Annotated in this window: 51 protein-coding genes and 1 riboswitch (1 of these 52 cut by a window edge); of the genes, 19 read left to right on the forward strand and 32 right to left on the reverse strand. The window is 70.5% G+C overall.

Annotated features, from left to right (window positions below; all coding sequences use genetic code 11):
• A protein-coding gene (locus tag ACIOJD_RS12995) for an AAA family ATPase (protein ID WP_401911981.1) crosses the window boundary here: on the forward strand, window positions 1-1,088 show its 3' portion. 1,927 nt of this gene lie to the left of the window's left edge; 1,088 of the gene's 3,015 nt are visible here — the last part of the coding sequence; its start codon lies beyond the left edge, outside the window; it ends in the stop codon at window positions 1,086-1,088.
• Window positions 1,089-1,396: 308 nt separating this feature from the next.
• Here ACIOJD_RS12995 and ACIOJD_RS13000 read toward each other — a convergent pair whose 3' ends face one another.
• The 3 genes from ACIOJD_RS13000 to ACIOJD_RS13010 all read right to left on the reverse strand — a co-directional run bounded on the left by ACIOJD_RS13000 (window position 1,397) and on the right by ACIOJD_RS13010 (window position 4,905).
• On the reverse strand, window positions 1,397-2,104 hold the full coding sequence (locus ACIOJD_RS13000; protein ID WP_401911984.1) for a family 16 glycoside hydrolase: 708 nt from the start codon (window positions 2,102-2,104) through the stop codon (window positions 1,397-1,399).
• On the reverse strand, window positions 2,101-3,537 hold the full coding sequence (gene wecB, locus ACIOJD_RS13005) for a non-hydrolyzing UDP-N-acetylglucosamine 2-epimerase (protein WP_401911986.1): 1,437 nt from the start codon (window positions 3,535-3,537) through the stop codon (window positions 2,101-2,103). Before wecB ends, ACIOJD_RS13000 begins: the two co-directional genes overlap by 4 nt.
• A gap of 126 nt (window positions 3,538-3,663) precedes the next feature.
• Window positions 3,664-4,905, reverse strand: a complete 1,242-nt coding sequence (locus ACIOJD_RS13010) for a glycosyltransferase family 2 protein (protein ID WP_401911989.1) — start codon at window positions 4,903-4,905, stop codon at window positions 3,664-3,666.
• Window positions 4,906-5,492: 587 nt separating this feature from the next.
• On the opposite strand from ACIOJD_RS13010, the gene ACIOJD_RS13015 reads away from it, so the two are divergent.
• Window positions 5,493-7,373, forward strand: coding sequence for a DUF2334 domain-containing protein (locus tag ACIOJD_RS13015; protein ID WP_401911991.1), 1,881 nt, complete (start codon window positions 5,493-5,495; stop codon window positions 7,371-7,373).
• 187 nt (window positions 7,374-7,560) lie between these two features.
• Window positions 7,561-8,628, forward strand: a complete 1,068-nt coding sequence (locus tag ACIOJD_RS13020; RefSeq protein WP_401911993.1) for a glycoside hydrolase family 113 — start codon at window positions 7,561-7,563, stop codon at window positions 8,626-8,628.
• A 102-nt stretch (window positions 8,629-8,730) separates the two neighbouring features.
• Here ACIOJD_RS13020 and ACIOJD_RS13025 read toward each other — a convergent pair whose 3' ends face one another.
• The 3 genes from ACIOJD_RS13025 to ACIOJD_RS13035 all read right to left on the reverse strand — a co-directional run bounded on the left by ACIOJD_RS13025 (window position 8,731) and on the right by ACIOJD_RS13035 (window position 14,268).
• The gene (locus ACIOJD_RS13025) at window positions 8,731-10,413 is read right to left on the reverse strand and encodes a DUF885 domain-containing protein (RefSeq protein ID WP_401911996.1); all 1,683 of its coding nucleotides are present in this window, start codon (window positions 10,411-10,413) and stop codon (window positions 8,731-8,733) included.
• Between the two features lie 404 nt (window positions 10,414-10,817).
• Window positions 10,818-12,350, reverse strand: a complete 1,533-nt coding sequence (locus ACIOJD_RS13030) for a GNAT family N-acetyltransferase (protein WP_401911998.1) — start codon at window positions 12,348-12,350, stop codon at window positions 10,818-10,820.
• 295 nt (window positions 12,351-12,645) lie between these two features.
• Window positions 12,646-14,268, reverse strand: a complete 1,623-nt coding sequence (locus ACIOJD_RS13035; RefSeq protein ID WP_401912000.1) for an alkaline phosphatase D family protein — start codon at window positions 14,266-14,268, stop codon at window positions 12,646-12,648.
• A 318-nt stretch (window positions 14,269-14,586) separates the two neighbouring features.
• Between ACIOJD_RS13035 and ACIOJD_RS13040 the strand changes: the two genes are divergently transcribed.
• Window positions 14,587-15,351 (forward strand): GntR family transcriptional regulator, encoded by a 765-nt coding sequence (locus tag ACIOJD_RS13040; protein ID WP_401912002.1) that lies wholly within the window; start codon window positions 14,587-14,589, stop codon window positions 15,349-15,351.
• Between the two features lie 160 nt (window positions 15,352-15,511).
• On the opposite strand, the gene ACIOJD_RS13045 is transcribed toward ACIOJD_RS13040, so the two are convergent.
• The 13 genes from ACIOJD_RS13045 to ACIOJD_RS13105 all read right to left on the reverse strand — a co-directional run bounded on the left by ACIOJD_RS13045 (window position 15,512) and on the right by ACIOJD_RS13105 (window position 30,822).
• Window positions 15,512-16,669 carry an ROK family transcriptional regulator gene (locus tag ACIOJD_RS13045; RefSeq protein WP_401912003.1) on the reverse strand — a complete coding sequence of 386 codons (1,158 nt, stop codon included), beginning with the start codon at window positions 16,667-16,669 and terminating at the stop codon, window positions 15,512-15,514.
• 150 nt (window positions 16,670-16,819) lie between these two features.
• Window positions 16,820-18,256 carry an MFS transporter gene (locus tag ACIOJD_RS13050; RefSeq protein ID WP_401912004.1) on the reverse strand — a complete coding sequence of 479 codons (1,437 nt, stop codon included), beginning with the start codon at window positions 18,254-18,256 and terminating at the stop codon, window positions 16,820-16,822.
• Window positions 18,257-18,379: 123 nt separating this feature from the next.
• Complete coding sequence (locus ACIOJD_RS13055) at window positions 18,380-19,414, reverse strand: NAD(P)-dependent alcohol dehydrogenase (RefSeq protein WP_401912006.1); 1,035 nt, start codon at window positions 19,412-19,414, stop codon at window positions 18,380-18,382.
• 98 nt (window positions 19,415-19,512) lie between these two features.
• On the reverse strand, window positions 19,513-21,081 hold the full coding sequence (locus ACIOJD_RS13060) for a mannitol dehydrogenase family protein (RefSeq protein ID WP_401912008.1): 1,569 nt from the start codon (window positions 21,079-21,081) through the stop codon (window positions 19,513-19,515).
• A gap of 2 nt (window positions 21,082-21,083) precedes the next feature.
• Window positions 21,084-22,307 carry a D-mannonate dehydratase ManD gene (manD, locus tag ACIOJD_RS13065; protein WP_401912010.1) on the reverse strand — a complete coding sequence of 408 codons (1,224 nt, stop codon included), beginning with the start codon at window positions 22,305-22,307 and terminating at the stop codon, window positions 21,084-21,086.
• Window positions 22,304-23,302 (reverse strand): 2-hydroxyacid dehydrogenase, encoded by a 999-nt coding sequence (locus ACIOJD_RS13070; RefSeq protein WP_401912013.1) that lies wholly within the window; start codon window positions 23,300-23,302, stop codon window positions 22,304-22,306. Before ACIOJD_RS13070 ends, manD begins: the two co-directional genes overlap by 4 nt.
• Window positions 23,299-24,336 (reverse strand): LacI family DNA-binding transcriptional regulator, encoded by a 1,038-nt coding sequence (locus tag ACIOJD_RS13075; RefSeq protein WP_401912015.1) that lies wholly within the window; start codon window positions 24,334-24,336, stop codon window positions 23,299-23,301. The genes ACIOJD_RS13070 and ACIOJD_RS13075 overlap by 4 nt, the downstream gene beginning before the upstream one ends.
• A gap of 572 nt (window positions 24,337-24,908) precedes the next feature.
• Entirely contained in the window at window positions 24,909-25,448 is a 540-nt protein-coding gene (mug, locus tag ACIOJD_RS13080; RefSeq protein WP_401912018.1) for a G/U mismatch-specific DNA glycosylase, read from the reverse strand.
• 7 nt (window positions 25,449-25,455) lie between these two features.
• Window positions 25,456-26,898, reverse strand: a complete 1,443-nt coding sequence (gene purB / locus ACIOJD_RS13085; RefSeq protein ID WP_401912021.1) for an adenylosuccinate lyase — start codon at window positions 26,896-26,898, stop codon at window positions 25,456-25,458.
• Between the two features lie 59 nt (window positions 26,899-26,957).
• A complete protein-coding gene (locus ACIOJD_RS13090) occupies window positions 26,958-27,776 on the reverse strand; it encodes an SGNH/GDSL hydrolase family protein (RefSeq protein ID WP_401912024.1) in 819 nt (272 codons plus the stop codon).
• Between the two features lie 67 nt (window positions 27,777-27,843).
• Complete coding sequence (locus ACIOJD_RS13095; protein WP_401913852.1) at window positions 27,844-28,857, reverse strand: hemolysin family protein; 1,014 nt, start codon at window positions 28,855-28,857, stop codon at window positions 27,844-27,846.
• Window positions 28,857-30,191, reverse strand: coding sequence for a hemolysin family protein (locus ACIOJD_RS13100; protein ID WP_401912026.1), 1,335 nt, complete (start codon window positions 30,189-30,191; stop codon window positions 28,857-28,859). The genes ACIOJD_RS13095 and ACIOJD_RS13100 overlap by 1 nt, the downstream gene beginning before the upstream one ends.
• A 202-nt stretch (window positions 30,192-30,393) precedes the next feature.
• Complete coding sequence (locus ACIOJD_RS13105; protein ID WP_401912029.1) at window positions 30,394-30,822, reverse strand: GNAT family N-acetyltransferase; 429 nt, start codon at window positions 30,820-30,822, stop codon at window positions 30,394-30,396.
• A 169-nt stretch (window positions 30,823-30,991) separates the two neighbouring features.
• On the opposite strand from ACIOJD_RS13105, the gene ACIOJD_RS13110 reads away from it, so the two are divergent.
• On the forward strand, window positions 30,992-32,356 hold the full coding sequence (locus ACIOJD_RS13110) for a carotenoid oxygenase family protein (protein ID WP_401912032.1): 1,365 nt from the start codon (window positions 30,992-30,994) through the stop codon (window positions 32,354-32,356).
• 19 nt (window positions 32,357-32,375) lie between these two features.
• Here the strand turns inward: ACIOJD_RS13110 and ACIOJD_RS13115 are convergent, their stop codons facing one another.
• Window positions 32,376-33,236: a TIGR03621 family F420-dependent LLM class oxidoreductase gene (locus ACIOJD_RS13115; RefSeq protein ID WP_401912033.1), complete on the reverse strand. Its 861-nt coding sequence runs from the start codon at window positions 33,234-33,236 to the stop codon at window positions 32,376-32,378.
• A gap of 118 nt (window positions 33,237-33,354) precedes the next feature.
• On the opposite strand from ACIOJD_RS13115, the gene ACIOJD_RS13120 reads away from it, so the two are divergent.
• Together ACIOJD_RS13120 and ACIOJD_RS13125 are read left to right on the forward strand one after the other, a co-directional pair.
• Window positions 33,355-33,582: an antitoxin gene (locus ACIOJD_RS13120; protein WP_401912035.1), complete on the forward strand. Its 228-nt coding sequence runs from the start codon at window positions 33,355-33,357 to the stop codon at window positions 33,580-33,582.
• Complete coding sequence (locus ACIOJD_RS13125; protein ID WP_401912038.1) at window positions 33,579-33,950, forward strand: fic family toxin-antitoxin system, toxin component; 372 nt, start codon at window positions 33,579-33,581, stop codon at window positions 33,948-33,950. The genes ACIOJD_RS13120 and ACIOJD_RS13125 overlap by 4 nt, the downstream gene beginning before the upstream one ends.
• Before the next feature lie 283 nt (window positions 33,951-34,233).
• On the opposite strand, the gene bioD is transcribed toward ACIOJD_RS13125, so the two are convergent.
• Genes bioD through bioB form a run of 3 tightly spaced genes read right to left on the reverse strand, consistent with a single transcriptional unit; the run spans window position 34,234 to window position 37,489 of the window.
• A complete protein-coding gene (gene bioD, locus ACIOJD_RS13130; RefSeq protein WP_401912040.1) occupies window positions 34,234-34,971 on the reverse strand; it encodes a dethiobiotin synthase in 738 nt (245 codons plus the stop codon).
• 3 nt (window positions 34,972-34,974) lie between these two features.
• A complete protein-coding gene (locus ACIOJD_RS13135) occupies window positions 34,975-36,291 on the reverse strand; it encodes an adenosylmethionine--8-amino-7-oxononanoate transaminase (protein WP_401912043.1) in 1,317 nt (438 codons plus the stop codon).
• Entirely contained in the window at window positions 36,284-37,489 is a 1,206-nt protein-coding gene (gene bioB / locus ACIOJD_RS13140) for a biotin synthase BioB (protein ID WP_401912046.1), read from the reverse strand. Before bioB ends, ACIOJD_RS13135 begins: the two co-directional genes overlap by 8 nt.
• Window positions 37,490-37,632: 143 nt before the next feature.
• Between bioB and ACIOJD_RS13145 the strand changes: the two genes are divergently transcribed.
• The gene (locus ACIOJD_RS13145; protein WP_401912048.1) at window positions 37,633-38,796 is read left to right on the forward strand and encodes an 8-amino-7-oxononanoate synthase; all 1,164 of its coding nucleotides are present in this window, start codon (window positions 37,633-37,635) and stop codon (window positions 38,794-38,796) included.
• 89 nt (window positions 38,797-38,885) lie between these two features.
• On the opposite strand, the gene ACIOJD_RS13150 is transcribed toward ACIOJD_RS13145, so the two are convergent.
• Window positions 38,886-39,170, reverse strand: a complete 285-nt coding sequence (locus ACIOJD_RS13150) for a DUF397 domain-containing protein (RefSeq protein WP_401912051.1) — start codon at window positions 39,168-39,170, stop codon at window positions 38,886-38,888.
• 8 nt (window positions 39,171-39,178) lie between these two features.
• Window positions 39,179-40,033 (reverse strand): helix-turn-helix domain-containing protein, encoded by an 855-nt coding sequence (locus ACIOJD_RS13155; protein WP_401912053.1) that lies wholly within the window; start codon window positions 40,031-40,033, stop codon window positions 39,179-39,181.
• A 255-nt stretch (window positions 40,034-40,288) separates the two neighbouring features.
• Here ACIOJD_RS13155 and ACIOJD_RS13160 point away from each other — a divergent pair, with 255 nt between their 5' ends.
• Window positions 40,289-40,729, forward strand: a complete 441-nt coding sequence (locus tag ACIOJD_RS13160) for an ATP-binding protein (protein WP_401912056.1) — start codon at window positions 40,289-40,291, stop codon at window positions 40,727-40,729.
• 179 nt (window positions 40,730-40,908) lie between these two features.
• Here the strand turns inward: ACIOJD_RS13160 and ACIOJD_RS13165 are convergent, their stop codons facing one another.
• From ACIOJD_RS13165 to ACIOJD_RS13175, 3 genes are all read right to left on the reverse strand, one after another.
• Window positions 40,909-41,382, reverse strand: a complete 474-nt coding sequence (locus tag ACIOJD_RS13165; protein WP_401912058.1) for a C40 family peptidase — start codon at window positions 41,380-41,382, stop codon at window positions 40,909-40,911.
• Between the two features lie 13 nt (window positions 41,383-41,395).
• Window positions 41,396-41,507: riboswitch (cyclic di-AMP (ydaO/yuaA leader) on the reverse strand.
• Between the two features lie 398 nt (window positions 41,508-41,905).
• A complete protein-coding gene (locus ACIOJD_RS13170) occupies window positions 41,906-42,214 on the reverse strand; it encodes a hypothetical protein (RefSeq protein ID WP_401912061.1) in 309 nt (102 codons plus the stop codon).
• A gap of 6 nt (window positions 42,215-42,220) precedes the next feature.
• Window positions 42,221-42,883 (reverse strand): ATP-dependent Clp protease proteolytic subunit, encoded by a 663-nt coding sequence (locus ACIOJD_RS13175; protein WP_401912063.1) that lies wholly within the window; start codon window positions 42,881-42,883, stop codon window positions 42,221-42,223.
• An 88-nt stretch (window positions 42,884-42,971) separates the two neighbouring features.
• Here ACIOJD_RS13175 and ACIOJD_RS13180 point away from each other — a divergent pair, with 88 nt between their 5' ends.
• The 8 genes from ACIOJD_RS13180 (at window position 42,972) to ACIOJD_RS13215 (ending at window position 49,966) form a co-directional block, all read left to right on the forward strand.
• A complete protein-coding gene (locus ACIOJD_RS13180; RefSeq protein WP_401912065.1) occupies window positions 42,972-43,322 on the forward strand; it encodes a type II toxin-antitoxin system Phd/YefM family antitoxin in 351 nt (116 codons plus the stop codon).
• Window positions 43,323-43,562: 240 nt separating this feature from the next.
• Entirely contained in the window at window positions 43,563-43,865 is a 303-nt protein-coding gene (locus ACIOJD_RS13185; RefSeq protein ID WP_401912067.1) for an urease subunit gamma, read from the forward strand.
• Between the two features lie 16 nt (window positions 43,866-43,881).
• Window positions 43,882-44,193, forward strand: a complete 312-nt coding sequence (locus tag ACIOJD_RS13190; RefSeq protein WP_401912070.1) for an urease subunit beta — start codon at window positions 43,882-43,884, stop codon at window positions 44,191-44,193.
• The gene (locus ACIOJD_RS13195; RefSeq protein ID WP_401912072.1) at window positions 44,186-45,907 is read left to right on the forward strand and encodes an urease subunit alpha; all 1,722 of its coding nucleotides are present in this window, start codon (window positions 44,186-44,188) and stop codon (window positions 45,905-45,907) included. Before ACIOJD_RS13190 ends, ACIOJD_RS13195 begins: the two co-directional genes overlap by 8 nt.
• A gap of 40 nt (window positions 45,908-45,947) precedes the next feature.
• Complete coding sequence (locus tag ACIOJD_RS13200; RefSeq protein ID WP_401912073.1) at window positions 45,948-46,622, forward strand: urease accessory protein UreF; 675 nt, start codon at window positions 45,948-45,950, stop codon at window positions 46,620-46,622.
• A gap of 81 nt (window positions 46,623-46,703) precedes the next feature.
• Window positions 46,704-47,381, forward strand: coding sequence for an urease accessory protein UreG (gene ureG / locus ACIOJD_RS13205; protein ID WP_401912075.1), 678 nt, complete (start codon window positions 46,704-46,706; stop codon window positions 47,379-47,381).
• Window positions 47,378-48,196, forward strand: coding sequence for an urease accessory protein UreD (locus ACIOJD_RS13210; RefSeq protein WP_401912077.1), 819 nt, complete (start codon window positions 47,378-47,380; stop codon window positions 48,194-48,196). Before ureG ends, ACIOJD_RS13210 begins: the two co-directional genes overlap by 4 nt.
• A gap of 144 nt (window positions 48,197-48,340) precedes the next feature.
• On the forward strand, window positions 48,341-49,966 hold the full coding sequence (locus ACIOJD_RS13215) for an alpha/beta hydrolase (RefSeq protein WP_401912078.1): 1,626 nt from the start codon (window positions 48,341-48,343) through the stop codon (window positions 49,964-49,966).
• Between the two features lie 85 nt (window positions 49,967-50,051).
• On the opposite strand, the gene ACIOJD_RS13220 is transcribed toward ACIOJD_RS13215, so the two are convergent.
• The 3 genes from ACIOJD_RS13220 to ACIOJD_RS13230 all read right to left on the reverse strand — a co-directional run bounded on the left by ACIOJD_RS13220 (window position 50,052) and on the right by ACIOJD_RS13230 (window position 53,621).
• Window positions 50,052-51,116: an NAD-dependent epimerase/dehydratase family protein gene (locus tag ACIOJD_RS13220; protein WP_401912081.1), complete on the reverse strand. Its 1,065-nt coding sequence runs from the start codon at window positions 51,114-51,116 to the stop codon at window positions 50,052-50,054.
• A gap of 63 nt (window positions 51,117-51,179) precedes the next feature.
• Entirely contained in the window at window positions 51,180-51,905 is a 726-nt protein-coding gene (locus ACIOJD_RS13225; protein WP_401912083.1) for a lysophospholipid acyltransferase family protein, read from the reverse strand.
• Window positions 51,906-52,442: 537 nt separating this feature from the next.
• On the reverse strand, window positions 52,443-53,621 hold the full coding sequence (locus ACIOJD_RS13230) for an aminotransferase class V-fold PLP-dependent enzyme (RefSeq protein WP_401912085.1): 1,179 nt from the start codon (window positions 53,619-53,621) through the stop codon (window positions 52,443-52,445).
• 122 nt (window positions 53,622-53,743) lie between these two features.
• Here ACIOJD_RS13230 and ACIOJD_RS13235 point away from each other — a divergent pair, with 122 nt between their 5' ends.
• On the forward strand, window positions 53,744-54,637 hold the full coding sequence (locus ACIOJD_RS13235; RefSeq protein WP_401912087.1) for a LysR family transcriptional regulator: 894 nt from the start codon (window positions 53,744-53,746) through the stop codon (window positions 54,635-54,637).
• Between the two features lie 102 nt (window positions 54,638-54,739).
• Here the strand turns inward: ACIOJD_RS13235 and ACIOJD_RS13240 are convergent, their stop codons facing one another.
• The gene (locus ACIOJD_RS13240) at window positions 54,740-55,132 is read right to left on the reverse strand and encodes a hypothetical protein (RefSeq protein WP_401912090.1); all 393 of its coding nucleotides are present in this window, start codon (window positions 55,130-55,132) and stop codon (window positions 54,740-54,742) included.
• A 280-nt stretch (window positions 55,133-55,412) separates the two neighbouring features.
• Between ACIOJD_RS13240 and ACIOJD_RS13245 the strand changes: the two genes are divergently transcribed.
• Complete coding sequence (locus ACIOJD_RS13245; RefSeq protein ID WP_401912092.1) at window positions 55,413-55,709, forward strand: DUF6355 family natural product biosynthesis protein; 297 nt, start codon at window positions 55,413-55,415, stop codon at window positions 55,707-55,709.
• Window positions 55,710-56,247 lie beyond the last annotated feature (538 nt).

Genomic DNA, 56,247 nt, shown 5'->3' on the forward strand with positions numbered 1-56,247 from the left:
TCGAACGTGAACAGGGCGTGCTGCGTGATGAGTTGAGCCGCGCCCGGGGAGACGCGGCCAGCGTCGCCGACCGGGCCGGGCAGTTGGAGCGACAGGCCAGGCTTCTCGCCGAGGCCGCCGAAGCCGTACGTGCCGTCGACACCACCGCGCTCCGGCTCAAGGAGGCCCACGACCACCTCGCGAGCGCCGCCTACCGGGCCGGTTTCGACACTCCGGCCGCCGCGGCGGCGGCCCTGCTCACCGACACCGCGCGGCGCGAACTCCAGCACCGCGTCGACGACTGGCAGGCCGAGGCCGCCGCGATCGCCGACCGGCTCGCCGAACCGGAGACCCGGGCCGCCGCGGACCACCCGCCCGCCGAACCGGACGCCGCGCGGACCGTCCACGACACGGCCGAGCGTGCCCTGCGCGACGCCTCGTCCGCGGCCACCACCGCCCGGGAGCGCCGCGCCGAACTGGGGCGGCTCTCCCAGCAGGCGGAGACCGAGGTACGACGACTCGGCCCGGTGCGCGAGGAGTACGACCGGGTCGCCCGCCTCGCCGGACTCACCGCGGGCACCTCCGCCGACAACGAACGCAGGATGCGCCTGGAGTCGTACGTCCTGGCGGCCCGCCTCGAACAGGTCGCGGCGGCGGCCACCGTACGGCTCCAGCGCATGTCCTCGGGCCGCTACACCCTGGTCCACTCCGACGCGAAAGCGGGCGGGCTGCGGCGATCGGGTCTCGGGCTCCAGGTCGTGGACGCCTGGACGGGCAGCGGCCGGGACACCGCGACGCTCTCCGGCGGCGAGACGTTCTTCGCGTCCCTCGCCCTCGCCCTCGGCCTGGCGGACGTCGTCACCGACGAGGCCGGTGGCGTACGGCTCGACACCCTCTTCATCGACGAGGGCTTCGGCAGCCTGGACGACCAGACGCTGGACGAGGTCCTGGACGTGCTCGACTCGCTGCGGGAACGCGACCGCAGCGTCGGCATCGTCAGCCATGTCGCCGATCTGCGCCGTCGCATCCCCACCCAGCTGGAGATCGTCAAGAACAGGAACGGCTCGGAGGTCCGCAGGCGCGTGCCGGGCCAGAGGACCAAGAGCTGACGGTTGCGTCAACAGCCGTGAAGAATAACGGAGTTGCCCTGGCGCTGGCCGGCCTTCCCGTTGTGTCAGCAGGGGACGCGCCACCGAAGCGTGGATCGTGGTCCACGCACGGCGCGGGCTGTGCTGAGCCTCGATGTGAAGGCTGTTCCGCTTTTCGCACCAGAACTCGAACTGCTGTGCGCGCGGCCTGAAATAATTGCTAAACGCGAGTTCGATATCCGCGATGTCGATATCCGGCATCGGAAAGGCGAATGCCGGTCGGGAGTGCGTCGGCAATCATCGGCCGAGCGCGCCCCCGGCCGCGCAATTCATCGCATCCGCGCGGTCGTGGCCGACCGCTCCGGCGAGACGCTGATGTCACGGAACTCCACGCGGGCATCCTCCGTGTACGCGCCCACACTGCCCTCCGTGTACGGACGTTCCCGGTCGGTGAAGTCCGCCACCGTACGACCGTCCACCTCCACCGTCATCCCCGCTCCACGCTGCCGCACCCGGACGTCCGACCAGTCTCCGATCGGGAACGGGGGAGTGCCGGTGGCCAGGAACCGCTGACCGCCCCGGTACTCGGGGTCCCGTTTGCCCAGTTCCCAGCCGTTGGGTTTGAGCGCCAGATAGTAGAAGTGCTCCGGGTCGGTGTACGCCCACACCAGCCATGCCACTTCCCACGGGTTGGGGTCGCCCGCGCGCAGTTGCTCGACGGTGCGCATCCGGGCGCGGTAGTCCAGACGCTCGTACCGCGCGGTGGAAACCACCAGGCAGGCGTGGGTACGGCTCCGTTCGCGGGCGGCGCGCGGGGTGAGCGTCAGTTCGTCCGCCCCGCCGGTGTTGCCGCCGTAGCCGTGGAACACCGACCGCCAGGGGCCGTGCACCGAACCGTCCCGCCAGGACTCGGCCGGCTCGGGCCGCCGTTCCTCGTCCCAGACGCCGGCCAGCACCAGCCCACCGCTCACCACGAGGGCGACGGCCAGCAGGAGCCCCCCGATCCGCAGACAGGCGCACCACCGTACGGACGTCATGCCACCGGATCATACGAGCCGGCCGGGTCGCCCCGCCCCGGTGCGGGAACGATGGCCGAGGCGATGGAGGAGGCGGCGGCAGCGGAAGCCGGGGTGGCGGCGACAACTGGGTCGCCCGGGGTGCGTCCATCGTCCGCCGTCGTGCCCCCGGCGCTCGCCCACTCGCCCAAGTGGGCTGTTTCCAGGGCTGGTTCACCGCCGAAGTCCTCGGTGAGCCGGGCCACGATGCGTTCGGCGGCACGGCCGTCGCCGAACGGGTTCCCCGCCCCGGCCATCCTCCGGTACGCGTCCGGGTCGTCCAGCAGCCGCTCGGCGGCGGCCAGGATCGTCTGCGGGTCGGTGCCCACCAGCCGGGCCGCCCCCGCCTCCACCGCTTCCGGCCGCTCGGTGGTCGTGCGCAGCACCAGCGCGGGCTTGCCCAGACTGGGAGCTTCTTCCTGGAGCCCGCCGGAATCGGTCAGCACCAGGTCGCAGGCCTCCAGGGTGGCGGCGAAGTCCAGGTAGTCGAGCGGGTCCACCACCCTCACCCCCGGGTGGCCGGCCAGCGCGGGCAGCAGGGCCTCCCGTACCGCCGGGCTGCGATGCAGCGGCAGCACGATCTCCACATCGCCCCGGTCGGCCAGCCTGCGCAGCGCCGCGCCCATCGAACGCATCCGGTCGCCCTGGTTCTCCCGGCGGTGCAGAGTCAGCAGCACCCGCCGGCCGTCGGTGCGAAAGGCGCTGCGCCCGGCACCCTCCGCGAGCACCCACAGCAGGTTGTCGACGACGGTGTTGCCCGTGGTGATCACCTGCTCGGCCGGTACGCCCTCGGCCCGCAGATGGCCCGCGGCCCGTGCGGTGGGGGCGAAGTGCCAGCGGGCCACCCGGCCGATCAGCCGGCGGTTGAGCTCCTCGGGGAACGGGTTGTCCGGCACACCGGTCCGCAGGCCCGCCTCGACATGGGCCACCGGGACCCGTTCGTAGAAGGCGGCCAGCGCGCCGCACAGCGCGGTGGTGGTGTCGCCCTGGACCACCACCAGATCCGGCCGTTCGGTGCGGATCGCCGTGCCCAGCCCGTCCACCAGCCGCGCGGTCAGCTCCGACAGCCGTTGCCGGTCCCGCATCACCGCGAGGTCGGTCTTCACCCCGATCCCGAGCATGCCGAGCATCTGTTGCAGCATCTCCCGGTGCTGACCGGTGGTCACCACCACCGGCTGGAACAGCGGGGAGGCGGTCATCGCCCGGATCACCGGGGCCAGTTTGATCGCCTCCGGACGGGTGCCGAGCACGATCATGGCGCGCACCGCGCCGGGCCGGGCCGGGGCCGGGTCCAGGAGGTGGGCCGGAGCGGGCCCGGCGGGACGGGGCCCGGGTGCCTCGTCCGTGGGGAAGGGGACGGGTCCGTCAGGTCCGCCGGGTCTGCTTGATCTGCTGGGTCTCTCTGATGACGACATGAGTCTCCCCTGGCAAGGTGAGCGGAAGGAGCATGAACGGTTCGGACAGCACAGTGCGCGGTTCACGGTTCAAACGGCACGGTGCGCGGTACACGGTGCGGTTCGGGTGGCGCGGTGTGGTGCGAATCAGGTACGGGCGGTCTTGAGCCAGGTCCGTTTGCCGGTGACGGTCCGCCACAGTCCCCACCAACCGGCCGCGAACCAGATGTAGCCGTAGAACACGAAGACATGCCCGAGCAGTACGGCGTGGATCGCGCCGAGCGACCGCTCGCGCCCCCGGTACACGAATCCGTAGATCCAGGCCGCGGTGAACGACAGTACGTACGGGCCGAGGAACCACATCACGGAGACCAGCGGGCGGCCGGCCTGGATGGAGCCGGCGACCGTACCGCCCACGGCGACCAGGAAGGACAGCGGCAGCAGCGAGGTGAGCAGGATCAGCACCGGGCTGGACAGGTGGTAGATCAGGTCCATCGCCGCCCGGCCGGGCACGTCGCGCAGTATCAGCGGGACCAGGTTGGCCGACTGAAGGTGCCCCTGGAACCAGCGGGAGCGCTGGCGCACCAGCCGCCGCAGGTCCAGCACGGCCTGCTGGGAGACCGCCGCCGTGGTGCAGTGCTGGTTGGTCCAGCCGCGCGCTATCAGCCGTACTCCGAGGTCCAGGTCCTCGGTCAGGCTGTCGCTCCACGGATCCTCGCCCAGCGAGTCGAGTGCGGACAGCCGCATGAACTGGCCGTTGCCGCCCATCCCGACACTGCCGATGAAGCGGCGGGCGCTCTGGAAGATGTCGCCGTAGACGACGAACTCCATGTCCTGGAGCCGGGCCAGAAGTCCTGCCCGGCGGTTGTACATCCGGACACCGATCTGGGTGGCGCCGGTCCGCCGGTCGTTGAAGAACGGGTCGACCGCCTCGATCACATGCCGGTCCAGCCGGCCGTCCGCGTCCACCACACAGACGATCACGTCATGCGGGTCCCGGTCGCCGAGCAGGCCCGAGGCGCGCAGTCGGCGCACGCCGTCGTTGAGCGCCGCGCCCTTGCCGTGCCGGGCGTTCGGCAGCTCGCGCCGGTGCAGCCACACCCGTTCGGGATCCGCGGCCCGCGCGATCTCGGCCGTCCGGTCGTCGGAGCCGTCGTCGATGACCAGGGCGACACAGTTCTCGGCGGGCAGCGCGGTGATCCGGGCGAGGCTCTCGGCCAGCACCTTCTCCTCGTTGAGGCACGCGAGCAGAAAGACGTAGAAGCGCTGCTCGCCGGAGTCGGGACGGTGCGGTACCCGGCGCCGGGAGAGGAGGAACAGACCGAAGTTGTACGTACCGGCCATGGCGATGATGCCGATGCTGGCCCATATCAGGGGTTCATCACTCACGACTGGTCCACCGTGGCCCGGTCCGGCCGCCCGGCGGCGCTCGGATCGGTCACGGCGGGGCGGACACGTAATCGCAAACGCGCCACCAGCAGTCCGAAAACAACCAGGCAGTACAACAGAAAGCCCGCCCCGGCGGTCGCTTGTAAAGCCCTGGCCACCGGAATTCCCGGGATCATTTCCGGTGCCGCCGCCAGACCCACCAAGGGCAGCGCTGATCCCAAAGCAGACCTACCGTACATCGGTCCCCCCACCCCCACCTTCGTTTCGGCGCAGGGGTGTTGGGCCCGTCCCCAACGGGCCGACCTCTGCGCGCTTACGGAAAGTACCAGACACCTCACCTCGGTAGGAGGGTTCTTCTGTTGAATTTTCACAGCGCAATCTTCTGCCCGTAGGACCCATGCCCGCAGGCCCCATTGACAGCCGGTAGGAATGGTCAGAACTATCGGGGTTGTTCAGCTCCGTATTCCCGCTTGCGGAATTTTGTGACGGCTCGGGCATGATCCTGGCGTCGTGAATCGGCCATGATCGTTTGCTTTCCAGTGCCTCGTTCCACGCAATGCGGGACCGAAATCGAGGGGGTAAAGAGTATGAGTGGACCCTGGAGAAGATCACGGCCGGCCTGGCTGGCGTTGATCGCTCTCGCCATCACGGCCCTGCTGGGCGGCGCCTTCCTGGCGCCGACCGCGGCGGTCGCTCGGGACGGGCGCGGGGACGCCGACCGGTCGGCGCCGCAAGGTTCCTCCACCGGCGTGCGCGCCGAGGACGTCAAGGGCTGGGCCGCCGCGCACCGCTCCGCCGACGCCGAACGGCGCGCCGACAAGGCCGCGGGACACACCGACGAAATCCGGACACCGGAGCCGTCCCGGCTCTCCTCCCCGGTCACCGGGCCGCAGGCGAGGAAGGCGCCGCGGGCGGGCACGGCGCCGCGCGCCGCGGAGCCCGGCGAGGCGAAGACGCTGGTGCTGTACGACACGGCGGGCCCGTTCGGACACCTCGGCGAGCTCTACGCGATGGGGGTCGCGAACCTCGGCGGCCACTTCGGCACCGTGAGCGCCAAGCCGGTCCAGGAGTACACCGCCGGGCTGATGGAGACCTTCGACGCCACCGTCTACATCGGCTCCACCTACTACGGCGACGAACTCCCCGACGCCGTGCCGGACGACTTCTACCTGGACACCCTGCTGTCCGAGCGACCGGTGGTCTGGGTCGGCGAGAACATCTGGAACATGGCGAACTCCGTCAGCCTCCAGGAGTTCGAGTTCCGGTACGGCTGGGACCCGACGTCCTCCTTCTACGAGAACAACGGCAGCGTCGGTGAGATCACCAAGGTCAACTACAAGGGCCAGCAGCTCACCCGCAAGATTCCGGTGGGCCAGGACGGCGGTGTGCTCCACCCCGCCATCAAGACCGGCGCGGGCTACCCGCAGGTGACCGAGGTGGCCCAGGCGGTGGACACGGCCGGGGGCACGGAGAAGACCTCCCCGTGGGCGATCCGCTCCGGCAACCTCACCTACGTCGGTGAGATCCCCTTCACCTATGTCTCCGAGACCGACCGGATCCTCGCCTTCCAGGACCTGCTCTTCGACGCGCTGGCCCCGCAGACGGCCGAGCAGCACCGGGCCATGGTGCGCCTCGAGGACATCACACCGATGTCCGACGCCACCAGCATGCGAGCGGTCGCCGACTACCTGAAGTCGCAGAACATCCCGTACGGCATCAACGTCATCCCGGTGTACAGCGACCCCAAGGGCGTGCAGAACAACGGCGTGGCGCGCACCGTCCGGCTGTCCCAGCGGCCCGCGCTGGTGAACACTCTCAAGTACATGCTGGCCAACGGCGCGGTGCTGATGGACCACGGTTACACCCACCAGTACGGGAACGCGGACAACCCGTACAACGGGCTGACCGCCGACGACTTCGAGTTCTTCCAGGCCCACGTGGACGCCACCGACACGGTGGTCTACGACGGTCCGGCGACCGAGGACTCCGCCGAGTGGGCGCAGGGACGGGTCACCGCGGCCCTGGCCGAGTTCGCGCGGGTGGGCCTGCCCAGGCCCAAGCTGTGGACCACACCGCACTACGCGGCCTCGGCCACCGACTACAAGGTGTTCGCGCAGAACTTCGAGGCCCGGCTGGAGCGTCCGCTGTACTTCTCCGGGACGCTGAGCGGCGCCCCGACCGACAACAGCCGCTACCTCGGGCAGTTCTTCCCGTACCCGGTCACCGACGTCTACGGCACGAAGGTGCTCCCGGAGAACCTGGGCAGCTACGAGCCGGAGGCCCACAACAACAACCCGCCCCGGCTGGCCGCCGACCTGATCAAGAACGCGAAGGCCAACCTCGCCGTGCGGGACGGCTTCGCCAGCTTCTACTACCACCCCTACCAGCCGGTCGAGCCGCTGAAGGAGACCGTCGAGGGCATTCTGGCGCTCGGCTACACCTTCGTCAGCCCCGAGAGCCTGATCTGACGCGGTCCCGTACCGCGCCCACAACTCACGCTCCACATCGCACGATTCGTGACTTCCGGCTCGCACGTCCCATGTCTCTCACGTCGCATGTCCGGAACTCACCACCCGTCGCCGTTCCCGGTCCGCCTCGCGCGGGCCGGGAACGGCGCGTGTCACCCGGGCCACGCCCGAGAAAGGCTCTGCCCCGATGAAAGCGCTGAGGCGGGCGACCGCGGCGGTGACCGCCGCCGTCGCCGTCCTGACCGGATGCTCGGCCGGCGGGAACGACGACCCGCACGCCCCGCGTCCCGGCGGCCCCACCGGCTCCCCGACGCCCGGCGGGGAGCCGTCGCAAGCGGTACGCGGGATCACGCTGCCCGCCTGGAACACGGACGACTACGAACGGCCCGAGGCCCGGACCTATCTGCGGCAGATCGCCGACACCGGCGCCCGGTGGGTGGTCTTCACCCCCACCTGGTACCAGGACGGGACCGGCCGTTCCACGATGCACACCACCGAGGAGACGGCGAGCGACCGCAGCGTGCGCCGGATCGTCGGCCTGGCCCACACCGCCGGGCTGAAGGTGATGCTCAAACCGCATGTGGACCTGGTGGACGGCGGCGACCGGGCCGGCATCCGGCCGGCCGACCGGGAGGCCTGGTTCACCGCGTACGAACGCTTCATCACCCACTACGCCGCGCTGGCCCAGGACATGGGCGTGGAACAGTTCGCCGTCGGAACCGAACTGGCCGGCACCTCCACCGACCGCGGCCGCTGGACGAAGGTGATCGCCGCGGTGCGCGACGCCTACCGGGGCCCGCTCACCTACGCCGCCAACTACGACGAGTACGCCCGCGTCCGGTTCTGGACCTCCCTCGACCTGATCGGCATCGACGCGTACTGGCCACTGGCGGACTCCGCCACGACCGACCCCGCGCGCCTCGCGAAGGGCTGGAAACCGATCGTCGCCGAACTCGCCGCGTTCGCCGCCCGGCAGGACAGGAAGATCCTGTTCACCGAGGCCGGATACGTCAGCCAGCACGGCACCGCCGCGGCCCCGTACTCCTGGACCGTCAGCGGGCGCGCCGGGGCGGACGAGCAGTCCGCCGCCTACCAGTCCCTGCTGACAGCCTTCGACGGCCGGCCGTGGTGGGCCGGGGTGTGCTGGTGGATGTGGGACGACTGGCCGGACAGCGGCGAGACCGCGCGGCGCCTGGCCTATACACCGCACGGCAAGCCCGCCGAGCAGGTGCTGCGCGGCTGGTGGCGGGAGTGACGTCAGTAACTCGCAAAGCTTTTCCGGCAGTTGAGGACGACGACGGCCGGGCCCGTGCCTGTCGGCCGAGCCCGGCCGCCGTCGTACCACCGCCGCCGGGGATCAGAGCTTCGACAGCTCGTCCACCAGATCGTCCAGGCCCAGTGAGCCCTGTGACAGCGCCGCCATGTGCCACGCCTTCGCGTCGAACGCGTCGCCATGTGCCTTGCGGGCGTTCTCCCGGCCGAGCAGCCAGGCGCGCTCGCCCAGCTTGTAGCCGATCGCCTGGCCCGGCATCGACAGATAGCGGGTCAGCTCACTCTCCACGAAGTCCGCCGGCCGGCCGCTGTGGTTCCCGAAGAACTCCTGCGCCAGCTCGGGCGTCCAGCGCTCGCCCGGGTGGAATGGCGAGTCCGCCGGGATCTCCAGCTCCAGATGCATGCCGATGTCCACGATCACCCGGCACGCCCGCATCATCTGCGCGTCCAGGTAACCGAGCCTGCGCTCCGCGTCCGGCAGGAAGCCCAGCTCGTCCATGAGCCGCTCCGCGTACAGCGCCCAGCCCTCCGCGTTGGCACTGACCATCCCGACGGTCGCCTGGTAGCGGGAGAGCCGGTCGGCGACCAGCGTCCACTGGGCGAGCTGGAGATGGTGGCCCGGCACACCCTCGTGGTACCAGGTCGACACCAGGTCGTAGACGGGGAAGCGGGTCGCGCCCATGGTGGGCAGCCAGGTGCGGCCGGGGCGCGAGAAGTCCTCGGACGGGCTGCTGTAGTACGGCGCGGCCGCTCCGCCGGGCGGGGCGATCCGGGACTCCACCTTCCGTACCTGCTCGGCGAGTTCGAAGTGGGTGCCGTCCAGCGCCTCGATCGCCTCGTCCATCAGGCCCTGGAGCCACGCCTGGACCTCGTCGACCCCCTCGATGTGTTCGCCGTGCTCGTCGAGGTGGGCGAGCGCCTCCCAGGGGCCCGCGCCGGGCAGGATCTTCTCGGCCTCGGTCCTCATCTCGGCGAGCAGCCGGTGGTATTCGGACCAGCCGTACGCGTACGCCTCGTCCAGGTCGAGGTCCGTACCGTTGAAGTACCGCGACCAGCGGGCGTAACGCTCCCGGCCGACGGTGTCGGGCGCGCCCTCGACGGCCGGCGCGTAGATGTCGCGCATCCAGTCCCGGAACTCCGCGACGGCCGCGGTGGCCAGCCGGGCAGCGCCGTCCAGTTCGGTACGCAGGGAGTCCGGGCCGGCCGAGGCGAACTCCTCGAACCAGCCACGGTCCTCGCCCGCCCACTCCGTGAGCTGGCCGATGAAGGTGGCGGTCGGCCGGGGGCCGGCCGGCAGCTTCCGTTCGAGGCCGAGGGCCAGCGAGGCCCGGAACCCCTCCACCGCGGCGGGTACGGCCCGCAGCCGCTCGGCGATCGCCGACCAGTCCTCGTCCGTCCCGGTCGGCATCAGGCTGAAGGCATCGCGGACATGGTGCACCGGGGAGTGGATGTTGCTGACCCCGCGCAGCCCCTCGTCGGCGTCGTGGACGGCGAGTTCGGCGGTGAGCCGCTCGCGCAGGAGCCGGCCGCAGCGCCGCTCGGCGTCGCTGTCCGCGCCCGGCAGTTTCTCGGCCTCGTCGAGCCGGGCGAGTGTCGCGCGGCCGAGGTCGGCCAGCGCCTGCTGACCGGCCGGGGAGAAATCGGGGAGACGCCCGGAACTCTCCGCGACACCGAGATAGGTTCCGGTGATCGGATCGAGTGCGATGAGTGCGTCGACGTACGCGTCGGCGACCTGGCGGGGCAGCGCGCTGCCGGCTGTGTCTGACATGCCGACATCCTCTCCAAGAGAGCGGTCCGCGTCACATCGGCGTGCTGCCCCGCACACGGCGATGGCCGATCAGGGTGCCAGGTCCTGTCCGGAGTCCCGGAGTCTGAGGATCGCCGAACGCCGGGTGCCCGGCGCGGGGGCCTGTACCACGGGCCGCCGGGCCTCCGGCCGGGGAAGGTCGGATCGGGTCCCGGGGGGCGCCGCGGTGTGGTGGTGCCGGGAATTGGCCGGATCGGGGCGCGGCCGAGGCCCCGATCCGACGGATTCGGGTGACGGGGTACGGGACGGGGGACCGACGGGCGCCGCCCCCGGCCGGGCGCGGTGGCCGGGCCGGGGGCGGCGGATGGTGCGTCGGGATCCGAGCGGAGTGGGTCGACGGTGAAGGCGGGTGGGCCGCCGCTCCCTCAGCGATCCGCCTGCTCGTGCCGCTCGTACGTCTCGGTCCGGCCGACCCTCTCGTACGTCTCGGTCCGCTCGCCGCGGTCCGCCCGTTCGGTACGGGTCCGGACCGCCGCCGGGTCCAGCCGGGCCGTGATGACCAGCGTGCCCTCGTCGATCTGGTAGTCCAGGGGCAGCCCGAGATCCCGCATCGCCGCGACCATGGCCGTGTTCGACGCGTGGGTGACCGCGTACACGCTGGAGCAGCGGGCCTCGACGGCGAGGGCCACCAGCCGGCCGAGCAGCTCGGAGCCGATGCCCCGCCGCTGCCAGGCGTCCTCGACGATCAGGGCTACCTCGGTCTCGTCGCCGTCCCAGAGCAGATGCCCGAGGGCGACCAGCTGGCCGGACGAGGTCTGGACGGCGAGGGTACGTCCGTAGCGCGGGCTGAGCAGATGGTCCAGATAGCGGTCGGCGTCGTCCAGGGGGCCGTGGTAGCGCAGGCTCAGCGTGCGGTCGGAGCAGCGCGCGTGCATGGCGCGCGCCGCGTCGAGATCGTCCTGGTCGGCGCGGCGGACGGTGATCTCCTCACCCTGAGGGAGGGTGAGGACGTCCTTGCTGCGGGGGATGCGAGGTCCGAGCCGGGTGTCCAGCTCGACCAGCGCGCGGGCGCGGGCGAACTCGGTGGGCGTGAAGGGGAGATACGGGCGCTCGACGGTGATGCTGCCGCCGTTCGGGTCGCGCAGCCGCATCTCCGTGTCGTCCAGCGCGCCGTCGACGGGCGCGCTCTGACCGGCGGTGGGTCCGGTGACCGATGCCGCGGGCCGGTAGTGGATGGTGCAGCGGCCGAGCAACTGGCGCAGTGCGAGGGGGAGTTCCGCGGTGTCCAGGGCCGTACGGGTGGCCAGGCCGAGCACCCGGGTCGGGGTGTCCACCAGGTCGTGGGCGTCGGCGCGCTCGATCCAGGTGCTGCTGCCACCGGCGGCCGAGACCTCGCGGGTGAGGTCCCTCGCCTGGAGCGCGGCCGGGGCGCGCAGCAGGAACTCGTCGACCGTGCCCTCGGCCAGCGGATGGGTCTGGAGCGTCAGTATGTCCACGCCGTGCGTGGCGAAGGTGGTGCACAGCGCCGCGAGACTGCCGGGCTCGTCGCGCACGGTGGTGCGCATCCGCCAGAGCGTGGTGTCCGCGGGATCGACCAGGGCCGCCGGTTCCGTTCGGCTCGCGTTCCCTGCGGACGGAGCGGACGGAGCGGGCGACGCGGCGGACCCGGCCGGAGTGCCGTGCGAAGCCGGATCGCCGGACCCGGACCCGGACCCGCCCGCGCCGGACGCCGGAGGGGCATGACTGTGCCTCCGTGCCCACCATGTGTGGAACGTGGCGGTGGCGGTCAGCACCGCGGCGGACACGACCAGCAGGAACGCTCCGTCGGGACCGTGCACGATCATGTTTGCCACGGCGTCGGCGACCGCCACGGCGGTGAAGAGGGCCGCCAGTTCGACAAGGTCCCGCCGCCAGTGGTGGGGGCGCCGGGCACTTTTCGCAGATGTCACATTGGTCATGACCTCACTCTGACGGAATGGTGTTGCGTGATCACGAACGGTTTGTGACTGATGGGTTAAGGATGGATCTGGTCCTATTTGGACCACTTTTTATGATTTTTGGCTTGGAGTGATCGGTTCAGCGACGCAATCTGGCGCGCGACAGGCGGGGGCAGGCGGCCTGCCCGTGCGATGGCCTTCACCGCCCCGGGCCCGGACCATGCGCCCCGGGCCCGGACCATGCGGTCCGGGCCCGGAAGCCGAGGGTGCGGGGAGCCGGCGGGCGGCCAAGCGCCCACGCGGAGGCGGTCGGCCTCTACTGGCCGACCTTGCCCGGCTGGAGCACCTTGCTGAACAGCACCGTGCCGCCCTCCTCGCGCAGCCGGACGGTCAGCTCCCCGCTGCCGCCGTCGATCTCCACCTCGCCGAAGAGCGGCGGCGTCTCCATGGGGGAGAGGTTCTCCCCCTCGGGTGCCTTGACGAAGACCCGGTCCGGGCCGAACGTGTTGTCCAGGGCGCTGGCCGGGAACTGGCCCGCCGCGATCGGGCCCGAGACGAACTCCCAGAAGGGCTCGAAGTCCTTGAACGCGGCCCGCTCGGGCAGGTAGTGCTGTGCCGACGTGTGGTGGACGTCCGCCGTCAGCCACAGCGTGCCGGTGATCCGCTGGTGCTTGATGTACCGCAGCAGGTCGGCGATCTGGAGCTCCCGGCCGAGCGGGGCACCCGGGTCGCCCTGCGCGATCGCCTCGATGTTCGCCGTACCGTCCGGCACGACCAGGCCGATCGGCATGTCGGCGGCGATCACCTTCCACATCGCGCGCGAGCGCGACAGCTCACGCTTGAGCCACTGGAGCTGCTCGGCGCCCAGGATGCCGTTCGTGTCGTCGTTCTGCCGCCCGGGGGAGTTGGCGTTGCGGTACGTCCGCATGTCGAGGACGAACACATCGAGCAGCGGGCCGTGGTTGACCACCCGGTGGACGCGCCGGTCCGTCCCGCGCGCGTGCAGCGTCGAGATCGGGTAGTACTCGCGGAACGCCTGCGTGGAGCGGGCGGCGAGCACATCGATGTTCTTCTCGGTGTAGCGCTCGTCGTCCAGGATCTGTCCGGGGTACCAGTTGTTGCGCACCTCGTGGTCGTCCCACTGGGTGATCGAGGGGACCGCGGCGTTGAAACGCCGGACGTTGGAATCGAGCAGGTTGTAGCGGAAGTTGCCCCGGTACTCGGCGAGGGTCTCCGCGACCTTGGACTTCTCCTTGGTGGTGATGTTGCGCCAGACGCGGCCGTCGGGCAGCGTGACGCTCGGCTCGATCACCCCGTCCGCGTAGATGTTGTCGCCGCTGCACAGGAAGAAGTCCGGGTCGAGCCGGCGCATCTCGTCGTAGACGGTGTAGCCGCCGATGTCCGGGTTGATGCCCCAGCCCTGCCCCGCGATGTCGCCCGACCATGTGAACCGCACATCCTGACGGCGCTTCGTGGGCGCCGTACGGAACGTCCCGTACACCGGATCGCCGGTACGGCGCGGGTCCTCGGGGTCGGCGAGCGTCACCCGGTAGTGCACCTGCTCACCCGCCGGGAGGCCGTGCAGCGGGACCGTCCCCGTGAAGTCGGTGCCGGGGCCCAGCAGCGGGCCGTGCCAACTGCGGGCGCGGCGGAACGACTCGGTGGACGAGGTCTCCACGATCATCCGCGCGGGCCGGTCGGACCGCACCCACACCAGTCCGCTGGACGAGGTGACATCGCCTGCCTGTACGCCCCAGCCGGCGCGCGGCCGTCCCGACAGGGCCTGCGCCGGAGCGGCGGCCGCGACAAGGGCGCCACCGGGCAGGGCCAGCGCCGCCGACGCGGCGAGCGAACCGCGCAGCACGCCGCGGCGGCCGGGGGCGGCAGGGGCGTCGGCGGCCGATGAGGGGAGTGAGGATTTCTGGGGGTCGTGCGACATCGAGGAATCTCCTGGGCAGATGAGAGCCGGGGCTGTGAATGCCATGCCTAACGCCCGGCGGCGGCCGGAGTACTAACCCCGCGTGAACAAAGCGGACCGGAGTGGGTGGGGGTGCTCGGGTTTGTGCCGCGTCTGTCACCCCGGTACGAACGTTCTGTAAAGGAACGACTCCGCAGTGCGATTCCCCTTGGTGGTGGGCGGACTATTGGTCTTGACCAAGGGGATGCGCGGTCCTATGGTCGCTAGTTAGTGCAAGGACCTTTAATAAATAAGGGCAAGGAAAACCCGCCGGACAGACGGCGATTGCGGAGGAGCAGGGTGGGGACCACGCAGCTGGAATCGGTGCCGGAGCCTAAGTACTGGCATCTCAAGAACGTGCTCGGCGAAGCACTCGACTCGGACTTCGCGGTGGGGGAGATCCTCCCCAACGAGCGTGAGCTGGCCGCCCGTTTCGGTGTGGCCCGCGCCACGCTCCGGCAGGCGCTCGAACAACTGGAGCTGGAAGGCCGGCTCCAGCGCCGCCGCGGTGTCGGCACGACCGTCGCCCCGCCGAGGCTGGGAGTGGACGTCTCCACGGTCCGGCACGAATGGCCGGGCGCCACCCAGGACTCCTGGCGTCCGCTCGACTCCGTCACGGCGCCCGCGTCCGCCGCCGTCGTCCGGCTGCTGGAGACGGACACCGGGGAAGAGATCCACACGGTCCGCAGGATCCGGGTCTCGCACGGCCAGTCGGTGGCAGCCGAGTTGCTGCATGTACCGTCCTCGTCGGTGCCCGAGCTGTCCGCCATCGACGCGCCGTCCGGACCCGCCCGCGCCCGCGCCGTCCTGCGTGAACTCCAGCGTCTCGGCCTCGACGGCCAGAAGCGCGCGGTGGAGCTGGGTTCGGCGCGCGCGGACGACGCCAGGGAGCTGGACCGGCTCCCTGGCGCCCCGGTCCTGGTCGTCACGACGCGCTATGTCGTCGAGGGCCGTATCGCCGCCGTCTCGGTGGCCACGTACCGTGCGGACACCTGCCGCCTCACCTTCGGGGACTCCGGCGACCTGGAGATCAGCGACCAGCCGCAGGAGCGCGAGGCATCCTGAACCGTCTCCTGGACCGGTCTCCTGGGCTGGTCCCCTGAACCGGTCTCCTGACCCGGTCTCCTGAAAGGGCACTCCGGCCGCAGAAGGACGCCTGCTTCGGCGGGGCCGGCCCCCTTCTGCGGCCGGGGGCCGTAACGGCGCACTTTTGACGGCCCGTCGCTCAGCGGCGGGCCGTCACCGTTCCCTCCACCGCGAACAGTTGCTCCTCGACGTGGTCGAGGGCCAGCCGCAGCGCGCCCGTGGCCACCGCGGCCTCCCCGAGCAGTGAGAGCGTCACCCGAGGCGGGCGCAGACAGTAGCGGGACAGCTGGTCGCGCAGCGGATCCAGTACGCCGTCGAGCCCGGCCGCCCAGCCGCCGATCACCACCAGCTCCGGATCCAGCGCCAGCACCAGCGCCCCCACATCGTGCACCAGCCGCTGGATGAACCGCTCGACGGCCGCACAGGCGCTCGCGTCGCCCTCCTTGGCATGGGCGAAGACCCTGGCCACCGCCTGCTCGTCGAGAGGGGGGAGCGGCTCGTCCGTCATCGACAGCAGCGTCTCCGGCGTCACCTCGCGCCCCAGCAGGTGCAACGCGCCGATCTCACCGGCCGCCCCGCCGAAGCCGCGGTGCAGCCGCCCGCCGATCAGGGCCCCCGCACCGGGGCTGAGCCCGGCCAGTACGAAGACGATGTCGTCGGAATCGGTGGCCGCGCCCTTCCACTGCTCGGCCACGGCCGCCGCGTTGGCGTCGTTCTCCACCAGGACCGGGCAGCGGAACGAGCGGCGCAGCCGTTCGCCGAGCGGGAGCCCCGTCCACTGGGGCAGCGCGGTGCCCAGCCGGACGGTCCCGTCGGCCTCCACGATGCCGGGGCTGCCGACACCGACCGCCCGCAGGGAGTTGCGCGCCACCCCCGCCCGCCGCAGTACGTCCGCGACGACGAGACGGACCCGCTCCAGGCGTTCGTCCGCGTCGGCCGTCTCCGAGACCTCCCGCGAACCGGAGTTGACGATCCGTCCGTCCAGCCCGGAGAGCAGCGCCGCCACCCGGTGCGGCCCGATCTCGATACCCAGCAGATGCCCCGCCTCGGCCCGGAACCGGAACCGCCGGGCCGGGCGGCCCTGCCTGCGGGCCTCGCCCTCCTCCGGCGCGGACTCGACGACCAGGCCCGCTTCGATCAGACCTTCGACCACACCCTCGACCGTCGGCCTGGACAGCCCCGTGATCTGGGTCAGATCCGTGAGCGTCAACGACCCGGCGCCCCGCAGGGAGTGGAGGACCACGGCGGAGTTGATCCGCCGAAGGAGGGAAGGGTCTCCGCCGGTCAGCCGCCCCAAAGCCTGTCCTCCCCGCTTGTCCGAGTGTGCGCCGTGTGTGTTCCGTGTGTGTTCCGTTGTTCCAGTGTGTGCCGGATGCTACTCGGTGGCCGTCGGCGCGGCGAGTGCCGAGGACGAGGGCCTGGCTCCCGAACGACCTTTCACCCGTGGTCAGTCGAGGGCCGTACCCTCCAACGGGCCGGTGCGCGGAGCCTGTTCCTGCCGGGCCCGGGACGCGGCGGGGTCCGTGCTGTCGGCGGCCGTGTTGAGGTCGCGGTCGAGTGTCTCCGGCGACATCCGGGTCGCGACGAGACTGACCGTGGTGACCAGCATCATGTACACGGCGACCGGAATCCATGAGCCGGAGAACGCGGTGATCAGCGCCGTACAGATCAGTGGCGCGACCCCGCCGCCGATCACGGAGGAGAACTCCCGGCCCAGGGTGACCCCGGCGTAGCGGTAGCGGTTCCCGAACAGCTCCGGGAAGTAGCTCATCTGTACGCCCACGGCGCCCTGACAGGCCAGGATGAAGCCGACGACGATCGCCACGGTGATCGCGACCCTGGACCCGGAGTTCAGCGCGATGAACGTGGGGGCCGGCAGCAGCACCAGCGCGCCGAGGATCAGTGTGTACACCGGGCGGCGCCCGAAGCGGTCCGAGAGCGTACCGAAACTGATCGCCGCGATACCGCCGCAGATGGCGCCGAGCAGCAGCACCTCCGGCACGAAGTCCTTGTCGACTCCCACGGTGGACACCAGATAGGAGGCCATGAAGACCTGGTAGGTGTACGACTGCGTGCTGATGCCGAAGTTCATGAAGAGGACCAGGAACATCGGCTTCCGGCCGTGCTGGAAGACCTCCTTCACCGGCGACGCCGGCCGTTCGCGCTGCTGCTCGAGCTCCTTGAAGACGGGGCTCTCGTTCAGCTTCCGGCGGATGACCATGGCGACGACGGTCACGACGAGGCTGCTGCCGAAGACCAGCCGCCAGCCCCAGGTCATCAGGGCGTCGTCGGACAGCCGTTGGGCGAGTATCCAGGCCACCGCGCCGAGTGCGGTACCCAGTGCCGCGCCCGCCATGACCAGGGAGGACAGCTTTCCGCGTTGTCCGACGGCAGCCGTCTCCGTGAGCAGGGTGGCGCCTCCCGACTGCTCCGCGCCCGCGCCGAAGCCCTGCCCCATACGGCAGATCAGCAGCAGGACCGGGGCGAGCAGTCCGACCTGGCCGTAGGTGGGCAGCAGACCGATGGCGAGGGTGCAGCCGCCCATCAACAACAGCGTGGCGACCAGCACCCACTTGCGGCCGAGGCGGTCCCCGTAACGGGAGAAGAAGAGCCCGCCGAGCGGCCGGGCGGCGAACCCCACGGCGTAGGTGCTGAAGCTGGCGAGGATGCCCACGGACGACGAGACATTGGGGAAGAACAGGTCACTGAAGATCAGCGCCGAGGCGGTGCCGTAGATGACGAAGTCGTACTGTTCGAGCGCGGTGCCGATCAGACCGGCCCAGGCAGCGCGCCGTACCGCCTTGGGGTCGGCGGGCGGTTCCCCGGACGGGGCGTCGGCCTGCGACGGCAGCGGTGTCGCGGCGGGAGCGGTGTTGCTGTCCATGATCCATGCCTCCTTGAACGGATCGAATTCCGCAGTGGAGCGAAGTGGTGCGGAGCAGGGCAAAACGATGGGATGAGGAAGTGAGAAGGGAAGGGGATGTGCGGTACGAGGCTCTGCGGGGTGTCAGGCGGCCCGGTCACCGGGGCGGACGACGACCTTGAGATGCGATGGATCCTTCACCGGGGCGCGCAGCGCGTCGGCCGCGTCGTCGAGCGCGAACCGTCCGGTGAGCACACGTGCGAGATCCACCCGGCCGTCGGCGGCCATCGCGATGGCGGTGGGGAAGGCGTGCGCGTAACGGAACGCGGTCGCCAACTCGATCTCCCAGCGCTGGAGATGCGCGAGCGGCAGACCGTCGACGCTGGGCGCGGCCTGCCCGACGACGGTCGCCCGGCCGGCGGGGCGCAGGGTGTGCAGCCCCTGCCAGAGCGCGGCCGGGTGGGCCGAGCACTCCAACAGCCGGTCGACACCGGTGAGTTCGGGGAAGCGGTCGGCGGTGTTCAGTACGGCGCTCGCGCCGAGTTCACGCGCCTGCGCGAGCCGGGCGTCATTGACGTCGGTGACGATCACCTCGGCCGCCCCGGCGGCCCGCGCCACCTGCATGACGAGGATGCCGATCGGGCCGGCTCCGGTGACCAGCACACGGTCACCGAGCTCGACCTCCGCCCGCCGCACCGCCCATACCGCCACGGCCAGCGGCTCGATCAGAGCGCCGACCTCCAGCGGGATGGCGTCGGGCAGCGGGTGTACGGCGCGGCCGGGAGCGATGACGTACTCGGCGAAGGTTCCGTCGGTCGGGGGTGAGCCGAGACAGACGCCCACCGGGCAGAGGTTGTAGCGCCCGGAACGGCAGGTCGGGCAGGTGCCGCAGCCCACGGCGGGTTCCACCGCGACGCGGGTACCGGCCTTGAGCGCCACACCGGAACCGGTCGCGGTGACGGTCCCGGCGGCTTCGTGGCCGAGCACCGTCGGCCGGCGCAGGACGTTCTGACCGTTGCGGCCGTCGGCGAAGTAATGCATGTCGGAGCCGCACACCCCGACGGCGTCGACCGTGACCAGCACGTCGTCGGGGCCGAGGGCGCGCAGCGGGATGTCTTCGATACGGAGGTCACCCGGGCCGTGCAGTACGGCGGCGCGGGTCGAATCGGGAGCGAACACGTTCTCACGTCCTTGTGAGCGTCCGGAGTGGGGCGAAGGAGATGGGAGCGGATGGGATGGATGGGAGGTATCGGAAGGGAATCGGGGAGAGAGCGCTGTCAGCGGGCGGCCTGTGCCACCCCCTCCGCAGCACCGACGGCACGTGCGTCCGCAGTGGCAACGGCACCGAAGGCGTCGGCCGCGGCCGCGGCCGGCCCGTGCCGGACGATGACGCCGATGAGTTCGGCGATACGGGAGGCGAAGGCCGGGTGTTCCGTGAGCCCGTCGCCGAGCAGCCCGCTCGCCAGGACGGCTTCGACGCCACAGGCGTCGGCGGCACGGGAGCCGAGGGGAGCCCGGCCGGTGATCGAGGCGAGCCTCTCGCGGGCCGGATCCACCATGGCGGCGGCCTGCGGCCCCGGCGAGAAACCGGGCGGCGGCGCCACGCAGCACAAGTAGGCGGCCACGGTCAGCGCCAGATGGTGCGGCATACGGCCCGCGCGAAGGTGGAGCAGCGCGGGGTCGGGTACCCGCTGGCGCAGCTTCACCGAGCCGTCGGAACCGACCTGGCGCGTGCGATGCCCCAGGGCCGAATTGCCCCAGCGGTCGAACAACTGCCGCACATAATCGTCGAGATCGACATCGGCGGGCACGGTCAGGCTCGGCAGATACTCGTCGTGCAGCACACTGCGCGCCGCGTCGGCGATGAACGGCCGGGCGATCGCGTCCGGAATGGTCTCCCGCCCGTCCAGAGCGCCCAGGTAGGCGATGAGCGAATGGGTGCCGTTGAGCAGCCTGAGTTTCAGCAGCTCGTACGGCTCGACATCGTCCGTGAACAGCGCCCCGCCGTGCTCCCAGCCCGGACGTCCCGCCGCGAAGCGGTCCTCCATGACCCACATGCTGAACGGCTCGGCCGGCACCGGTACGGCATCCCGTACGCCGAGACGCGCGGCGACCGCCTCACGGTAGACATCGGTGGTGGCGGGGACGATCCGGTCCACCATGGAGCTGGGGAACGTCACCGCGCTCTGAAGCCACGGCATCAGGTCGTCGCGTTCGGCCGCCGGGAGCGCCTCGGCGAACTCGTGCACCAGTCGCTTCGTCTGGTCCCCGTTGCCCACCAGGTTGTCGCAGCTCAGCACGGTCACCGGGGTGGCATGCGCCCGCCTGCGGCGCTGGAGCCCGCGGACGATCTGCCCGATCGTCGTCCGCGGCGGCGCGTCACCCCGCAGGTCCGCCCGTACCACCGGAGCGTCGAAATCGAGGCCATGGGTACGCGGGGAAAAGGTGTACCCGTGCTCCGTTACCGTCATGGTGATGACAGCCGTGCCGGGCGCCGCCAGGGCATCGAGGACATCGTCCGGCTGCTCGGCGGCCACCAGCGCGCCGGTGTGCACGGCGGGCACGGTGACCTCGGTGCGCCCGGGAGAGATCTCCACGACCGCGTACCGCATCTCCTGCTCACGCAGCGCCCGTGCCACGGTGGTCGAGCGGCCGGCGACACCGAGAATGCCCCAGGGACCGTCGGTGTGCGCCAGCGCCGCCGCCGTGTGCACGGCCTGGTGGGCGCGGTGGAAGTTGCCGAGGCCCAGATGCACGATGCCGGTCTCGGCGGGCGGGCGCCGGTATCCGAGCGCGTGCGGGGGAACGGTCGTACGGCCGAGGCGGGGAAGGCTCGTCGGAGGCATCGTCACCAGTCCGTCATCGAACCGTCGCGCCGTCGCGCGACCGGCAGACAGGCGGGCTCGTACGGGAACCGGGCGGCCAGCTCCTCGTCGACCTCGATCCCGATCCCGGGCCGGTCGCCCGGGTGCAGATACCCGTCCTCGTAGCTCCAGGCGTGCCGGAAAACCTCGTGCACGACCGGCTCGTAGCCCATGTACTCCTGGATCGCGAAGTTCGGCGTCGACAGCCCCACGTGCAGCGACGCGCCCAGCGCCACCGGCGAGACGTCCGAGGGCCCGTGCGGCCCGAGCCGCACCTGCCAGATCTCGGCCAGCGCCGCGATCCGCCGCAGGTGACTGATCCCGCCCGCGTGCGTGACACACGTCCGTACGAAGTCGATCAGCTGCTCGGTGATCAGCGTCTGGCACTCCCAGACCGTGTTGAACACCTCGCCGATGGCCAGCGGCACGGTGGTGTGCTGCCGTACGTGCCGCAACACCTGCTGATTCTCGGCGGGGGTCACGTCCTCCAGCCAGAAGAGGTCCACCGCCTCCAGCGCACGGCCGAGCCCGGCTGCCTGACCGGGTGTGAGCCGGTGATGCACATCGTGCAGCAGCTTCAGCTCGGGCCCGACGTGCTCGCGGACCTCCGCGAGCACCTTCGGAACGTGCCTGAGGTAGGACTCGGTGTCCCAGACCTCTTCAACCGGGGCCGCGCCACGGCCGGCCGGCTCGTACCCCGGACCGCCCCTGCTCACCCCGTACACCATGTCGAGACCGGGCACACCGCTCTGTGCCCGTACCGCGAGGAAGCCCCGTTCCCGCTGCGCGTCGACAGAGTCCAGCAACTCCGGGACGTCCCAGCCGGTGGCGTGCGTGTACGTGAGGATCCGGTCCCGGACCGCGCCGCCGAGCAGCTGGTACACGGGCTGCCCGGTGGTCTTCCCCTTGATGTCCCACAGAGCGATGTCCACCGCGCCGATGGACGTCATCGTCACCGGACCGCGCCGCCAGTACGCCCCGCGGTAGAGGTACTGCCAGGTGTCCTCGATCCGTGCCGGGTCCCGGCCGACGAGCAGCGGGGCGAGGTGGTCGCGCAGATACGAGGCGACCGCCAGCTCACGGCCGTTGAGTGTGGCATCGCCCCAGCCGACGACCCCGTCGGCGGTGGTGATCTTGAGGGCGACGAAGTTACGGCCCGGACTGGTCACGAGCACATCGACGGAGACGATCGTGTCGGTCGTGGTCATCGGGCCACCGCCACGACGTTGTGCAGCCGCTCACCCGTGGCGAGCCGGCCGATATTGGCGGCAATGTCGTCGGCCCGGCGCGCGAAGGTCTCGCGGGTGAGGCCCGAGGAGTGCGGTGTCATCAGTACGTTGTCCAGCGTCTCGAAGGGGTGATGGGCGGGGGCACCGGTGTGCCCGCCGGACGGGTACCGGTACCAGACGTCGAGGGCGGCGCCGGTGATCGTACGGTCGCTCAGAGCGCGGAAGAGCGCGTCCTCGTCCACGACCGGACCCCGGCCGACATTGACCAGGACCGCCGACGGGCGCATCCGGGACAGCTCGGCCGCGCCGATGAGTCCGGTGGTCTCCGGAGCGAGCGGGGCCGACACCACGACCACGTCGGAGGTCTCCAGCAGGGTGCCGAGGTCGTCCACGGTCCCCGACCAGGCGAGTCCGTGGGCCGCCGCGTCGACGTCGCCGCGCCGGGTGACCGCCACGCCCCGGGCGCCGAACACCCGGAACCGCTCCCAGCAGCGGGCACCGATATGCCCGAAACCGACGAACCCGATCGTCGCCGCGCCCAGACTGTCCACCCACGGAGAGAGAGGATCGTGCGCGGGGGAGTCCCACTCGCCACGGCGCAGCGCGTTGTGCTGCCGCAGAAAACCACGCCGCAGCACAATGGCCGCCGACACGGCGTACTCGGCGATGGAGTTCTCGTGGTGGAAGGTGTTGGCGACCTGGGTACCCGGCGCCAGCGCGCCGACCTCGATCTTGTCCGTACCCGCGCCGGCGGCGTGCACCAGCCGGAGCCGCCCGGCCGCACCGGCCATCCGGGCGGTGCACTGCCCCGACACGAGAACATCCGCCGCCGCCAGCGCGGCCTCGACCGCCCCGGCGTCCCCCGCATCGGGCCAGAGGACGGCCGTACCCTCCGGAAGCGCGGCCTCGAACTCGGCACGCAACGGAACCAGGTTGGGGTCGGCGACCACCACCGTCAGTACGTCGGTCCTCATGACACACCCTTCATCGCCCGGTCCGCCGCGGCTCCCCGGCGGGACGTGTCGGCGGCGGGGCCGGTCGACCCGCGCACGATGAGCTGGGTCGGCAACCGCAGTGTGCGCGGAGTCTGCCGCTCGCCCCCCAGAACCTGACCGAGCATCTCCACACTGAGCGCACCCGCCCGCGCCATCGGCACCGCGATGCTCGTCAGCGACGGCTGCGACACCTCGGCGAACGGGATGTCGTCGACCCCGATCACACTCAGGTCCTCCGGGACGCCCAGCCCCAGCGCCCGTGCGCCGGAGATCACCCCGAACGCGACGAGGTCGTTGTGCGTGATCACGGCGGACGCGCCCGAGGCCATCACACTCGCCGCGGAGGCGGTCCCGCCCGCCACCGTCTCCGACTGCCACCCCAGCAACTCCAGTGCCAGCCCGGCCCGTTCGGTCTCGGTACGGATCAACTCGACGCGATGAGCATTGGACCAGGACCGCTGCATGCCCTGCACATAGGCGATCCGCCGATGCCCGAGCGCCGCCAGATACTCGACCGCCTGCCGCATCCCGTGCGCCGCGTCGGCGATCACACAGTCCGCGCCGGACGTCTCACGATTGACCAGCACGGCGGGCGTACGGCCGCAGATGCCGAGCACTTCCTCCGCGTCCAGCCGCGGCGAACACACGATCAGACCGTCCGCCTGCTCCCGCATATGGGCGATCACCTCGCGCTCGCGGTCCGGATTGAGATCCGTGTCGGCGAGCACGACGGTCTGCCTGCGATGCCACCTCTCACCCTGCGCGGCCTTCACGAAGGCGCCGAACACGGGGTTGGCGATGTCGGGCACGACAACGGCGACGGTGGCGGCGTCGCCGGCGGCGGGCGGCTCGGCGGTACGGGCCACGGGGGGCTCGTAACCCAGCTCTTGCGCAACGGACAGAACCTTGCGCAAGGTGTGTGGTCCGAGTCGGCCCGGATCGCTGAACGCGCGGGATGCGGTGGAGAGGGCGACGTTGGCGCGTTTGGCCACATCGGTCAGGGTGGGGGCCATGGGGACTCCGTTACTGGTCGGACGGAGCGGGGTGAATGAACGGCATGTTGCATGGTCGTCACCGTTGCGCAAACTTGTCAACGCTTGCCAAGCTTTTGGCAAGGGTGCGGTGTCGCCGTCCGGCGTGGGGTGCGGGGGCAGGGCGGGGCATGGTGGGTGCGGTTGCCGGGGCCCCCGGAGGCGCATGTCCGGACTGCATGATTTACGCCGCGTGCGGGTTTGTTTATTGGGTGCGGGTTCGGGAGCGGCACACATCACGCTCTACGTCCGGACACGTCACCTCCTGCGACCCCGACCCCCCTCCTGCCGGATCCCCGCCTGCGGCCCGGTGGTGGTGGTCTGTGGCGGGCGGTGAAGGGGGTCGCGCAGGGGTCGTGTCCGGAACGTAAAGCGTGATTTGTGGCGCACACCGGCCTGTCAGCCGAAGCACGAGCCGCACGCGCCGTAAATCATGCAGTGCAGGACATGACTCCGGAGCGGCCACCGGCAACAACCCGCACATGAAAACCGGCCTCCGCCAACACCGCACCCCCCTGACCACGCCCCGCCGGACGGCGCACCGCACCCCGACCTCACCCAGCCATAGCCGCGGCACGCAGTCGCGCGAACTCCTCCGCCATCGTCTCCGCCGTCCAGTGCGCGTTCAGTCCGCTGGGGTTCGGCAGTGCCCAGATCCGGGTGTCGCCGATGGTCCGCTCCTGCGGACCCACCCGCGCCTTCTTGTCGTCGAAAGCCGTGCGGTACGCCGTGATCCCGACCACCGCCAGCCACCGAGGCCGTAGCCGCTCCACCTTCGCCGTGAGGATCCGGCCGCCCTCGCGGAACTCCTGCGCGCTCAGCTCGTCGGCGCGCGCCGTCGCCCGCGCCGCGACGTTGGTGATGCCCAGCCCGTACGTCAGCAACTCGTCCTGCTCGGCGGGGGCCAGCCGGTGTGGGGTGAAGCCGGAGAGGTGCAGGACCGGCCAGAAGCGGTTGCCGGGGCGGGCGAAGTGGTGGCCCGTCGCCGCTGACATCAGTCCTGGGTTGATGCCGCAGAACAGCACACGCAAGCCGCCCGCGGCCACGTCGGGAATGACGCGGTCGCGGGCGGCTTCGAGGTCTTCGCGTTTCATGAGGGGGTCAGAGGATCGATCCCGGGGCGTAGGCGGCGGCCGCCGGGTGCTGCTTGACGATCTCCTCGATACGGCCGACGACCGTGGCGATCTGGTCCTCCGCCGCGCCCGTGAAGGACAGCTTGTCCGCCATCAGCGCGTCCAACTGCTCGCGGTTCAGCGGCATTCGCTCGTCGGCCGCCAGCCGGTCCAGCAGTTCGTTGCGCTCGGCGCCCTGCTCGCGCATCGCCAGGGCCGAGGCGACGGCGTGCTCCTTGATTACCTCGTGCGCGGCCTCGCGGCCCACCCCGGCCCGTACGGACCCCATCAGCACCTTGGTCGTCGCGAGGAACGGCAGGTAGCGGTCCAGCTCGCGCGCCACGACCGCCGGGAACGCGCCGAACTCGTCGAGGACCGTCAGGAACGTCTCCAGCAGGCCGTCGAGCGCGAAGAACGCGTCGGGCAGCGCCACCCGGCGTACCACCGAGCAGGAGACGTCGCCCTCGTTCCACTGGTCGCCCGCCAGCTCACCCGTCATCGACGCGTAGCCGCGCAGGATCACCATGAGGCCGTTGACCCGCTCGCAGGAGCGCGTGTTCATCTTGTGCGGCATCGCCGAGGAGCCGACCTGGCCCGGCTTGAAGCCTTCGGTCACCAGCTCGTGCCCGGCCATCAGCCGGACCGTCTTGGCGACCGAGGACGGCGCCGCCGCCAGCTGCACCAGCGCGGTCACCACGTCGTAGTCGAGGGAGCGCGGGTAGACCTGGCCGACCGAGGTGAAGGCCTGGGCGAAGCCCAGGTGGCCCGCGATGCGCCGCTCCAGCTCCGCCAGCTTCCCGGCATCACCGCCCAGCAGGTCGAGCATGTCCTGAGCCGTGCCGACCGGGCCCTTGATTCCGCGCAGCGGGTAGCGGCCCAGCAGGTCCTCCAGCCGGCCGTACGCCACGAGCAGCTCGTCGGCGGCCGTCGCGAAGCGCTTGCCGAGGGTGGTGGCCTGGGCGGCGACGTTGTGCGAGCGGCCGGCCATGACCAGCTCGCCGTACTCGCCCGCGAGTTTGCCGAGGCGCGCGAGCACCGCGACCGTACGGTCGCGCATCAGCTCCAGGGAGAGCCGGACCTGGAGCTGCTCGACGTTCTCCGTCAGGTCGCGGGAGGTCATGCCCTTGTGCACCTGCTCATGGCCGGCGAGGGCGTTGAACTCCTCGATACGGGCCTTCACATCGTGCCGCGTGACCTTCTCGCGCTCGGCGATCGACGCCAGGTCGACCTGGTCGAGGACGCGTTCGTAATCGGCGAGGGCGCTCTCCGGGACCTCGATCCCGAGGTCCCGCTGCGCGCGGAGTACCGCCAGCCACAGCTGACGCTCCAGCTTCACCTTCTGCTCGGGGGACCACAGCACGGCCAGCTCCGCCGAGGCGTAGCGACCGGCAAGGACATTGGGGATGCGAGGCTTCGCAGGCACGGCAGTCACGTGAGCTGATTCTACTGGCGGTTTGTGCAGGTCGGCGCCGCGCCCTTTGTCGTGGCTTCCTACAAGCGGGCCGAAGAGGGCGCCTCGGGGCCCGCCGTCCACAGTCCTGGCGTCTCGTACGGCAGCAGTTCCGGACGCTTCGCCGGCCGGCCGTCCCCGGAGGAGCGGCCCGTGACGCGCCGCGCCACCCACGGCCCCAGATGCTGCCGCGCGAACCGTGCGTCGCCCGTGCGACGCGCCAGCCACCGTACGGGCACCGGAGGGGGAAGCTCCGCGCGCCAGTCGTCCTGCGCGTCGAGCCCGAGCGCCTGCCAGACGGCCTCGGCGACCCGGCGGTGGCCCTCGGCGGTCAGATGGAGCCGGTCCAGGTCCCACATCCGCTGATCACCGAGCACCGGCGCCCCGTACAGATCGACGACCAGGGCGCCGTGCCGTTCCGCGAGTTCGTCGACGAAGGCGATCAGCTCCTGCATCCGCGGCCGGAAGCGTTCCATCACCGGACCGTTGCGGCCCGGACTGCGCATCAGCACCAGCTGCCCGCAAGCCGGTGCCAGCCGCTCCACGGCCTCTTCCAGCAGGCCGCGCACCCGGCCCATGTCGACCTTCGGACGGAGCGTGTCGTTGAGCCCGCCGACGAGCGTCACCACATCCGCCGACATGCTCGCGGCGGCCCCCACCTGCTCCTCGACGATCTGGCCGATGAGCTTGCCGCGTACGGCGAGATTCGCGTACCGGAAGCCGGGGGTACGGGCGGCCAGCCGCGCGGCGAGCAGGTCCGCCCAGCCGCGGTACGAGCCGTCGGGGAGGAGGTCGGACATGCCCTCGGTGAAGGAGTCACCGACCGCGACAAAACTTGTGTAGTTGGCATTCATCTCCATGGCGAAGAAAATCGTACCGTGCGGTAAGTACGCCCGTGGCCGCCCCCGAGGGATCCCGGGACACGGTCTACGCGTGCCGTCCCACCAGCTCGCGCAGCACGTCCTCCATCGTCACCAGCCCTTCGAGCTTGCCCTCCTCGTCCATGACCGCCGCCAGGTGCGTACGGCTGCGGCGCAGCGCGGTCAGCACGTCGTCCAGCGGTGTCGTCGCCCGTACCCGCGCGATCGCACGCATCGCCGAGACCTGGAACGGCACATCGCGCGGCATCGCGTCCAGAGCGTCCTTCACATGGAGATAGCCGAGGATCCGCCGCGAGGCGTCCACCACCGGGAAGCGGGAGAAACCGGACTCCGCCGCGAGCCGCTCCAGCCCCTCCCCGGTGACCCCGAGCTGCGCGGAGACCACTCCCTCCAGCGGCGTGACCACATCACGCACCGGACGGCGGCCCAGCTCCAGCGCGTCGTGCAGCCGCTCGGCCGCCCGGTCGTCGAGCAGCCCCGCGTGGCCCGCGTCCGTGACCAGACGGGAGAGTTCATCGTCGGAGAAGGTGGCGGACACCTCGTCCCTGGTCTCCACCCGGAGCAGCTTCAACAGGCCGTTGGCAACGGAGTTGATCATGAAGATCACCGGTCGCAGCGCCCTGGCCAGGCCCACCAGCGGCGGACCGAGCAGCAGCGCCGCCCGCGCCGGTTCGGCCAGCGCGACGTTCTTCGGGACCATCTCCCCCAGCAGCATGTGCAGATACGTCGCCACAGTGAGCGCGATCACGAACGAGATCGGATGCACCAGAGAGGGCGCGACACCGACCGCGCCGAAAAGCGGCTCCAGCAGATGCGCGATGGCGGGCTCGGCGACGATGCCCAGCACCAGCGTGCACAGCGTGATGCCCAGCTGCGCCGCCGCCAGCAGCGCCGACACGTGCTCCAGGCCCCAGATGACGCTGCGGGCCCGCCGGTCACCGGCCTCCGCCTCCGGCTCGATCTGGCTGCGGCGTACGGAGATCAGGGCGAACTCGGACGCGACGAAGAAGGCGTTGACGGCGAGGGTCAGCAGTCCGACGAACAGCTGGATCGCGGTGATCACGTGTGGTCCTCCCCGCTGCCGCCGGCGGCCCGTGGGGCGCGCAGCAGCACGCGCGCGGCGCGCCGGCGTGTGACGTCCACGACCTCCAGGCGCCACCCCTTCAGTTCGATGTGGTCACCCTCGGCCGGGATACGGCCCAGCTCGGTCGCGACAAGTCCGGCGAGCGTCTCGTACGGTCCCTCCGGCATCCGCAGCCCGACCGTTCTCAACTGGTCGGCGCGCGCCGCGCCGTCCGCCGACCAGAGCTTCCTGCCTTCCGCGTCCTCACCCACCGGGGCCAGGTCGGAGGTCTCGTGCGGGTCGTGTTCGTCCTGCACCTCACCGACGACCTCCTCGACGATGTCCTCCAGCGTCACCACCCCCGCCGTGCCTCCGTACTCGTCGATGACGACGGCCATGGTGTTGCCGCCGGACAGCCGGTCGAGGAGTTTGTCGACCGTCAGGGTCTCGGGGACCAGCAGCGGTTCGCGCAGCATCTCGGCGATCGTGTGCCGGGGCCGGCGCTCGGCCGGGACCGCGAGTACGTCCTTGATGTGCGCGATCCCGACGACCCGGTCGAGGCTGCCCCGGTAGACAGGGAAGCGCGACAGACCGGTGGCGCGGGTGGCGTTGGCGACGTCCTCCACCGTGGCCTGCACATCCAGTGCCATGACCCGCACCCGTGGGGTCATCACATTCTCCGTGGTCAGCGCGGACAGGCTCAGCGTCCGTACGAACAGCTCGGCGGTGTCCGCCTCCAGCGCGCCCTCCTTCGCGGAGTGCCGGGCCAGGGCGACCAGCTCCTGCGGGCTGCGGGCGGAGGCCAGTTCCTCGGTGGGCTCCAGCCCGAGTCCGCGCACCATGCGGTTCGCGGTGTTGTTCAGATGGCCGATGAAGGGGCGGAAGGCCGCGGTGAAGTACCGCTGCGGAGTGGCCACCACTTTGGCGACGGCGAGCGGCGAGGAGATCGCCCAGTTCTTGGGGACCAGCTCGCCGACGACCATCAGGAAGACGGTCGACAGGGCCGTACCGATGACCAGCGCCACCGAAGAGGCCACGGAGGGGGACAGGCCCACGGCCTCCACCGGGCCCTGGATCAGCTTGGCGACGGACGGCTCGGAGATCATGCCGACCACCAGGTTGGTCACGGTGATCCCGAGCTGGGCGCCGGAGAGCTGGAAGGTGAGACCGCGTACGGCCTTCAGGGCTCCCGCCGCGCCCCGCTCTCCCCGCTCGGCGGCCCGTTCGAGTTCACCGCGCTCGACGGTGGTGAGGGAGAATTCCGCAGCGACGAAGGCTCCGCAGGCGACCGACAGCAGCACCGCCACGATGAGCAGAAGCACTTCGGTCATCGGTTCACCTCCGTCCCATGATCGGTCAGCGGGACGAGGACCGCACGGTGTCGGCGGCGGGCGGGCCGCCCGAGGGCGAATCGGTCGGGACGGGGAGGCTCGCCCATGAGGGGACGATCACACCTTTCGGTCGTAGGGGGCAGCTCTCCACCGTAACGGGGCGTCAGGGCCGGTGAGGACGGGCGGGAAAACGGGACGGCGGTCAGGAGGGGCCCAGCGGTTTCACCCAGCGCCGCCAGTGATCCTCGCGGTGGTAACCGGCCGCGGCCCACGTCCGGTGGGCCTGTTCGTTGGCTTCCAGGACCATGGCGTCGGCCCGTCGCCCGCCGAGGTCGACGAACCGCGCTTCCGCGGCTTCTGTCAGCGCGGTGGCGATACCTTGCCGACGGGAGTCCGGGTGCACGGCCAGCCGGTAGGCGGAGCACCGCCAACCGTCGAAACCGGCTATGACGGTTCCCACGAGACGGCCGTCCCGCTCCGCGAGGAGCAGGGCTTCGGGGTCCCGTGAGATGAGCCGGGCCACCCCGTCGTGGTCGTCGCTGATGCTCGTTCCTTCTGCCGCCTCGCGCCAGAACCGCAGCACGGTGTCGATGTCCGAGGGGCCGGCGCAACGGATGTGGAGATCACTCATCGGGCGAGCCAATCAGAGCGCCGACCCGTTCGGCGAACGATTTCCGCGGGGACCGTGCGCGGTGGACTCCGGCACTCGATAGGGGTAACCGCCCCTTTCCGGCCCGTCCCCACGCCGCCGGGCGGGCACAGTGGGAGCCAGTCGGAACGGACCAACCGGAAGGACCACGATGCCCGTCACCGGAAATCCGTTCACCGGCGCCTACGCGCCGGTGCGGGACGAGGTCACCGCCTACGACCTGCCGGTCACCGGCACGATCCCGGACGACCTGAACGGCCGCTATCTGCGCAACGGCCCCAACCCCATGGACCTCGGCTCACCGCGCCGGCCCCACCTCTTCGCCGGCACCGCCATGGTGCACGGGGTGCGGCTGCGCGGCGGCCGGGCCAAGTGGTACCGCAACCGCTGGATCCGCAGCGCCGCCGTGGCCGACGCGCTGGGCGAGCGGCCCCGTCCAGGCGCCGCGGTACGGATCGCCGACGTGGGTCCCAACACCCATGTCATCGGCCACGCCGACCGCACCTTCGCCCTGGTCGAGGGCGGCTTCCGCCCCTACGAGCTCTCCTACGAGATCGAGACGGCCGGCGCCACCGACTTCGGCGGGACCCTGCCCGACGGGTTCGCCGCCCACCCCAAGCTCGATCCGGCCACCGGCGAACTGCACGCCATCACCTGGCAGCGCGCCGGCTGCGACCGTCTGGGGCACGTGGTGATCTCCCCGTACGGCAGGGTCGTCCGCGCGGTCGACATCCCGGCACCCCACATGCCGGTGGTCCACGACACGGCCCTCACCCCCAACTACGTGGTGGTCTACGACCTTTCCGTCACCGTCGACCCGGTCGCCGACGTGGCGCGCAAACCGTTCCCGGTGATGTGGAACGAAGCCCGCGGCGCCCGCGTCGGACTGCTGCCCAGGAACGGCATCGAGGTGCGCTGGTTCGACATCGAGCCCTGCTTCGTCTTCCACACACTCAACGCCTACGAGGACGGTGACCGGGTGGTCATCGATGTCGTCCGCTATCCGCGCATGTTCATCGGCGGGGCGCTGAACGGCCCCAGCGCCCCCACCCTGGAGCGCTGGGAACTCGACACCGTCACCGGCAAGGCCACCGAGACCCGCCTCGACGACCGCCCCCAGGAGTTCCCGGCGGTCAACCCGGCCGTCGTCGGCCGCGCCCACCGCTACGGGTACTCCGCCGTCGCCTCCGCGCTCCTCCACTCCCTGGGGCCGGCCGACGCGCCATCCGTCTCCGGTGACGCGCTGATCAAGCACGACGTGCGTGAACAGTCCGCCGAGGTACGTCTGTTCGGTGACGGCCACTACACCGGTGAGGCGAGCTTCGTGCCCACGTCCGACGCCCACGCGGAGGACGACGGCTATCTGGTGGTCCTCGTCTTCGACCCCGATCGCGCCGCCACCGACCTGGTCATCCTCTCCGCCGAGGACTTCACGGGTCCGCCGGTCGCCACCGTCCGCCTTCCCGTGCGGGTCCCGGCCGGCTTCCACGGCAGCTGGATCCCGGACCCCGGCTGATCTCGACCGGCCGTGCGGATCAGCTGCCGCGCAGCTCCTCGATCACCGGCGCGAACGCTTCCATGAACGGATCGAGGACTGTCAGATAGCTGAAGCCGAACCGCTCCCGCCGCTCCCGCAGCTGGTCGGCGATCTGCCGTACGGTCCCGACGGCGACCAGCGGCAGATCAAGGAGCTGGTCGTCGCTCAGATGGGGCGCCATCGGCCGGACATCCGGTACCGCCGCTCGCCGGTCCGGGGTGATGGTGACCGCCTGGAGCAGCAGATTCAGTTCCGCCGGGACCGCCCGGCCGCTCGCGAAGCCCTGGTACGCCGTGACGCGCCGCGCCAGCTCCTCCGTACTGAGGGCCCGCATCCCGTCCGGCGTCGACCGGACCCCGGTGAAGGCGGTGATGTCCGCGTGCTCGGCGGCCAGCCGCAGTACCCGGTCGCCGTTCCCGCCGATCAGCAGCGGCGGCCGGGACGGCTGCGCCTCCTCGGCGAGCAGCCGGTCCAGCTCCGTGACCGTACGGGCGAGGAGGTCGACCCGTTCGCGCGGCGGGAGGAATTCCAGACCGGCCCGCTCATGCTCCTCGCGCACGTAGCCGGTGCCGAGACCGACCTCCAGCCGTCCCCCGGTCAGCGCGTCGGTGGTCGAGATCTCCCGGGCGAGCAGGGCCGGATTCCAGAAGGCGACGTTGAGCACGAAGGTCCCGACCCGGGCCCGCTCGGTCGCCTCCGCGGCGGCCACCAGAGCCGGGAACGGCGCGACCATCCCCAGATGATCCGGCACGTGGATCACGTCGTAGCCGAGCCCCTCGGCTCGTCGGCACCGCTCGCGCCATGCCTTGCCGGTATCGGGGGTCACCATGTTCACGCTGAACCGGAAGGGCCGTGTCATGTCTCTCCTCCACTCGCCACACGAAGAAATGAAGAGCCTAGAGGCGGACTGCCACAGCCGGTAGCCCGCAGTGTGGCCGCCCCTTGCCCCGCTAGCGCCAGTGCGCTAGCTTGAAGGGGTGGCCAAGACTCAGCTGAACGTACGCGTGGACGAAACCACCGCCGAGGCCGCTCGCCGGCGGGCCTCCGAGCGCGGGATGAGCGTGAACCGCTATATCGAGGAGTTGGTCAACCACGACGCCGGGGAGGTCGGGCGCACTTTCGTCGAGTCCGCGGCCGACTTCATGAAGCAGTACGAATCGGTCTTCGCCGGTGAGTTCGGCACGGATCGCGAAGGCAAGCGTTGACCCTTCGGATCGAGTTGTCCTGGCTCCTCATGGTCGCTGAACACAACACACCGGGCGACCCACACGTCACCGACTGGGGAGCGCTGGTCGCCGCTGTCAGCCGCCACGAGGCGGAGATATTCGGCACCCCCGTCTACGGCGACCCGCACGCCCGCGCCGCCGCCCTGTTGCAGCTGCTGCTGCACGTACCGGCCCTGGAGCGCTCGAACGCACTGTTCGCCTCCGCCGTGGCGTACGGCTATCTGGTCGCGAGCGGCCTGAAGGTCGTCACGGCCCCTGAACGGGTCCGTGACCTGGCCAAACTGGTCAAGGACGGCACGGCGGACGTCGAGATGATCGCCGAAGAACTACGAGGCTGGAGCCTGTAACAGCCCCACCGCCTGTAGAGAGTCAAGGGGTGGCCCGCAGGCGGCGGACGGACGGGAGGGGGCCGGGGTCGCAGGAGGTGACGTGTGGCCGGACGTAAAGCGTGATGTGTGCCGCTGACGGACCCGCACGCGAAGAACACACTCGCACGCGGCGTAGATCATGCAGTCCGGACACGCGCCTCCGGAGCCCCCTGTCCCCTCCCCACAACGGCGCACCGGCGCCCGCGCCCGCACTCGCGCCCGCCCCCGAACCTCACGCCGATCCGAACGCCGCCCCCGAACCTCACGCCGATCCGAACGCCGCCCCCGAACCGACTTCCGCCACGAACCCCGCCCCGTCCCAGCACCCGTCCAGCCCAGGCGCCAGCCAGGACGCCGCCCGCTCCCGGAACACCTCCGGGGCCAGCGCGCCCACCCCCTCCGGCACCGCGCCGAGCAGTGGTGCTCCCGCCGCTTCCGGCAGGTCCGTCAGGTTGCAGCGCGCCGCCAGGTCGGGCGCGGCCGGCCAGCTGCCGACCACGACGCCCAGGAGCGCCAGCGACCGCGACCGCAGCGCTTCCGCCGTGAGCGCTGTCGCGTTGAGTGTGCCGAGCCCGGCGGGCGCCACCACCAGCACGGGGGCTTCCAGCAGCTGGGCCGCCTCCGCCAGCGTGCCGCCGCTCTCGTCGAACCGTACGAGCAGTCCGCCCGCGCCTTCGACCAGCACCAGGTCGTGCTCGGCCGCCAGTTTCTCGGCCGCGACGGCCACCGTGTGTGGATGTACCGGCGCCGCGCCGGCCCGTCGCGCGGCCGTCGCGGGCGCCAACGGATCGGGGAATCGGGCGAGTTCGGCCGTGGTGACGGCTCCGGCCAGCCGCGCGACCTCCGCCGCGTCGCCCGTCTCGTCCGGGCGGAGCCCGGTCTGTGCGGGTTTGAGTACGGCGACGGTACGGCCCTGTGTCAGCGCGGCGGCGGCGACCGCGGCCGTCACGACTGTCTTGCCGATCTCCGTCCCGGTCCCGGTCACGATCATTACCGGCATGCTTCAGTCCTCCCGCGCCGCCGAGGACGGCGAGGCCGCCGCGGCGACGGCGACCACCGCGCGGCAGATCCGTGCGACGTCCTCGTCACCTGTCACGTACGGCGGCATCGTGTACACGAGATCGCGGAAGGGCCGCAGCCAGACACCTTCGCGCACGGCCGCCCGGGTCGCGGCCGCCATGTCCACCTCGTGGTCCAGCTGGACGACTCCGATGGCGCCCAGTACGCGTACGTCCCGTACGCCGGGGAGAGCCGCTGCCGCCGCGAGGCCCTCGCGCAGTCCGGCCTCGATCCGTTCGACCTCCAGCCGCCAGTCCTGGCCGAGCAGCAGCTCGATCGAGGCGCAGGCGATCGCGGAGGCCAGCGGGTTGCCCATGAAGGTCGGTCCGTGCGCCAGTACGGGGACCTCGCCGCGCGAGATGCCCTCCGCCACCCGCGAGGTGCACAGCGTCGCCGCCATGGTCAGATAGCCGCCGGTCAGGGCCTTGCCCACACACATCACATCGGGCGAGACACCGGCGTGCTCCGCCGCGAACATCTTTCCCGTACGCCCGAACCCGGTCGCTATCTCGTCGAAGATCAGCAGCACGCCGTGTTCGTCGCAGGCCTCCCGCAGCACCCGCAGATATTCGGGAGAGTGGAAGCGCATGCCGCCGGCGCCCTGCACGACGGGTTCGACGATCACCGCCGCCAGTTCGTCGGCGTGGCGGGCGATCAGCGCGCGCAGCCCGTCAGCGTATGTCTCCTCGTACGCGCTCGGCGGCGCGTCCGCGAAGATCTGGCGCGGCAGTACGCCCGACCACAGCCCGTGCATCCCGCCTTCGGGGTCGCACACGGACATCGGCTGCCAGGTGTCGCCGTGGTATCCGCCCCGCCAGGTCAGCAGCCGCTGTTTGGCGGGGCGGCCCACGGAGCGCCAGTACTGGAGGCACATCTTGACCGCGACCTCGACCGACACGGAGCCGGAGTCGGCGAGGAAGACATGGCGCAGTGGTTCCGGGGTGATGTCCACGAGTGTGGCCGCCAGACGCACGGCGGGCTCGTGGGTGAGCCCGCCGAACATCACATGGCTCATCCGGTCGAGCTGACCGTGCGCCGCCTCGTTCAGTACGGGGTGGTTGTAGCCGTGGACCGCCGACCACCAGGACGACATGCCGTCGACCAATTCCCGCTGTCCGTGGGCGGGTTGGGCGAGCCGTAGCCGCACCCCGGACGCGGACTCCACGACGAGCGGTTCGGTACGGCCCGGCATGGGGCCGTACGGATGCCAGACGTGGGCCCGGTCCAGGGCGAGCAGTTCATCGGGGGCAAGCTCAGGCATTGGGGGCCAGGTCCGTACCGGCGCCGCGGCGACGTACCGCCACCAGGTCCGTACGAACCGAAGAGCCTTCCTCCGCACGAGGCGCGCCGCTCTCGTGCCCGGCGCCCTGGCGTCCGGTGCCCTCGGCGGCCCCGCCTCCGCAGGCCCCGGCGCTCGCGCCGGCCTCGTCCCCGCCGCACGGGGCGCAGCCGCCGCTCCGGTGGCCGGGCAGCGTCGAGGTGTCCGCGCCCTCCACCTCGAAGCCCGCATCCGTGATCATGTCCAGGTCGGCCTTGCCCTCCTGGCCCTCGCTGGTGAGGTAGTCGCCGAGGAAGATCGAGTTGACCAGGTGGAGCGCGAGCGGCTGCATGGTGCGCAGGTGCACCTCGCGCCCGCCCGCGAGCCTGACCTCCACGTCCGGGCAGACGAACCGCGTCATCGCCAGGATCCGCAGGCAGCGCTGCGGGGTGAGGTGCCATTCCTTGGCGAGCGGGGTCCCTTCCATCGGGATCAGGAAGTTGACCGGCACCGAGTCCGGGTCCAACTCGCGCAGGGAGAAGACGACATCGACCAGGTCCGCGTCGCTCTCACCCATGCCGGCGATCAGCCCGGAACAGGCGGACAGGCCGGCTGCCTGGGCCTGCTGCACGGTGTCGACCCGGTCGGCGTAGGTGTGGGTGGTGGTGATGTCGCCGTATGTCGCCTCGGACGTGTTGAGGTTGTGGTTGTAGGCGTCGGCGCCCGCGGCCCGGAGCCGTTCGCCCTGTCCGTTGGAGAGCAGTCCGAGACACGCGCACACCTCGACGCCCTCGTTCTGCTCCTTGATCGCCTCGATGGTCCGCGAGACGCGGTCGACGTCCCGGTCCGTCGGCCCCCGGCCGCTGGCGACGACGCAGACCCGCTTGGCCCCGCCCGCGACCCCGGCGGCCGCCATCTTCGATGCCTCGTCGGGTTTCAGCCAGGTGTATTTGAGGATCTCCGCCTTCGAGCCCAGCCGCTGGGAACAGTACGAGCAGTCCTCGGGGCACAGGCCGGACTTGAGGTTGATCAGATAGTTCAGTTTCACCCGCCGCCCGAACCACTGTCGGCGTACCTTGCCCGCCGCGGCCACCACGTCGAGCAGCTCGTCGTCGGACGTCGCCAGTACGGCGAGCGCCTCTTCGCGGGTCGGCAGCTCGCGCCGCAGGCCCTTCTCCACCAGCGTCTTCAGCAGATCCATGGTGTTGATCCTGACCTACCGGGCGGCCCCGGGCAAAGGAGGAACCCAACAACACCGTGGGATCGAGGTGTGTGCATCGCCACACCATGTTCCGCTCCTGCCCCGGTTAGAGTCTGTGCGCAGCCTACAAAAGGACTGGATTCATGGCGCTGGACCCCTTCGGCTGGACCGACGACGAGGCGCGGGTCCGCGAGCGGTCGGGCCTGGTCCGTACGCTCCGGCCGCGCCCGGCCGACTCCGCCCTGCTGGACCTGGCGAGCAACGATTATCTGGGCCTGGCCCGGCACCCCGCGGTGACCGGGGCCGCGGCGGATGCCGCCCGCCGCTGGGGCGCCGGCTCCACCGGATCCCGGCTGGTCACGGGCAGCACGGACCTGCACGCCGAGCTGGAACGGGAACTGGCCGAATTCTGCGGTTTCGAGGCCGCGCTCGTCCTCTCCTCCGGTTACGCGGCCAATCTCGCGGCCCTCACCGCGCTGACCGCGCGCGGCTCGCTGCTCGTGTCCGACGCGGGCAACCACGCCTCGATCGTGGACGGCTGCCGGCTCTCGCGCGCCGAGACCGCCGTCGTACCGCACGCGGATCCCGAAGCCGTGCACAAGACACTCGGCACCCACCCCGGGCGGCGGGCGCTCGTGGTGAGCGACGCGGTGTTCTCGGTGGACGGCGACGCGGCGCCACTACGGGAACTGGACGAGGCCTGCCGTACGCACGGCGCGGCCCTGCTCGTCGACGACGCGCACGGTCTGGGCGTACTCGGCGACGGCGGCCGGGGCACGACGAACGCGGCGCGCATCGCGGGCACGGACGGTGTGGTGGCGACCCTCACGCTCTCCAAGTCCCTGGGCAGCCAGGGGGGTGCGATCCTCGGTCCGGCCCGGGTCGTGGAGCATCTGGTCAACGCCGCGCGCACGTTCATCTTCGACACGGGCCTGGCGCCGGCGGCCGTGGGCGGCGCGCTGGAGAGCCTGCGGCTGCTGCGCCGGGAGCCCGAGCGGGCCGAGCGCGCCCGGGAGGTGGCCCGTACGCTGCACCGGCTGCTCACGGATGCGGGGCTGACCGCCGTACGACCGGACGCCGCCGTGGTCTCCGTACAGGCGCCGTCCCCGGAGGCGGCCGTGCGCTGGGCCGCCGACTGCCGTGCGGCGGGCCTGGGCGTGGGCTGCTTCCGGCCGCCGTCGGTGCCGGACGGCATCTCACGGATCAGGCTCACCGCGCGCGCCGACCTGACGGACGAACAGATCGGCACGGCGGTACGGACGATCGTGGCGACCGCGTCGGCGGGAGTCGCCACGTCCGTCGGCTGAGATCCGGTATCCGGCTGTCCCGGACTCCGGTACCTGAGTGTCCTGGACCTGGTGCCTGACGTCCCGGTGTGTGAACGTGCTCAGGATGCTCAGGACGCGGGAGCCTCCTCGCGCAACGCGTGGACGAATGCCGTCCACGCACCCGGCGTGAAGGTCAGATGCGGCAGGCTCACATCCTTCGAGTCACGTACGGCCAGTCCGTCCGCGCGGGTGCGGGCGGACTCCACGCAGTTGTTCGCCCCGGTGCTGTAGCTGCTGCGCCGCCATGTCGCGGCGCGGACCAGGGGGGTTGGAAGCGGAGTGGGGGGAGTGGGGGATGGGGGGAGAGTGGAGTCCGAGGTCTGGACTGGGGGCTGTGCGAGGCAAGCGGACATGATGCTCCCTACGCGCCGTCACCGATCCCGGCGATGAGATCCAATGAATCCTTGGGTGAGAGTGCGTGCGCCTGCATGGTGCGGAACGCGGCGCAGTACGCCTCGAGGTCTTCTTTCCGCTCAAGATAGAGGCTATTCGTTAAGTGGTCGAGAACGACCAAATCCAGATCAGTAATGTGCGGAAAAGAGAAGATAACGAAAGGTCCGGTGAGCCCGATATAGCCACCGGCGCTGAACGGGAGTACCTGGAGGCGCACATGAGGCAGAGCGGCCAGCAGCGATAAGGTGCGTAATTGATCTCGCATCACTTCCGGTCCGCCCACCTCCCTCCGCAGTACGGCCTCGTCGAGCACCGCGTGCAGCTCCAACGGCTTCGCGGCTCGCAGTACTTCCTGGCGGGCGAGCCGCACATCGACCAGCGAGTCGACCGTCGCGGCGGGCAGTCCCTCCAGTGCGGCCCGAGTCACGGCGCGGGCGTAGGAGGACGTCTGGAGCAGGCCGGGGACCACCGAGGTCTCCAGAGTGCGCGCCGTACGGGCCTGGGACTCCAGGCTGATGAAGTCCCGGTACTGGGGCGGGATCACGCCGCCGTACGCCATCCACCATCCCGGCCCGCCGCTCGATGTGCCCGCCAAGGCGCTCAGCAGCGCCCGCAGTTGAGGATCGGAGATGCCCAGCGCGTCCAGCAGTGCGGCCAGATCCTCGTCCTTCACCCCGCTGACGCCCGTCTCGATCCGGCTGACCTTCGACTGATGCCAGCCGAGCAGCCGCGCGGTCTCCCCGCTCGTGAGGCTCGCGCTCTGTCGCAGCTTGCGCAATTCGTCCCCGAGCCTGCGCCGACGCACCTCTGGAATATGCCGCATGGATTAACCCCTTCTCCGCGTTCTTCCGGCCGCGCCATCCGGCGCCGCGCGGAGAAGGTATCTTTCCGGCGCCCAAATACGGTCTCGCGTAGTACGGTTCACCGCTTTGAGCGACAGATATATGCATATCGCGGTGGATCAGCCCGGAGAACGGCACCATGAGTGGCACGCTGGCGCGGAGCACGGTCCGAGGCCGTCCGCGCAGGCATCCGCTCTGTGCCGGGTCCGGTCCGGCGGGAAAGGGACGGCGTCGCCATGGCAGACCATCAGGAAGCATCCATCACACTGCCGAGCGAACCCGCGTCGGTACCAACGGCCCGAAGATACGTCGCGGACCTTCTGACGGCATGGGGTCTGCCCGGTGAGGCGGAGACCGCCGACACGGTCCGGCTGATCGTCTCGGAACTGGCCACCAACGCGGTGCAGCACACTCTCGGCCAGTCACCCACCTTCACGGTCGAGGTCTGGCTGGAGGAGCGTGACGGAGAGTTGCGGGTGGGCGTCACCGACAGCCACCCGCGCTGGCCGCAACGGCTGCCGGCGGCCGTGCAGCAGGACAACGGCCGCGGCATGGTGATCATCCGCTCGCTGGCGGCCGAGTGCGGCGGCCGCGTCTGCGTCACACCGACGCCAGAGGGCGGCAAGACGGTCTGGATCGCGCTGCCCTGGACGGCGGTGGCCCCTCTCCAGAGCTGATACGCGCTCAGGACGCCGCGTGTGCACCGGCGGTGGGCGCAGGCCGCCGGGCTCGCCGCCGGGCCCCGCTGCCGGGTCTCGCCGCCGGAGTGCTCCCGGTCCAGGCCCGTGGACCGGAAGCACTCCGGTTCACCTCACCCGGCCGCTGTAAGCCCGGTGCGCACGCTCACCTCGCCGGCTCACTTCACCCGCCCGTACCAGACACTCCTGGACCAGATCCTCTCCAGCCGCACCTTCGACCCGGTTTTCGGCGAGTGCCAGATCTTGCCCCTGCCCGCGTAGATCCCGACGTGGTAGATGCTGTTTCCGTAGTGGAAGAACACCAGGTCGCCCTTGCGTCGATGGGAACGCGAGATGTGGCGGGTCTTGTTGTACTGCTGCTGCGCCGTGCGCGGGAGTTTCTTGCCCACCCGTTTGAACGAGTAGAGCGTCAGCCCTGAGCAGTCGAAGCGGTACGGCCCGGTGGCGCCCCAGCTGTACGGGGAGCCCTTCTTCGAGGCGGCGACCTTCATGGCCTTGACCGCGTGTGTGGCGGCATGGGCGTCGGGTGTCGCGCCGGGCGCGAGCATCGTGCCGCCGACAGCGGCGAGTGTGAGGACCGATACGGCTCCGGTCCGGGACAGCAAGGACGGGACATGTGCCTGCGCAGTCATGCGCAACCCTTCGTCAGCCGCCTGTGAAAGATGACCTGTCGGGTTCGGACTGGCGAAGATGCCCGGCCGCGTGAGCGGCTTCACCCCGAGGGACGGCCCGGACCGCGGGTCATCCCGTACTGATTGGGTCCTCCACTCCTGCCGATCCACTCCTGTCGACCAGTCATCCGGAACGGCGGCAGGACTCGGCGTCCGCCCGGACCGCCCCGCCGCGGTGGCGGGGGCTTGTCGTGCAGGGATCTTGACCTGGCACCGGCGGATATCCGTGCTGAAACGACGATATGTGAAGTTCATCACGTCTGATCCATACGGGTGGCGACTCGGCGTGTCGGGTCCGGGAGCGGAGCCTTGATGAGGGCCGTAGCTGCGGGGGAATGGGGGGCGCGTTACGGATCTCGCCGCTTTGCGCAACTCACGCCCTCGGACCCGTCCATGCAGTTCATACGCTGAACGAGCGAGCCGTTCCCGTATGGGCGCGTCCATCAGGGGAGGGCCGGACGGTCGTCCGGGGTGCCCGGGACGCTCAGGCCGGGTGTTCGGGAGGCAGCGCGACCCGTCCCGCCCGCCGCTCTCCGTCGAGCACCCGCAGCGCGCGGGCCAGGGTCGCGGCGTGCAACTCGGTCTCGCCGCGGGTGTGCATGGCCGTCAGGGCGTCCCGCAGGGCGGCGGCATGGGCGGGGAGTGCTTGCGCGGCGCGCAGCGCTCCGTAGGTGTCCGAGCCCCGGGCCGGATTGATCCGCCCGAGCAGATCGACGAGCTGGAGGTAGCTGTCGACCATGTCGCCCTCGGCGCGGGTCAGGGCGGGCAGCGGCGGCAGTTCGGGCGGCAGCACAGGCGGTCACCGCCCGCCGGAGGAGCCCGTGGGGTCCGCGGATCCGGGGAGGTCGAGAGACGCCCTGCGGTTCTGGACCACGTGGTCGATCAGGCCGTAGGCCTTGGCGTCGGCCGCCGTGAAGATCTTGTCGCGTTCGATGTCCTCGGCGACCCGTTCCGCGCTCCGGCCGGTGTGGCGTACGAGCAGGGACTCCAGCAGCGCGCGCAGTCGCAGCATCTCGTCCGCGTGGATCGCCAGGTCGGACGGCTGCCCCTGGACGGGCTCCTCGGTGGCGGGCTGACGGACGAGGATCCGGGCGCCGGGCAGGGCCATCCGCTTGCCGGGGGCGCCGGCGGCCAGCAGTACGGCCGCGGTGGAGGCCGCCTGGCCGAGGCAGGTCGTCTGTACGTCGCAGGTGATGATCCGCATCGTGTCGTAGATCGCGGACATGGCGCTGACCGAGCCGCCCGGCGAGTTGATGTAGAGGCAGATGTCCTGGTCGGGCGCGGCGTATTCGAGGTGGATGAACTGCGCGATCACATCGTTGGCCGCGGTGTCGTCCACGGCGGTGCCGAGGAAGATGATCCGTTCCTCGAGGAGCTTGGAGTACGGGTCGAGGGTGCGGGTTCCGTTGGCCGTCCGCTCGGTGAACTCGGGCAGGACATAGCGGGCCGAAGGGTGGTTCATGGCGTACCTCTCCTCAATCCTGGGACGCGGGTCCGCGTCGCCCTCTGTAAAAAATGTACAGGACGTACAGGCCGTTAGAATGGGGACTATGGCCTATGAGATTCCGGTGACGCAAGCCCGAGCAGAACTCGCCGAACTGATCAACCGCGTCGTCTACGGCGGCGAGCGCGTCGTCGTAACGCGGCACGGCAAGCCGTTGGTCGCGCTGGTCTCCGCCGCCGACCTGGAGCGACTTGAGAGCGAGCGGCAGGAGGCGGCCGAGGAGCAGGTGATCGGTTCGGTCTCGGACATCCGGCCCACGCCGTCCGCTCCCGGCGAACGGCGGCGGTTCGGCATCGCCGCCGAGCACAGCCCCGAGCGCCGCCCGGAGTACGGCTCGGGGTACGGCTCGGAACACCGCGCGGAGCCGGGTGACCGGCCACCGGGGCATGGGCGGTAGAGCCCGAACAAGTGAGAGGCCGCCCCGTCCGGGTGTGCGGCCTCCGCGGCGTGCTCCGCCGGTTCGCCGTATACGGACCGGCCTTGAGCCATACGTTTGTTAACGCGCCGGAAAAACTTCCGCCATAACGTGCGACGTCTGGCTGTGAGGATCCCGATCACAGTTCAACGAAGTGTTGACATCGGCTAGGGTCCCGCTGCGCCCGGCTGTTACCCGGGCCGGAGACGACGAGGTGGAAGCGTGCAACTGACTCCGCACGAGCAGGAACGCCTGCTCATTCATGTGGCCGCCGATGTGGCCGACAGGCGCAGGACACGTGGGCTGCGGCTCAACCACCCGGAGGCGGTCGCCCTGATCACCTCGCACATCCTCGAAGGTGCCAGGGACGGCCGTACCGTCGCCGAACTCATGGCGTCGGGCCGGACGGTCCTCGGCCGGGACGACGTCATGGAGGGCATCCCCGAGATGATTCATGACGTGCAGGTGGAGGCGACCTTCCCGGACGGCACCAAGCTCGTCACCGTCCATGACCCGATCGTCTGACGGGGGAGCGCCGCCCATGATCCCCGGAGAGATCCTCTACGCCGACGAGCCCGTGGCCCTGAACGAGGGCCGCGAGGTCACCCGGCTCACCGTGCTCAATGTCGCCGACCGGCCCGTGCAGGTCGGCTCCCACTACCACTTCGCCGAGGCCAACCCGGGCCTGGAGTTCGACCGTGCCGCCGCCCGTGGCAAGCGGCTGCACATCGCCGCCGGTACGGCCGTGCGCTTCGAACCCGGAATCCCCGTAGACATCGCACTCGTTCCGCTCGCCGGTCTGCGCGTTGTGCCGGGCCTGCGCGGAGAGACCGGAGGTCCCCTCGATGGCTGAGCTCTCCCGTGCCGAATACGCCGATCTCTTCGGCCCCACCACCGGTGACCGGATCCGCCTCGCCGACACCGATCTCCTGGTCGAGATCGAGGAGGACCGCTCGGGCGGTCCCGGACGGGCCGGGGACGAGGCGGTGTTCGGCGGCGGCAAGGTGATCCGCGAGTCGATGGGCCAGTCCCGTACGACCCGGGCCGAAGGGGCGCCCGACACCGTGATCACCGGCGCCCTGATCATCGACCACTGGGGCGTCGTCAAGGCCGACATCGGCATCCGGGACGGCCGGATCACCGGAATCGGCAAGGCCGGCAACCCGGACACCATGGAGGGTGTCCACCCCGACCTGGTCATCGGTCCCGAGACCGAAGTCGTCGTGGGCAACGGGAAGATCGTCACGGCCGGTGCGATCGACGCGCACGTCCACTTCATCTCGCCGACCATCGTCGATCAGGCGCTGTCGGCCGGAATCACCACCCTCGTGGGCGGCGGCACCGGACCGGCCGAGGGGACGAAGGCCACCACCATCACCCCGGGCCCCTGGCATCTCGCCCGGATGTTCGAGGCGTTGGAGACCTTCCCCGTCAACATCGGACTGCTCGGCAAGGGCAATACGATGTCGCGCGACGCGATGCACTCCCAACTGCGCGGGGGAGCACTCGGGTTCAAGATTCACGAGGACTGGGGCGCCACCCCCGCCGTCATCGACGCCTGCCTGGGCGTCTGCGAGGAGACCGGCGCCCAACTCGCCATTCACACGGATACGTTGAACGAGGCGGGCTTCGTCGGGGACACCCTCGCGGCGATCGCCGGGCGGACCATTCACGCTTACCACACGGAGGGCGCGGGCGGCGGACACGCCCCGGACATCATCACCGTGGTCTCGGAGCCGTACGTCCTGCCCAGCTCCACCAATCCGACCCGGCCGCACACCGTCAACACCATCGAGGAACACCTCGACATGCTGATGGTCTGCCACCACCTCAACCCGGCCGTGCCGGAGGACCTCGCCTTCGCGGAGTCCCGGATCCGGCCCTCCACCATCGCGGCCGAGGACATCCTGCACGACCTCGGAGCCATCTCGATCATCTCCTCCGACTCCCAGGCCATGGGGCGCGTCGGCGAGGTGATCATGCGGACCTGGCAGACCGCGCACGTGATGAAGAAGCGCCGGGGCGCCCTGCCGGGCGACGGCCCTGCCGACAACCACCGCGCCCGGCGCTATGTCGCCAAATACACCATCAACCCGGCGGTGGCCCAGGGCCTCGACCAGGAGATCGGCTCGGTCGAGACCGGGAAGCTCGCCGATCTGGTGCTCTGGGATCCGGCCTTCTTCGGTGTGAAGCCGCGGCTCGTCATCAAGGGCGGGCAGATCGCGTACGCGCAGATGGGCGACGCCAACGCCTCCATCCCGACGCCCCAACCGGTGCTGCCCCGGCCCATGTTCGGCGCGCTCGGCCGGGCAGCGGCGGCCGGCTCGTTCAACTTCGTGTCGGCGGCGGCGATCGAGGACGCGCTGCCCGAACGCCTGGGTCTGGCAAAGGAGTTCGTGCCCATTCGTAACACCAGGGGGATCACCAAGGCCGATATGCGGGAGAACGACGCGCTGCCGCGCGTCGAGGTCGACGCCGACACCTTCACGGTGACGATCGACGGCGAGCCGGTCGAGCCCGCGCCCGCCGCCGAACTCCCGATGGCCCAGCGCTACTTCCTCTTCTGATGGGCGGCCTTCCGGTGAACGACCTTCCGACGGTCCTCCGATGAGCAGGGCCGCCCTGCTCGTCCTCGCCGACGGGCGGTTCCCCGCCGGTGGCCACGCCCACTCGGGCGGCGCCGAGCCGGCCGTCAAGGCGGGGCGGATCCGCGACGCCGAGGACCTGGCCGCCTTCTGCCGGGGCAGACTGCACACCACCGGGCTCACCGCGGCGGCTCTCGCCGCCGCGGCCGCCCGGGGCCTGGACCCGCTGGAGCTGGACGCGGCGGCCGACGCCCGTACCCCCTCGCCCGCGCTGCGCGCGACCGCCCGGAAACTCGGCCGGCAGCTGATGCGCGCGGCCCGCGCCACCTGGCCGGGACCGGAACTGGACGCGCTCGCCGCCGCCCGGCCGCGTGGCGCGCACCAGCCGGTCGTCCTCGGCCTCACCGCGCGTTCCGCCGGACTCACCCCCGAGGAGGCCGCGCACTGTGCGGCGTACGAGACGGTCGGCGGACCCGCCACCGCGGCCGTACGGCTCCTCAGCCTCGACCCGTTCGAGGCCACCGCCGTCCTCGCCCGCCTCGCGGCCGACCTCGACCGGATCGCCGAGCAGGCCGCCGAGCGGGCCGCACGGGCGGAGCGCGAAGGGACCGACGCACTGCCGGCCGCCTCCGGGCCGCTGCTCGACATCACCGCCGAGGCGCACGCGGCCTGGCAGGTACGGCTGTTCGCCTCGTAACGCCCAGCCCTTCGGCCGCCCTCGCCGCCCCCTTCTTCGTACCGCCTCCTCCTTCGTATCGCCCCCTACAGGAGCCGCACCATGCATCTCGACCACACCCACGACGGCCCGGCCGCCGTCAGTGCCGATGCCGTACGTCCCGACGGCAGGCGCCGCGCCCTGCGTATCGGCCTGGGCGGGCCCGTCGGGTCGGGCAAGACCGCGACCGTCGCCGCGCTCTGCCGCACGCTGCGCGACCGGTTGTCGCTCGCCGTCGTCACCAACGACATCTATACCCGCGAGGACGCCGAATTCCTGCTCCGTAACGCCGTTCTGCCGCCCGAGCGGATCCAGGCCGTCGAGACCGGGGCCTGCCCGCACACCGCCATCCGTGACGACATCTCCGCCAACCTCGAAGCCGTCGAGGATCTGGAGGACGCCGTCGGACCGCTCGATCTGATCCTGGTCGAGTCCGGCGGGGACAACCTCACCGCGACCTTCTCCAAGGGGCTGGTGGACGCCCAGATCTTCGTCATCGATGTCGCGGGCGGCGACGACATCCCGCGCAAGGGCGGCCCCGGAGTCACCACCGCCGACCTGCTGGTGATCAACAAGACGGACCTCGCGCCGTACGTCGGTTCCGACCTCGGCCGGATGGCCCGCGACGCCAAGGAGCAGCGCGGTGAACTGCCCGTCGCCTTCACGTCGTTGAAGGAGGAGGGCGGCGCGGAGCCGGTCACGGACTGGGTGCTCGGGCGCCTCGCCGCCTGGACCTCATGAGCGTCCAGGCCACCGCCCGTATCGTCGCCACCCGTGCCGGGCTGCCCGTATTGACCGGCGAAGGGCCGCTCGCGCTGCGCCGCACCCGCGCGAAGGGTCCGGGCAGCCGGGTCACCGTCGTCGGCGCGATGAGCGCGCCGCTCGGTGGCGACCGGCTGGCGATCGAGGCGGAGGTACAGGAGGGAGCCCGGCTGACCGTGGACGCGGCAGCGGCGACTGTCGCCCTGCCCGGACGCGCGGCCGGTGGGCGGCCGCATGGCGAGGAGGGGAGACCCGCGGGTGGCGCCGAGCCCGCCCGCTACGACGTGCGGCTGACCGTGGGGGAGCACGCCCGGCTGAACTGGCTGCCCGAACAGCTCATCTCCGCGTACGGCAGCGATCTGCGGATGCGGACCCGCGTCGAAGTCACCGCCACCGGGCGGCTCGTGCTGCGCGAGGAACAGATCCTCGGCCGCCACGGCGAAGAACCGGGCACCCTCTTCAGCCGCCTCACCGTCCACCGCGCCGAACGCCCTCTCTTCGACCAGGAACTGGCGTACGGACCCGGAGCGCCCGGCGGCTGGGACGGCGGAGCGGCTCTCGGCGGGCACCGGGCCGTCGGACAACTCCTGGTGACAGGGCCGGAGTTCGAGGAGAAACCAGCGCGGACCCGGCTTCTCGGGGACACCGCCGTGCTCACACCGCTCGCCGGTCCCGGTTTTCTGGTCACCGCACTCGCACCGGACGCGCTCCGGCTGCGCCGCGTACTGGACGAAGTGCTGGGCGAAGCACTGGACGACTTCGACGACGTGCTCGACGAAGGGGCGTACCGCTGAGCGGGACCGCGCGTACCGGTTATTGGTTGGGTAAAGAAATACCCATCTGCCCTGGTCGTGGGAACCTCACAGGCGCAAGGATCCCGGGGAGGCCACTCGAACAGCGCTGCCGAGGGCGGCGCTGCACACAGGGGGAGGTTCCACTTGAGACGCACCACAGTGCTCGGCTCGGCCGGCACGCTGCTCGCGGGCACACTCATAGCGGGCGCGACGGTCGCTCCGGCGGCGGTCGCGGAGGGCCGTCAGCCCGGCGTTGCCGCCTCGTCCGGATCCGGGGCGCACGGGACGGCGGCGTACGATCCGGCAGCGGCGTACGGCGCCCGGATCGCCGCCGAGCGGGCCGCGAAGAAGGGCATCGACTGGCAGGACTGCCCGGCCGACTGGGCACTGGAGAAGCCCATCCAGTGCGGCTGGGTGAGCGTTCCGCTCGACTACACGAAGCCGAACGGACGGCAGATCAAGATCGCCGTCGACCGCATCGGCAGCACCGGCACCAAGAAGGAACGCCAGGGCTCCCTGATCTACAACCCGGGCGGTCCCGGCGGCTCCGGCATGGCGTTCCCGCGCCGGGTCGTCACCAAGAACGCGATCTGGGCCGACGCCTCGAAGGCATACGACTTCGTCGGCTTCGACCCGCGCGGCGTCGGCCACTCCTCGCCCATCTCCTGCATCGATCCGCAGGAGTTCGTCAAGGCGCCCAAGCTCGATCCGGTCCCCGACAGCGAGGCCGACAAGCGTGCCCAGCGCAAGCTCGCGGCCGAGTACGCGGACGGCTGCAAGGAGCGCAGCGGCTGGATGCTGCCGCAGATGACGACGCCCAACACCGCTCGCGACCTGGATGTCATCCGGGCCGGGCTCGGCGAGAGGAAACTCAACTACCTGGGCGTCTCCTACGGCACCTATCTCGGCGCCGTCTACGGCACGCTCTTCCCCTCGCATGTGCGGCGCATGGTCGTGGACAGTGTGGTCAACCCGGCGAAGGAGAAGATCTGGTACCAGGCCAACCTGGACCAGGACGTCGCCTTCGAGACCCGGTTCCAGGACTGGATGGAGTGGGTCGCCGAGAACGACGCCACCTTCCACATCGGCACCACCGCCGCCGAGGTCGAGCAGCGGTGGGACACACTGCGCGCGAGCGCCAAGAAGAGCCCGATCGGCGGTGTCGTCGGCCCGGCCGAGCTGCTCGGCCTGTTCCAGAGCGCGCCCTACTACGACTCCAGCTGGGTGCCGGTCGCCACGGTGTGGAGCAAGTACCTCGCCGGTGACACCCAAGCACTGGTCGACGCCGCGGCTCCCGACATGTCCGACACCAAGGGCAACGCCTCCGCCGAGAACGGCAACGCGGTCTACACCGCCGTCGAGTGCACCGACGCCAAGTGGCCGACGAGCTGGAGGAAGTGGGACCGGGACAACACCCGGCTCCACCAGGACCACCCGTTCCTGACCTGGTCCAACGCCTGGATGAACCTGCCCTGCGCCACCTGGGGCGTCAAGCAGCGGACGCCGGTGGAGGTCAGGACGGGCCACGGGCTGCCGCCGGTTCTGATCGCCCAGTCCACACGCGATGCCGCCACGCCCTATGCGGGCGCCGTCGAACTGCACAAGCGGTTCAAGGGCTCGCGCCTGATCACCGAGCGGGACGCCGGTTCGCACGGCATCACCAACCTGGTGAACCCGTGCGTCAACGACCGGGTGAAGTCCTACCTGTTGACGGGAGCGCTGGACAGCCGCGACGTCACCTGCGCCCCGCACGCCACACCCAAGCCGTAAAGAACGAGAAGCGGCGGTACGAGTGAGGAGGAGGGTGACGGGCCTGACGGCCCGTCACCCTCCTTTGTCCGTACGGGAACTGCCCTCACGCACCCGGGACATCACCCCGGTCGTACCGCTCCAGCCAGGCGTCCTCCGCCGCATAGCCGAAGAGACCCTCCCGCCCGTAACTCCTGGCCAGTTGAGGGAAGGCGTCCTCCCAGTCCCGGCCGCTCAGCCGCTCGGTGAGCCAGCCGACGGTCTCCGGCAGCGATTCGGCATAGCCGCTGACGGGCCGGTAGCCCAACTCCCGCTCCGCGGCCGTCATGTCCTGCACGACGGGATGCTCCATGCACCAGGGATGGTCGCCGATGCCGCCCTCCGGCGGCGGTCCGTCCACCAGCACGGTCTCGGTCTCGCGCCCCATCACCGCGTCGATCGCCTCGCCGATCTCCGCGGCCGTCGGCGCCTGCGGATCCCCGGCGTTGAGCACCCGCGATCCGGGCCGCAGGGCCGCCAGCCTGATCAGCTCGGCGACGTTGGAGACATGGACGGGATGGAACCGGCTCCGGCCGCCGTACGCCAGCACCCGTCGTCGGCGGCCGTCCAGTAGCCGCTTGACGAAGTACAGCTCGCGCGGTACGCCGCAGTGTGTGCCGTGGATCGCGCCCGCCCGCAGCAGTGTCACCGGCAGAGTGTCGCCCACCGCGAGCAGCTCCTGCTCCAGCAGTGCCTTGCCCGTGGCGTACGTCGCGTCGCCGGGAGCCACCGTGGGCCGGGTCTCCGGGATCGGCACGGGATAGCGCGGTGAGCCGTCCGGCTCGTCCTGCGTCTCGAAGCCGCGGCCCCGGTCGTCCACGTACACCGCGACGCTGGAGATGACGACGGCGGAACCGATCCGGTCCGCGAGCCCGGTCAACTGCCCCGCGTGCTTCGCCCCGTACGCCACCATGTCCACCAGCAGATCGCAGCCGTCGCCCACGACCCCGGCCAGCGCACCGTCGACCTCCCGGTCCAGCCGGACCGTCCGTACCCCCTCGGGCGCGGGTTCGTCCCCGCCGCCACCACGCGAGGCCGCGCGCACCTCCCAGCCGTCCTCGGCGAGCGCCCGCACCGCGGCCCGCCCGATCTGTCCGGTCGCTCCGATCACCACCGCTTGTCCCCTGGTCATACGGGAAAGCTAGAGGTACGGGTCGGGCGCGCCCAGAGCTTTTCGCCTCCGGCGGATTCGCTCTCAGCGGTGCAGTCGCGGGAACTTCTTCGCCTGCTCCGCCTTGGCCAACTCGGCCTCCTCGGCCTTCGCCTCGGCCGCGTAGCGGTCGACGTACTCCTGTCCGGACAGCCCGAGGATCGCGTACATGATCTCGTCGGTGACCGCGCGGACGGCCGCCTTCTCGTTCTCCAGGCCCGCGTAACGCGAGAAGTCCAGCGGCTCACCGAAGCGGATCGTGACCCGCCTGATACGAGGAATGGTCTGTCCCGGCGGCTGGATCTCGAAGGTCCCGACCATGGCGCACGGCACCACCGGCACCTGCGCCTTGATCGCCATCACCGCGACCCCGACCTTCCCCTTGTAGAGGCGGCCGTCGTGCGATCGGGTGCCCTCCGGATAGATCCCCAGCAGCTCGTCCTTGGCCAGAACCCCCATGCCTTCCCGGATCGCGGCCTTCCCGGCTTCCTTCCCCGACCGGTCGACCGGGATCTGCCCGGCGCTGCGGAAGAAGAAGGCGGTCAGCCGTCCCTTGAGACCCGGGCCGGTGAAGTACTCGGCCTTCGCGAGGAACGTGATGCGCCGCTTGAGGATCGCCGGCATCAGGAAGTGATCGGAGAACGACAGATGATTGCCTGCCACGATCGCCCCGCCCTCGTCCGGGATGTGTTCGAGGCCCTCGATCCGGGGCCGGAACAGCAGCCGCAGCAGGGGCCCCAGTAGTACGTATTTGAGGACGTAATAGAACACGGCGGGTGCTCCTCACTGGCCCGATGGGCTCCAGGTCTGCGTTGTCCCAGGTCAACGGGCATGTCGGCGGGTGCAAGTGTATGTGCAGGTGTCGCCTCGTGTAACCGTGCCAGGGAGGGGCAATGCTGACCCCTTGCCGAGTTTACTGACGAACCGTCAGGTAGGCGGCAGCTTGAGGGGCCGATGGCCGCAGCCGTGTACCGGGTTCTACGCGGAGAGAGGCGCAGGCATGGCTCCCGCGCATGAATATTGGAGGAGCCGCAAGTGTGAGGTGATACCGGCCTGTACTTGCAGGCACCGCCCGTTGTCGAGCGCGCTCTGTTTGCCCCGACGCTCCCGGCCGCGGAGGACGCGGCATCGGCTGCCGCGAGGGACGTGACATTGCTCGGTTCTGGCGACGACATCAGCCACAGGTGCGCGCTGGTTGGCGGCGGTCCTGGCGTGGACGGCTACGGCCGGGCGGCCTGAAGTGCTCCGCCCGGCGGCGGTGGCCCGGCAGGCGTCGCCGGGGGCTGTACGTTCTTGCGGTGGCCGGACCTAGCGGGCCGCAGCGAGTTCGGTGAGGACTTCGACGGCGCGGTCGATTTCGGCTTCGGTGTTGTAGTAGTGCGGTGAGAGCCGTACCAGCGGGTGGACGTCCCGGTCCTCGGTGTCGAACTGGGTGTGCACCGGGTCGGTGGTACTGACGTTGATGCCGTGTCCGGCGAGGGCGGCCGCGGCATCGGCTGTGGGCATGTTGTCGACCTTGCAGGTGACGATCGCGCACCGCTGCCGGCCGAGGTCGTGCGTGGTGATGCCGGGCACGGCGTCCAGCCGGTCGCGCAGATAGGTGCCGAGGGCGAGGGTGCGTCGGCCGATCTCGTCCATGCCGAGATCCAGGGCCTGCTGGACGGCGGCGCTCAGCCCCAGGACGTTGGCGTAGCTGACTTCCCATGTCTCGAAACGTCGCGCGCCGTCGTGCCAGGTGAAGCTGCGCTTGCCGTCCCAGGTGGCCGCTGCTATCTCCGTCACGTGCGGCTCCAGGTGTGTCTGTGCCTCGGGGCGGACCCACAGGAAGCCTGTGCCGCGTGGGCCGCGCAGGAACTTGCGGCCGGTGGCGGTGAGCATGTCGCAGCGGAGCTCGGTGACGTCCATGGGGAACTGGCCGACGGACTGGGTGGCGTCGAGGAGGAAGGGGACGCCGGCGGCGCGGGTGATGCGTCCGATCTCGGCGGCCGGGTTGACCAAGCCTCCGCTGGTGGGCACGTGGGCGATGCCCACCAGCTTGGTGCGGTCGTCGATCAGGTTCGCCAGGGCTGCGGTGTCGAGCCGGCCGGACTCGTCGTTGGGGACGACGACGACCTCGGCCCCGGTGCGCTGGGCTGTCTGCAGGTAGGCCAGGACGTTGCTGCCGTACTCGGCCCGGCCGGTGAGGATGCGGTCGCCCGGCTTGAACGTCATGGAGTAGAACGCGGCGTTCCAGGCGTGGGTGGAGTTGTCGAACAGGGCGATCTCGTCCGCCTGTCCACCCACCAGTCGGGCGATGCGCCCGTGGACGGCATCGATGCGGTCCCCTTCCTGACCCGCGGCCTCGTAGCCGCCGATCGCGGCCTCCAACTCCAGATGGGAGGTCACGGCCTTGAGGGTCTGCCGCGACAGTAGGCCCGCGCCCGCATTGTTGAGGTGAATCCGGTTCGCGGTGCCCGGGGTGTCCTGGCGGAGCGCCTTGATGTCCATGCCTTTTATTTCCCATCTGTGCGGTGCTGCTCTGCCTTCACGGTCCCAAAGCACCTCCCTTCAGTAAAGTGAATGTTTCTGGAGAAGACAGGTCATAGAATCTGATGAATGGAGTGAGGGGCGTGTACAACCTGCGCCGCTTGGCGGTGCTGCGGGAGCTGAAGTACCGCGGCACGCTGGCTGCTGTCGCCTCGGCGATGTCCTACAGCCCCTCGGCTGTCTCCCAGCAACTGACGCTGCTGGAGTCCGAAGTCGGTGCTCCGCTGCTGGACCGCGAAGGCCGGGGGGTCCGGCTGACACCGCAGGCGGAGATCCTCGTGGCACGCACGGAGAAGGCGCTGCGGGAGCTGGAGCGCGCCGAGGCGGAGATCGCGGCCTCGTTGCGGGAGGTGTCCGGGACGATCAGGGTGGCGGCCTTCCAGACCGCGATGCTCGCACTGATGCCCGTCGCGCTGACCTGGCTGCGGGAGAACCACCCCCGGATAAGAGTGGAGGCCACCCAGGCCGAGCCCGACACCTCGCTGCCAGGTCTGCTCACCCGGGACTTCGACCTCGTGATCGACGAGACGTTCCCAGGGCACGTGCGGCCGGCCCGCGCCTCCGAGTTCGAGCACCACCTGCTGTGCGACGACGCCATGCGGCTGGCGACCTCCGCACCCGTGGCGTCGCTCGCCGATCTGGCCGAGCACCCCTGGGTGATGGAACCCGTCGGCACGCCCGCCCGCGCATGGGCGATGCCCATCTGTCACGCCGCCGGGTTCGACCCGTACGTCGCTTACGTGTCCGCGGACATGCTGGTCCACGCACGGCTGGTCGAGCAGGGCCACGCGGTGGCTTTCCTGCCCGACATGCTGTGGTTCGACCGCGCCCCCGGTCTCGTCCTCGACGGCTCCGCAGGCCACACGCGCACCGTGCTCGCGACCATACGCGCCGGGGCCGGGGAGCACCCCCTGATCCAGACCTTCCTCACCGCGATCCGCCACGCGATCGGCGAACTGCCCGCCCGCGCCGGGTAACCGCCGCATGACCTCGACCCGACGCGAGCCCCTGGACGCACCCCCTGTTGTTTGCACAGGTGGTCACCCAGTGCCGCGAAGTCAAGGATCACCAGGTGGCTGTCAAGGGGGCGTACATACGAAGTCCATGCCCCAAGCCGCGTTCCTCGCACTGCGCCACGCACGGTAGACCTCGGCGAACTGGATCGTTCCCTTTGTGGGAGGGCACATTCCGGGGTCGATGTTGGTGACGCCACCGATGGATATGTTCACGCCTTCGGCCTTGAGTTGCGCGATCGACCGAGTGAGATACGGCGTGTACTTGGTCTTGAGCGCGGTTGACGTGAACGTGATGGTAAAGGCAGTGCCGGGCGCGATGCTGGTGATGCGGTGCTTGGACTGAAGCCTCCAGCCGTTGCCCTCCAGAGGCCTGTCGGCGGCTACCGCGGGGTTGGCGGTTGCCAGCAACGCGACTGCCGCCGCGATGGCACCGGTGAGGGGGATTCTTGACTTCATCTCTTCCGATTCCCCTGGTTGTTCAGATCCGGGTGGGACGAGAGCGAAGACGCTCCTACCGATTTCGTGCGTCCAAGTGGCTTTGTGGTCGGGGGATTTGACGCTCTCGTGACGGCCCGTGCTAATCGGCGCGCGCCCGCCGGCATGAGGCCCCACCAGCCGTTTCGCCACGAACGGAGGAGTTCGCCTACGCATTTGGTCCGCCCGTAACGGCCGGTCATGATTCGGCCAGGTCGGGGCCTTTGGTTCCCCTTTTCCGCTTTGTGGGTACTTTCTCCTCATGAGTACACGACGACTGATTCCTCTCGCCCTGACCACGCTTCTGCTGGGTATCACCGCTCCGGTGGCTGCGGCCGCGCCCGCGGCTGCGGCAGCCCCTGCAGCGGATCCCTGCGGGTATTTCACCAAGAACCACCTGGCCTTCTACAACCACTGCACCACGGACGGTTCCACCATCCAGATCAAGATCGACCGGATCAATGAGTGGGACACCAAACATTGTGTCCGCCCCGGCGTTACTCAACTCGGTACCACTTCGCAGATCCGCAACGCTTGGTACACCGGTAAACTCTGCTGAGTGCCTGCTTTCGGCCCCGTAGGCCAGGGCGGGCCCGGTCTACGGGGACAGGTGGGGCCGGGGGAGAATGCGGGCCGTGGCGCTGCAACCTGTTGACGGTCGTGACGGTTGCGAGATTGATGTTGGTCGTCAGGCGGCGGCCGGGATCGTCCGTGGCGACCGTCGCGCCGGTTTCCGGGCGAGCCGACGGGTCATCAAGGTGATGGACGCCCAGGTGATCAGTGACTCGCTGACCTGCGGGAGCTGTTCGTGGTCGCGGCAGTGCCGCCGCGCTCGCGTGATCCACGACCGCGAGCGCTCGGCTGTACTTGGTGCAGAGCAGACATCAGAACAACTTGCGTCTAGAGTTCGTATGGCACGGCCAGCGGAGCTGGCTGCGACGGGAATGGGTCCGACGTCCCTTTCGGGCGCGTCTGTCACCGAGTTGACGCCGCGTCAATCGCGACAATTTCACACACGGCCTGTGCGTCGGCAGGGCCTCAGTTGATCACTCGTCTTCAGGGTGGTTGACCTGAGACACCTGCCATTCTGCATGCAG

Origin of the sequence: Streptomyces sp. NPDC088116 (genome assembly GCF_044741745.1) — a bacterium.
Classification (GTDB): domain Bacteria; phylum Actinomycetota; class Actinomycetes; order Streptomycetales; family Streptomycetaceae; genus Streptomyces.

Bases quoted from the DNA above. Each gene is read 5' to 3' on its own strand.
- ACIOJD_RS13000 (WP_401911984.1), bottom strand. From the start codon at position 2,104: ATGACGTCCGTACGGTGGTGCGCCTGTCTGCGGATCGGGGGGCTCCTG.
- wecB (WP_401911986.1), bottom strand. From the start codon at position 3,537: ATGTCGTCATCAGAGAGACCCAGCAGATCAAGCAGACCCGGCGGACCT.
- ACIOJD_RS13015 (WP_401911991.1), top strand. From the start codon at position 5,493: ATGAGTGGACCCTGGAGAAGATCACGGCCGGCCTGGCTGGCGTTGATC.
- ACIOJD_RS13020 (WP_401911993.1), top strand. From the start codon at position 7,561: ATGAAAGCGCTGAGGCGGGCGACCGCGGCGGTGACCGCCGCCGTCGCC.
- ACIOJD_RS13025 (WP_401911996.1), bottom strand. From the start codon at position 10,413: ATGTCAGACACAGCCGGCAGCGCGCTGCCCCGCCAGGTCGCCGACGCG.
- ACIOJD_RS13030 (WP_401911998.1), bottom strand. From the start codon at position 12,350: ATGACCAATGTGACATCTGCGAAAAGTGCCCGGCGCCCCCACCACTGG.
- ACIOJD_RS13035 (WP_401912000.1), bottom strand. From the start codon at position 14,268: ATGTCGCACGACCCCCAGAAATCCTCACTCCCCTCATCGGCCGCCGAC.
- ACIOJD_RS13050 (WP_401912004.1), bottom strand. From the start codon at position 18,256: ATGGACAGCAACACCGCTCCCGCCGCGACACCGCTGCCGTCGCAGGCC.
- ACIOJD_RS13060 (WP_401912008.1), bottom strand. From the start codon at position 21,081: ATGCCTCCGACGAGCCTTCCCCGCCTCGGCCGTACGACCGTTCCCCCG.
- manD (WP_401912010.1), bottom strand. From the start codon at position 22,307: ATGACCACGACCGACACGATCGTCTCCGTCGATGTGCTCGTGACCAGT.
- ACIOJD_RS13070 (WP_401912013.1), bottom strand. From the start codon at position 23,302: ATGAGGACCGACGTACTGACGGTGGTGGTCGCCGACCCCAACCTGGTT.
- ACIOJD_RS13075 (WP_401912015.1), bottom strand. From the start codon at position 24,336: ATGGCCCCCACCCTGACCGATGTGGCCAAACGCGCCAACGTCGCCCTC.
- mug (WP_401912018.1), bottom strand. From the start codon at position 25,448: ATGAAACGCGAAGACCTCGAAGCCGCCCGCGACCGCGTCATTCCCGAC.
- ACIOJD_RS13090 (WP_401912024.1), bottom strand. From the start codon at position 27,776: ATGGAGATGAATGCCAACTACACAAGTTTTGTCGCGGTCGGTGACTCC.
- ACIOJD_RS13100 (WP_401912026.1), bottom strand. From the start codon at position 30,191: ATGACCGAAGTGCTTCTGCTCATCGTGGCGGTGCTGCTGTCGGTCGCC.
- ACIOJD_RS13105 (WP_401912029.1), bottom strand. From the start codon at position 30,822: ATGAGTGATCTCCACATCCGTTGCGCCGGCCCCTCGGACATCGACACC.
- ACIOJD_RS13110 (WP_401912032.1), top strand. From the start codon at position 30,992: ATGCCCGTCACCGGAAATCCGTTCACCGGCGCCTACGCGCCGGTGCGG.
- ACIOJD_RS13115 (WP_401912033.1), bottom strand. From the start codon at position 33,236: ATGACACGGCCCTTCCGGTTCAGCGTGAACATGGTGACCCCCGATACC.
- bioD (WP_401912040.1), bottom strand. From the start codon at position 34,971: ATGCCGGTAATGATCGTGACCGGGACCGGGACGGAGATCGGCAAGACA.
- ACIOJD_RS13135 (WP_401912043.1), bottom strand. From the start codon at position 36,291: ATGCCTGAGCTTGCCCCCGATGAACTGCTCGCCCTGGACCGGGCCCAC.
- bioB (WP_401912046.1), bottom strand. From the start codon at position 37,489: ATGGATCTGCTGAAGACGCTGGTGGAGAAGGGCCTGCGGCGCGAGCTG.
- ACIOJD_RS13145 (WP_401912048.1), top strand. From the start codon at position 37,633: ATGGCGCTGGACCCCTTCGGCTGGACCGACGACGAGGCGCGGGTCCGC.
- ACIOJD_RS13150 (WP_401912051.1), bottom strand. From the start codon at position 39,170: ATGTCCGCTTGCCTCGCACAGCCCCCAGTCCAGACCTCGGACTCCACT.
- ACIOJD_RS13155 (WP_401912053.1), bottom strand. From the start codon at position 40,033: ATGCGGCATATTCCAGAGGTGCGTCGGCGCAGGCTCGGGGACGAATTG.
- ACIOJD_RS13160 (WP_401912056.1), top strand. From the start codon at position 40,289: ATGGCAGACCATCAGGAAGCATCCATCACACTGCCGAGCGAACCCGCG.
- ACIOJD_RS13165 (WP_401912058.1), bottom strand. From the start codon at position 41,382: ATGACTGCGCAGGCACATGTCCCGTCCTTGCTGTCCCGGACCGGAGCC.
- ACIOJD_RS13175 (WP_401912063.1), bottom strand. From the start codon at position 42,883: ATGAACCACCCTTCGGCCCGCTATGTCCTGCCCGAGTTCACCGAGCGG.
- ACIOJD_RS13180 (WP_401912065.1), top strand. From the start codon at position 42,972: ATGGCCTATGAGATTCCGGTGACGCAAGCCCGAGCAGAACTCGCCGAA.
- ACIOJD_RS13190 (WP_401912070.1), top strand. From the start codon at position 43,882: ATGATCCCCGGAGAGATCCTCTACGCCGACGAGCCCGTGGCCCTGAAC.
- ACIOJD_RS13195 (WP_401912072.1), top strand. From the start codon at position 44,186: ATGGCTGAGCTCTCCCGTGCCGAATACGCCGATCTCTTCGGCCCCACC.
- ACIOJD_RS13200 (WP_401912073.1), top strand. From the start codon at position 45,948: ATGAGCAGGGCCGCCCTGCTCGTCCTCGCCGACGGGCGGTTCCCCGCC.
- ureG (WP_401912075.1), top strand. From the start codon at position 46,704: ATGCATCTCGACCACACCCACGACGGCCCGGCCGCCGTCAGTGCCGAT.
- ACIOJD_RS13210 (WP_401912077.1), top strand. From the start codon at position 47,378: ATGAGCGTCCAGGCCACCGCCCGTATCGTCGCCACCCGTGCCGGGCTG.
- ACIOJD_RS13220 (WP_401912081.1), bottom strand. From the start codon at position 51,116: ATGACCAGGGGACAAGCGGTGGTGATCGGAGCGACCGGACAGATCGGG.
- ACIOJD_RS13230 (WP_401912085.1), bottom strand. From the start codon at position 53,621: ATGGACATCAAGGCGCTCCGCCAGGACACCCCGGGCACCGCGAACCGG.
- ACIOJD_RS13240 (WP_401912090.1), bottom strand. From the start codon at position 55,132: ATGAAGTCAAGAATCCCCCTCACCGGTGCCATCGCGGCGGCAGTCGCG.
- ACIOJD_RS13245 (WP_401912092.1), top strand. From the start codon at position 55,413: ATGAGTACACGACGACTGATTCCTCTCGCCCTGACCACGCTTCTGCTG.